The sequence below is a fragment of the Amycolatopsis sp. La24 genome (genome assembly GCF_029087445.1).
In the GTDB taxonomy this organism is placed as follows: domain Bacteria; phylum Actinomycetota; class Actinomycetes; order Mycobacteriales; family Pseudonocardiaceae; genus Amycolatopsis; species Amycolatopsis nivea.
This window is the reverse complement of record NZ_JARACH010000054.1, coordinates 1-55,826: the sequence shown is the minus strand read 5'-3', so window position 1 is coordinate 55,826 and position 55,826 is coordinate 1. Positions and strand designations below refer to the sequence as shown.

The following is a 55,826-nucleotide window of genomic DNA, read 5'->3' as shown; positions in this document are numbered from 1 at the left end:
TCGACGAGCGCGCGTTCCTTTTCGGTGAGACGGACGGCTTCTGCCTTGGCGTCAGCGATGATCCGCGCGGCGGTGTCCTCGGCGCGGGCGGTGATCTCCGCGGCTTCCTCGCGCGTCAGTTCGACCATCCGGCGCGAGCGTTCCTGCAATGCGTCCGGCTCGATGGGGGTGCGGCTGATCCGGTCGACCGTCGCGCGCAGTTCGCGATTGCGCTCGGCGAGTTCGGCCGCCTGGTGTGCCGCGGCGTCGCGTTCCGCGGCGAGGCGCCGGAATTCCGCCTCGACCCACGTGACGAATTCTTCGACCTGGCCGCGCTGATAGCCGCGCCAAGCCGAGTCGAAGGACGGCCGGACGGCCATCAGGTCCTCGCCACCGCCGGGGGCCATGCTCTCACCTCCCATTTGGATGGTTTCTCCTCGGCGCTCGTTTTTCTTGCCGCACCGGGGTTTCCGCACTGCCTCCAGTGTGCCTGAAGTCCGGCGATCCGTGGGAGCCTGGGGCGGGTCAATCTTCGAGCGGGTCTTCGGTGCCTGTCGCAGTGCTTCGCACGCCGGGCAATTCGGCCAGTTCCGCGGTGAGGTCGGCAAGATCGCCGCGCCCCTGCAACAGCAATGTGACGACCGCGATCCGTTGCCCCTCTTCGGAAACTGTCTCGCGATCGACCGCCACCCGGTGGACTGCCCAGCCTCGATCGGTGCAAGCGGCGAGCACAGCCCGCAGTACGCCGTGCCCGTCGTTATAGCTCAACCGGAGGATCGGCGGCTGCCGCCGATGGCGCGCGACGAACCGGGAAAGCGGCGGGAATCCGCGAGTGATCACGACGAGCCCGGCGGTGGTCGCGACGGCAAGCACCGGCAGTCCGGCACCGCACGCGACACCGACGGCCGCCGCGAGCCAGACGGTCGCCGCGGTCGTGAGGCCGCGCACCGCGTCGCGGCGCACGAAGATCAGCCCCCCGCCGACGAACCCGATGCCGGACACGATCTGCGCGGCGATCCGCGACGGGTCGAGCGCCACGTGCTCGATGCCGAGCAAATCGGCGAAACCGTACTTCGACACCAGCATGAAAACCGCCGACCCGACGCCGACCAGCGTGTGCGTGCGCAGGCCGGCCTGCTTGTTGCCGACCTCGCGCTCGATACCGATCACCGTGCTCAGCAGCAGGGCGAGCAGCACCGGCGGCAGCAGTTCCCACTGTTCGCCGGTGGACCAGAGAGCATGCACGGACGTACCTCCTCGCCCGTCACAATGCCCGGCCTCCGGAGAGCCCGCGCGCCCGGCCCGGCCGGCACGCCTAAGCTCGGGCAATGGCCCGCTACTTCGACGTGCACCCGCAGAACCCGCAGCGCCGCGCGCTCTCCCAGGTGGTCGACCTGCTGCGCGACGACGGGCTCATCGCCTACCCGACCGACTCGTGCTTCGCGCTCGGCTGCCGCATCGGCAACCAGCAGGGGATGGAACGGATCCGCACCATCCGCAAGCTCGACCACCGGCACCACTTCACGCTCGTGTGCCAGGACTTCGCCCAGCTCGGCCAGTTCGTCCACATCGACAACGCGGTGTTCCGGGCGATCAAGGCCAGCACCCCCGGCGCGTACACGTTCATCCTCCCGGCGACGAAGGAAGTCCCGCGTCGGCTGCTGCACGCCAAGAAGAAGACCGTCGGCGTGCGGATCCCCGACCACGTGGTGACCCAGGAACTGCTCGGCGAACTGGGCGAGCCGATCCTGTCGAGCACGCTGCTGCTGCCCGATTCCGGCGAGCCCCTCACCCAGGGCTGGGAGATCAAGGAAGAACTCGACCACGTACTGGACGCCGTCATCGACTCCGGCGACTGCGGCGTGGAACCCACCACGGTGATCGACTTCTCCTCCGGAGAGGCGGAGGTCGTGCGGCACGGGGCAGGTGACCCGTCCCGGTTCGAGTGAACGGGGTCGTCATCGGTCTTGTCTCCTCCTGACGGGGTTGGGTTCGATCCTGATGCGGGCGGCGGCTCCGGCCCGCTCGGCGCGACTGTTGTTGACGCGTTTTGCTCGACCCGACGGTTGCTCCTGACAGCTTCCTGACGCGACGGTTCTTGTCTGGGCGGCTCCTGAAACGGGCTGAATGAACCGACGCCTGTGGTGACGGCAGCTTGGAGCGACTGCCCTGCACATGCAGCGACCGTTCCGCCCGCGCCGCTCGGCTTGGGATGCTCGCGGCGAGGCTGCCAGCGCAGGTCGCGTGGCGGGCGATCGCCGCTCCGGCCTGCTGCGGACACGAGTGCGCACGCCAGCGCATGCCACTCGAAGTGCCGACCACGCCAGTCGGTCGGCGCACGCCACGCGACGTGCCGACTGCGCCAGGTCGGCGGACGACCGCGCAGGTCGCTAGCGGGCCTCCACCTCATGCAGGCTGAGGAAGGTTCTCGTCGCCCGAGGCACCGAGCACCCTCGGCGGCGACCTTCACAATCTGCTCGCACACCCAGCGTTCACGCACAGCCGGTAGCTGCTCCAGCGTCTCCGTTGACCCTGGTCCTGGCTCTCTGGACTTCTCTCGCATGCAGGAGCATGCCGTTGGCGCGGGCCGCAGCGATCCTCGCTGTCATCGGCGGCAGCTGCTGCGGTCTCCTTCAGGCACGAGTCGCGGTAGGTGCGGGCTGGCACGGTGGCGCGGTTCGACCTGGTCAGGAGAAGCAGCGGCGGATCGCATCCGGTGGGGTGCCGAAGCGGGCTGGCAAGGTACCGGCACCGAGGGTCCGCGCTCTCAGGTGTGTTCGATCAAGGCTCCTTTCATGCGTCGAAGGTGGGCAGATTCAGTGCGCGGGGTGGGCGAACCCGAGCCCCGTCGAAGAGATCACACAGTTGCCTCCGCAGGGGTGTTGAGCAGGCGAGACAGGGCGTCCGCGAGCGGGACCTCCGACGAGGAATGCCAGCCGACGATGGCGTCCGGCCGGAGCAGCAGCGCGCCGTCTGAAGGCAGTTCCGTCTCGGCCAGCCATGCCTCGTCCGCGACCGGGACGAGGCGGAGGCCTAGCCGGTTCGCTTCGGCCGTCCACCGAGCACTGTCCGGGCCGCAGAGCAAGGTGAGGCCAGGCATCGCCAAGTCCACTGTGGACGTCGTGGCGTCGAGCCAGGCGTGCGGCACCCGGGTGCCTGGGCGACCGGCCGGGGCATAGCGGTCTTCCGGTGCGGGACCGCGTCCGTCCGGGACGAAGGCACCCTGTTCGTATTGCACGCCGAACAGCGCGGCGAGCGGGTCGATGCGCGGCGCGTCGTCGCTGGTGATCGTGGCGAGCATCGTGCCGAGATGGCCGCTGGCCATGCTGGAGAACTCCGCCGTCGCGTACCCGATCGGGTACCGCTCGGTGTGGTAGGTGTCGAGCAGGGCAGGCGTCGCTGTGCCGGCCAGCACTGCGGCGAGCTTCCAGGCCAGGTTGGCTACGTCTGCGATCGCGGTATTCGCACCCGCGGCGGCCATCGGCGGCATGGCGTGCGCAGCGTCGCCGGCCAGGAAGACCCGCCCGGAGGAGAAGCGGTCGGCCACGTACATCCCTGATTCCCAATGCATCCGGCTGAGCACTTCCACCTCGAGGTCCGGCACGCCGACGACAGTGCGCAGCAACTCCCGCCAGCCGTCCTCGCCCAGGGAGTCCGACCCGGGGAAGTCGGAGGTGGAGAAGAGCCACCGGTCGGTGCCGTTGACCGACACGAACGCGCCGGAGGCGGCCGGGTTTTCGATCCGGCACAGGTTGAACGGTTTGTCCCGGACGAGTTCGGCGAGATCGGCGCGGAAACAGACGTCCAGGTTGTCGGCCAGATGCCCGTGCCCACTGCGCGTAATTCCGAGCGCGGTGCGGATCGGACTGCGCGCGCCGTCCGCCGCGATCAGATATTCGGCGCTGACCTGGTACGGCTCGCCGTCGACCGGGCGTAGGTGGGCGGTGATCCCAGCGTCGTCCTGTTCGAACGACACCAGTTCGGTGCCGAAGCGAACCGACATGCCTCGCTCGACCGCGGCCTGCCTCAGCACCGGTTCCAGCACGTCTTGCGGGCACAACACGCTTGGCGCGGGGCTGAGGTCGGGCATTTTCGCGTGCTGGACGAGCCGTTCGCGCAAGGTATCGGTGACCTCCGGCCAGGTCGCGTCGGCCAGCGTGGCGCCGGAGAGCATTCCGGTGAACGACGTGAGCGGTGCGCTCGCTTGCTCGACCTGGTCCATGAGGCCGAGCCAGCGGAACACCTCGGTGCTGCGCGGGTTGAACCGTCGTGCTTTCGGCTGCGGGGACGTGCCAGCGTGCTTCTCGACCAGCACCGGCGCTACGCCCTCGCGGTGCAGCAGCAGCGCCGCGGTGAGTCCGGCGATCCCTCCGCCGCAGATCAGAACAGGAATTCGTGCAGTCATCTCATAACCCCCAGGGTCGTGTACGTCGTACATCTTGTGTACGTTGTACATGAGGATGTACTGTGTACGCAAGCGGGCTGGAGACAGGGAGATGAATGGGAGATCGAGGGCCGACACCGCCGATTTGGCTGTTGCCTGGGCCGCCGGAACGCGGATGGGGCCTCGGACGAGTCGACATCGTCAACGCGGCCGTGCGCCTGGCCGACCACGGCGGCGCGGAGGCGCTCACGATGCGGGCAGTGGCGAAGGAGCTGGGCGCGTCGACGCCGATGTCGCTGTACCGCTACGTGCACAGCAAAGACGGTCTGGTGGACCTGATGCTGGACTTGGCGAACGGCGAGGTGCGCACCCCGGAAGTCCCGGGCGAGGACTGGCGGGGCGAGCTGACGGCCGTCGCGGTCGACACGTGGGCGATGACGAAGCGGCATCCGTGGTACGCGCGGCTCGTGCACCAGCGACCTCCGGCGGGGCCGAACGCGAGCCGGCGGACCGAGTTCGTGCTGGCGACCTTCGACCGGCTGGGCCAGGACCTCGCGTCGGCGCTCGGGTACGCGCGGCTGCTCGACGGATACGTCACCGGTCAGGCGCTGCAGTGGGCGGAAGAGCGGGCGATGTGGCAGCGCAACGCGTTCGTCGACGTGGTGGACGTGCAGCGGCAGGCGCGGGCTTGGTTCGGCGACGTCCCGTCGGAGGGCGGGCCGTATCCGTTGCTCGTGCGGGTGCTGGAGAGCTTCCTGGCCGAGCGGCACGACGCGGCGGGTGAGACCGGTGCGGTTGGCGCGGACGGTGCTGGATCGGACGCGGAACCGGACGCATCGAGCCGGGCGGTTGGTGTCGGTAGTCCGGGTGCCCGGCCGGGTGTGGACGAGGCCGGGGCTGGCCGGGGTGCCGAGGTGGACCGCGAGGTTGCCGGGGCCGGTCGGGCGGTTGAGCCGGGCCGCCGGGGCTCGGGCCAGCAGGGCGCGGGCCAGGACGACACGGGTCGGCAGGACACGGAGCGGCGGGACACGGAGCGGCAGGGCTCGGGTCGGCCGGGCTCGGGTCGGCCGGGCTCAGGTCGGCAAGGCTCAGGTCCGTCGGATTCAGGTCGGCCGGGCTCGGGTCTGCCGGGCTCGGGTCAGGCGGCGGAGGCGCATGCTGCCGCTGACGCGCGGAAGGTCGCTGCGGCGGCGGCCGAGGACGCGCAGTTCGAGCTTGGCCTCGAATGTCTGCTGGACGGCATCGCCGCGCGGCTCCGCTGATCGTCGAGAGCCCGGAGTTGGTGAGTCGGGTCGCTGTCGGGGCCGCTCACGCGCGGAGCGTGCGGCTCACGGCTGCGGATCCAGCCGGGGAGGGTCGGCTGGGCGAGCCTTGGCGAAACGAAACGAAACGGAGCAGGCGGGAGGACCGTCGAATCCGGAACGGAGCAAGTCCGTCAGGCGGCTGGGGTTGTGCGTTCCAGGAGGAAGACCCGGATGTCACGGTGGGCGGCGCGTTCGGCGTAGCGGTCGTAAGCCGGCCAGTAGGAGGCGACTGCGTCCCACATTTCCTGGCGTTCGGCGTCTTTTAGGAGACGGCCTCGGACGGGGACGGTGCGGCCGTGGACGGAGACTGTCGCGTCGGGGTGGCACAGGAGGTTTGCTGTCCAGGCGGGGTGGTGTTCGCCGCCCCAGTTGGAGCCGATCACTACGTATCCGCCGGGGCGTTCGACGTACAGCAGCGGGACCTGGCGTGGTTCGCCGGAGGTCCGGCCGATCGTGGTGAGCAGGAGGGTGCGCAATCCGACTGCCGCGCCTACGCCTACGCGGCCGCCGCTGATGCGGAGGAGCAGGCGGTCGGCGGGCATCATCGCTTGGCCGAACGCGGCGAATGCCTTGCTGCGGCCCAAACCGGCGAAGATCCTGCGCAATTCCATGGGGCGCAGCCTACGGGGCGGTGCGGGGGAGGCTGGTGGGGCGGCGGATCGAGCGGACGGTGCGGCGGGTTGCAGTGGTGCGGGGCTGGGGGTTTGGGTGGTGAGGCGGCGAGTGGTGCTGGGCGGGCTGGTGCGGGGGCTGCAGTTGGGTGGCGAAGCGGCAGTGGCGCCGGGCGGGCTGGTCCGGGGGCTGCGGTTGGGTGGCGAAGTAGGCAAGAGGCGCTGGGCGGGCCGGTGAGGGGGCGAGGTTCGGGTGGTGAAGTGGCCAGTGGAGCGGCGGAAGTGTGCCGACAGCCGGGTCGTGGGAGGCAGGCAGGGGGACCAGAGCTAGAACCCGCTCGTGGTGAGTTTCAGCAGGGCGTCGGTCAGTGCGGCGGCGTGTTCCACCAGGTAGAAATGGCCGCCTGGGTAGGTGGTCAGGGTGAAATCCCCGGTGGTGTGGGACGACCAAGCCTGTACGTCGTCTACGGGGGCGTGCGGGTCGGCGTCTCCGGTGTGGGCGTGGATGGGGGCGGCTAGCGGGCCCGGGCTTGGGCGGTACGTCTCGACAGCTGTGTAGTCCGCGCGCAGGGCTGGCAGGAAGAGCTCTCGCAGTTCGGGGTCTCGCAAGACCTTCGGGTCGGTGCCTGCCAGGCCTTCGATCTCGGACAGCAAACCGTCGTCGTCTTGGAGGTGGACTTGTTCGTTGACCAGGCGGGACGGGGCTCGGCGGCCGGAGATGACTACTGCTTCCGCTGGGGTGCCTCGCGATTCCAGGCGCAGCCCTACCTCGTACGCGAGCGTCGCGCCCATGCTGTGGCCGAACAGCACTACCGGGAGGTCCAGCCACGCCAACAGGGCTTGGGTGACGCCGTCCGCCAGTTCTTCGATGGTGCGCAAAGCCGGTTCGGCCATTCGGTCCTGGCGGCCGGGGTATTGCACCGCCAGGACGTCGACAGTGGGGGACAGCGCCTTCGACAACGGGTGGAAGAACGGGGCCGCGCCGCCTGCGTGCGGGAGGCACACCACGCGGGCGGGAGCGTCGTCGGCGGGGTGGAAGCGGCGTAGCCACGGGTCCGTCATGCGCGCGATTTTACCGGCGACCCCTGTCAGGAAAGGGGCAAGCGGCGGAATTCGATCTTTTCGTACGCGCTGGTGACGCCCGTTTCGAACAGCACTCCGACGGTGAAACTGTCTGGTTGGACCAGGTCGGAGTAGCCGGCGGGGGCGTCGGCGAGAACGGTGGACGGCTGCCAGGTTTTGCCGCGGTCTGAGCTGGTCCTGAGTTGCATTGTGCGGCGGGACGCTGGATCCGACGGGCCGGAATAGAGGAGTACGCGGCGGTTCGTTGTTTGCAGGACGCTGCCTTCTACCTTCGGGCCGGACAGGGTTGGCTGCACTTGGTAGGGGCGGGTCAGGGTGGCGCCGCCGTCGGTGCTGTAGGCGTCCAGGCGGTGTTCCGGGGCCGAGCCTTGGTTGCGGCTCGAGAAATACACCGTGCCGTCGGGGAGTTCGGTGGCGGTGGTTTCGTTGGGGGCGAGGACGCCGTCGGTCGGGTCGTCGGTGAAGCCGATGTGCCAGGTGCGGCCGTTGTCGTCGCTGTAGAGATCGTGGCCGCCGTAGTACTTGGCTTCGGTTCCCACGTCCGCGGAGCCTGCGGGCGGGGCGCTGGAGTGGTTGGCGGGGACCACGATTCGCCCGGCGTGGCGGCCGTGTTTGAGGACGGTGGCGTGGCCGGGGGCGGTGGCGTACCAGCGCCAGGACGGGAGTTTCGTCGTGGCGGTGATGTCGCGGGCTGGGGTCCAGGTGCGGCCGTTGTCGGGGCTGCGTTGGACGAAAACCCGGCGGGTGTCTTGTGCGGACACGGTGCCGGACATGATGGCCTTTTCGCTGACGGGTCCGTTGTGGACAGTCAGGAGCACCAGGTCGCCGTTGCGGGCTACCGCGGGGGTCGGGTTTCCGGCGGTCGCCTCGCCGTTGCTGTCGACTACCCGCAGGTCGCCCCAGGTGCAGCCGCCGTCGCGGGAGGTTTTGGCGACGGTTTGGATCGCGCCGGAGTCGCCGGGGGAGTCGCGGCGGCCTTCGGCGAAGGCGATCAGCGAGCCGTTCGCCGCGCGGACCACCGCGGGGATGCGGAAGGTGTGGTAGCCCTCGGCGCCTGAGACGAACGGGGTCGACGACGTGCAGCTGCCGCTCGCGTGGGCGGGCGGGGTCGGGGTGAGGCTCAAGAGGGTTGCGGCGAGCGCAAGCGTGACTGTTCTCGGGAGCACCGGGGGACCGCCTCTCGCTCCGGACATGGGATGTCCGACGTCCTATGTCCGGAGAACTTAGAGAGGTGGTCGCGCGGCGTCAAGACTCCGGATCGGTGGTGCGGGTGGGTTCCGGCTGAGGTGGTTGCGCGATGTCGAGGCTCTGGGGCGGTGGCGGTCGTGCGGGTGGGTTCCGGTCGAGGTGGTTGCGCGGTGTCAGGGCTCTGGGTCGGTGGTGGTGGTGCGGATGGTGTCGGTCGAGGTGGTTGCGCGGCGTCAGGGCTCTGGGTCGGTGGTGGTGGTGCGGGTGGGTTCCGGCTGAGGTGGTTGCGCGGTGTCAAGGCTCGGGGTCGGTGGCGGTGGCGCGGATGGTGCCGGTCGAGGCGGTTGCGGTGATCCGCAGCGGGGCGGTGCCGGTCGGGCGTACGCGCATGATTTCCGCGGCTACCGGGGCGGCCAGGTGGGTGCGCAGGGTCCGGCGCAGGCCGCGGGCGCCGTATATCGGGTCGAAGCCTTGATCGGCGAGGAGGTGGACGGCGGAGTCGTCTACTTGGAGATCGACGCCGCGGCGGCGGAGTCTCGTGCGCAGCAGGTCGGTTTCGAGGCGGGCTACTTGTTCGATGGTGGTGCGGTCCAGTTCATCGAAGATCACCGTTTCGTCGATGCGGTTCAGGAATTCCGGGTCGAAGAACGATTGAAGAGCTTTGTCGACCACGGTGCGGCGGGTGTGGCTGCGGTCCAGGAGCGTGCGCCAGCGGGAACCTCGGCGGCGGGCGAGTTCCTTTGAGCCCAGGTTCGAGGTGAGGAAGACGAAGCTGTTGCGGAAGGAGATTTTCTCCTGGCCGTTCGCGAGACGCAGGATTCCGTTGTCCAGTACGCCCAAGAGGGCGCGCAGAACAGTAGGGTGGGCTTTCTCCACCTCGTCGAAAAGGACGATTCCTGGGGTGTACGGGTCACCCTCCACAGTGGACCGGTCGAAGACGGTGAAGGCTTCCTTGCTTCCCGCGTACCCGGGCGGAGCACCGTTGAAGGAGGCTGCGTAGTGCTCTTGGGCGAGGGAGTTCATGTCCACTCGGCACAGATCGTCCGGGCCGGAGCGCAGGGCGGCGGCGACCTGGCGGACCAGTTCGGTTTTGCCTACGCCGGTGGGGCCGAGGAGAAGAACAGTCGCGGGGGGACGGTCGGGTTCCGTCGCGCCTGCACGGGCCAGGGTGATCGCGCGGACGACGGCGTCGATGGCCGGGTCTTGGCCCAGGACGCGGCTGCGCAGGCGTTGTGCGAGCGCATCAGGAGTGTCCGGAGTGGACGGAGCGGGGGCGGCGGCCGGAGCGGCTGGCTGCCGGTTCCGGTTCTGGTCGTGGTACCTGTCGGTGATGAACGGCATGGTGTCCTTTCCCTGAACCGAAAAACCGGCAGCCAGCGGGGGATCAGGCCTGCTTGGTCTTTTCCGCGGGCAGCTGGCCGACCGGGCATTCGGCCACGCCGATCGTGCTGCGCGTGATGGCCTCGACGTTTTCCTGCGCCTTCTGCGCGTCGGTGACCCACGTGCGGTAGAACTCGAACGGGCAGTCCGCGACGCCCTTGTCGCCGTCGCCGGCCGCGTGCACGCCCGAGTAACCGCGGTGCAGCAGCTTGAACAGGTGGTTCTGCGACTGGTCGTACTCGCGGGCGTCCCGGATCGCCGAAAGCGACAGCTGGGCGAACTGGATTCCGTATTCTTCCTCGCCGGTTTCCCCGAGCGTCCGGCCGTCGAAACCGATGATCGAGGAGTGGCCGAAATACGAGTACACGCCGTCGAATCCGGCCGCGTTGGCGACCGCTACGTAGCAGTTGTTGGCCCACGCCATGGCTTTCGCCATCAGCACCTGCTGGTCCTTCGCCGGGTACATGTAGCCCTGGCAGCGGACGATCAGCTCGGCGCCCTTCATCGCGCAATCCCGCCAGATTTCCGGGTAATTGCCGTCGTCGCAGATGATCAGCGAAATTTTGAGCCCCTTCGGGCCGTCCGTGACGTACGTCTGGTCGCCCGGGTACCAGCCCTCGATCGGGCACCACGGCAGGATTTTCCGGTACTTCTGCACGATCTCGCCGTGGTTGTCGATCAGCACCAAGGTGTTGTACGGCGGTTTGTTCGGGTGGTCCTCGTGCTGTTCGCCGGTGATCGAGAAAACGCCCCAGGTGTCGGCTTCGCGGCAGGCGGCGGAGAAGATCGCGGTCTCCTCGCCGGGGACAGTCGCCGCGGTGTCGTACATTTCCTGCTCGTCGTACATGATCCCCTGCGTCGAGTATTCGGGGAACACGACGAGGTCCATTCCGGGCAGGCCGCTCTTCATGCCGACCACCATGTCGGCGATCTTGCGCGCGTTGTCGAGCACCTCGGCCTTCGAATGCAGCCGCGGCATCTTGTAGTTCACGACCGCGATGCCGACCGTGTCCGGGCTCGAGGAAATGTCACCGTGTCGCATGGGATTTCTCCTTCTGGTGGAGGGTCAGGCCGCGGCCGCGGCGCGGTCGGGGACGGAGCGGGACTGGCCGCGGAACCCGAGCACCGCGGCGAGGGCGACGAGCAGGATCGCGATCGCCGCCGCGATGAGGGCGGCGGTCGCGGTGGAGCGGTAGCCGCCGGTGAGCGCGAGGAACGCGGGCAGTGTGCAGGTCGGCTGGCTCAGCAGGACGGTCGTCCAGCCGGTGAACCGGGTCAGCTCCTCGCGGCCGAGCCCGAGCACGAGGAAGAACAGGCCCCACAGCAGAGCCCAGGACAGCCAGATGACGCCGAACACCGGATCGTCCTGCCGCCAGAACGCCAGGCCGGCGTACACGATCGCGGCGCCCGCGACGAACAGCGAGAACCAGCCGATGCCCTCGGGTTCGAGCCCGGCGAGGTTCGCGATCCCGACGTACAGGTAGGTGAAGCCGAACAGGAACAGCCCGGACGCGCCGAGGATCGCTTCGGAATCCCCGTGCGCCTGGATGATCAGCACCGTCGGCGTCACGCACTGCAGCCCGCCCACGAACAGATTCAGCGCGGCGGCCGACCGCGCGGGCACGCGCCCGAGCAGCATCAGCCCGTTGACCAGCAGTACCGCCCCGACGTAGAGCAGGCCGACGTTGTTCATCGCACGCTCCTCAGTTGGTACCAGATGAAATACTGTCAAGTGAAAATAAATGGGCGGACGGCGGCCGTCAAGAGCGGAGCGGGACGGGTCAGAGCCGGGTGATCGGATCGAAGTCGCAGCCTTGCGCGGCGGCGAGGTGCACGTGCTGGGCGGCTTGCTGGCCGTGGAATTCGACGGTGCCGCGCGGTCCGTCGTAGGCGACGCCGTCGATCGCGGCGTTGAAGGCGCGCATGTCCGGAGTGCCTGCCCGGCGGGCGAGTTCGGCGAGCGTATGCAAGCCCTCGTAACAGGATTCGGCCGCGTTGTTGAGCGGCGGTGCGGCCGGGCCGTGCAGGCGGACGTAGCGGCCGAGCAGGTCCATCGCGTCCGCGGTGACGAGGGAGCGGAAGTACGCGGCGGACGCGAAGAGGTTTCGGGTCGCTTCGGCTCCGCTGGCCAGCAGCATGTTTTCTTCCATCAGCGGACTGAAGCGGAGCATCTGCTCGTGGAGGCCGCGCGCGGCGAACCGGCGGTTGAACCGGACCGCGTCCTGTCCGACGAACAGCATCAGAACGCCGTCGCACGCCGAGGTTTCGACGCGCCGGACGAGCCGGGCCATGTCGCCCGAGCCGAGTCCGACGAACGCTTCGCCGACGATCTGGAGATCGAGTTCCCTTGCGTAGCGCCGGATCGCGTCCGCGGAACCGCGCGGCCACACGTAATCGTCGCCCGCAACGAACCAGGTGCGCGCGCCGCAGTTGTCGCGCAGCCACCGCAGCGCGGGCTGGATCTGCACACGCGGGATTTCGCCGGAACAGTAGATGCCAGAACGACTTTCGCCGCCTTCGTAGAGCGACGTGTACACGTACGGAACGCGGTCGGCGAGGACCGGCGCGAGGGCGTTGCGGACCGAGGAAATGTGCCAACCCGTGACCGCGTCGACCTCGCCCGCGTCGACCAGCCGGCGCACGGCCGAGGCGACCTGGGCCGGGGGAGCGCCGCCGTCGACGACTTCCAGTGCGACCTCGCGACCGAGGATCCCGCCCGCGTCGTTGAGTTCCCGGACCGCGAGTTCGCTGATCGCCTCGCACGAGGGCCCGAAAAGGCCCGCCGGTCCCTGCAGCGGGACGACCAGCGCGACGCGCAACGCGCTCGCGCGGCTGGCGACTCCGAGTCCCATGCCGGCTCCGGGCTTCTTTGCCGGTTGACTTGCTTCCATTTGAAAGTCTTACAATGCGGAGGCATTTGCGCAAGGGCGGAACGAGGGCGGGCGAGATGAGGCAGGCACAGGCGGCCGAGGCGTCGCTGATCCGCGCGCTCACCCGCACCGCACGTGCGGTCACCCTGCGGATCGAGCCGCTGCTCAAGCAGGAGGGGCTGTCGCTCGACGGCTGGCTGGTGCTGGACGCGCTCGCCGCGGGCGACGGGCTCACGATGACCGAACTCGCCGGGCACACGCTGGTCACCGGGCCGACGCTGACGCGGGTGGTCGACCGGCTGGTCACCACCGCGGCCGCGTACCGCGAGGTCGACGCGGAGGACCGGCGGCGGGTCCGGGTGTACCTCGCGCCGCGCGGACGCAGTGCGCATCAGCGGGCGACGGCCCGGCTGGCCGAGGTCGAACGCGACCTGGATCCGGACGGCGGCGTGCTGACGGCGATCGTGAGCGTTGAAACCGGTTAGAACCGGCTTTGCCACTCACGACGGTGCTGGGTAAGGACTTTGATCAGCTCGTCCTTGCGCTCGGCCACTTCGGCGTGGCTGCCCATGATCCCGACCGCGGCGACGGTCCGGCCGTCCTCCACCACGGCGACGGACACGCCGTCCGCCTCGGTCGAAGCGCTCGGCGCGGCGACCAGGCCTTCGGTGCGAATCCGGGTCAGGTCCTGCACGAAGCGTTCGACCAGTTCGGCATCCGCGGGCGGCAGTGCACCGATCTGCGGCCACAGGTCCCGGTTTTCCATGGCCGCCAGCAAGATCCAGCCGGTGGACGTGCGGATCGGCGAGCGGCGCACGAAACCTTCGGCGAGATAGGCGTAGCGCGGGTCGTGCGAGGCGTAGTCGACGTAATAGAGGTCGCTGCCCACCATGATCGCCAGCACCGCGGTCATCCCGGTTTCCTCGTGCAGCGCTTCGAGGTCCTCGTGCGACACCGTGGTGACGGTGGGGCGGCCGACGAGGCGGACGAGCAGGAACGGCGCCGGGCCGAGGGAGTAGCGGCGGTCGTGCTCGTCGAGGTAGCCGGTGGCGACGAGGCCGTTGACCAGGCCCTGGATCGAGCTCATCGGCGCGTCGAGCTCGCGCGCGAACTCGGTGAGCGTGACCCCGTTCCGGGAGCGCGCGGCCCGCTCCAGGATGGTCGACACCCGGTCGATCATCCGGTGGTGCGGCCTCGGGCGGCCGTCCGGCGTGGGGTGCGTCGGCATCGGTGCTTTCTCTCCTCGGGTGATCGGGAACTCTACCCGGACCTGCGGGTTGCGTAAATACGTATTTCGATGCCAGTATGCGTAGCGAGGAGGTGCGCTCGTGAGCATGCCACTGGACGGTGTCGTCGTCGCGGATTTCAGCCGGGTGCTGGCCGGTCCGCTGGCGTGCGTGAACCTGGCCGACCTCGGGGCGACGGTGATCAAGGTCGAACGGCCCGGCTCCGGGGACGACACGCGCGGCTGGGGACCGCCGTGGACCGCGCACTCCAGCTCGTACTTCGAATGCGCCAACCGGTCCAAGCAGTCGGTCGTGCTCGACCTCGGCGATCCGGACGACCTGGTGCTGGCGCGCGAACTCGCCCAGCGCGCCGACGTGCTCGTGGAGAACTTCCGGTCCGGCGCGCTGCAACGGCGCGGGCTCGACTACGAATCCGTCCGCGTGGGTAATCCCGGCATCGTGTACTGCTCGGTTTCCGGCTTCGGCGGCGACGCGGACCTGCCCGGCTACGACTTCCTCGTGCAGGCCATGGGCGGTCTGATGAGCGTCACCGGCACCGACGAACCGGCGAAGGTCGGCGTCGCGCTGGTCGACGTGCTCGCCGCGAAGGACGCCACCATCGGCATTCTCGCCGCGCTGCGGGCCCGCGAGCAGACCGGGCGGGGGCAGCGGGTCGAGGTGAACCTGCTGTCCAGTCTGCTCGGTTCGATGGCCAACCAGGCCTCGTCGTATCTCACGACCGGACGCGCGCCGCAGCGGATGGGCAACGCGCATCCGTCGATCGCGCCGTACGAAACGTTGCGCTGCAAGGACGACGTGCTCGCGTTGGCTTGTGGCAACGACGGGCAGTTCCGCAAGCTCGCCGAGGTGCTGGGCGCTCCGGAGCTGGCCGACGACGAGCGGTTCGCGACGAATGCCGAACGCGTGCGCAACCGTCCGGAGCTGCGCGCCGCGCTCGAACAGCATCTCGGCACTGACACGGTGGCGGCGTGGGCCGCGCGGCTGACCGAGGTCGGCGTGCCCGCCGGTGCGGTCGGCGATCTCGCGGACGGGTTCAAGCTCGCGGAATCGCTCGGCCTCGCGCCCACCGTGCCGGTCGGCGACTCGCCGCCCCAGGTCCGTCACCCGATCGGCTATTCGGAGACGCCGGTCGCCCGCTACACCGCCCCGCCCCGGCTGGGGCAGCACAGCGACGAGATTCGCCGCTGGCTCGCAGAGGAGAAGAAATGAGCGCCACGAAGTCCCTGCCGCCGCTGGATCCGCGCGACCCCGCCGGGCTCGGCGACCTGTTCACCGAAGACGAGAAGGCGATCGCGGACGCGGTCCGCCGGGTCTGCGCCGACCGGATCGACCCGTACGTCGGCGACTGGTTCGAGCGCGGCGAACTGCCCGACGTCCGCGGCCTCGCCAAGGACCTCGGCTCGCTCGGGGTGCTCGGCATGCACCTGGAGGGCTACGGCTGCGCCGGGATGTCGGCGACCGAGTACGGCCTGGCCTGCCTGGAGCTGGAGGCGTCCGACTCGGGCATCCGCTCGCTGGTGTCGGTGCAGGGGTCGCTCGCGATGTTCGCGATCTGGAAGTGGGGTTCGGAGGAGCAGAAGCAGCAGTGGCTGCCGTCGATGGCGGCGGGCGAGGCGATCGGCTGCTTCGGGCTGACCGAACCGGACGCCGGCTCGGACCCGGCGAGCATGCGCACCCGCGCGCGGCGCGACGGCGACGACTGGATCCTCGACGGCCGGAAGATGTGGATTACCAACGGAAGCGTCGCCGACGTCGCCGTGGTGTGGGCGCAGACCGACAAGGGCGTGCGCGGCTTCGTGGTGCCCACGGACACTCCGGGCTTCTCGGCGCCGGAGATCAAGCACAAGCTGTCGCTGCGCGCTTCGATCACCAGCGAGCTTGTCCTCGACGGCGTGCGGCTGCCCGCGGACGCGGTGCTGCCGGAGGTCACCGGGCTGAAGGGGCCGTTGAGCTGCCTCAACGAAGCCCGCTTCGGCATCGTCTGGGGCTCGGTGGGCGCGGCGCGTTCCTGCTTGCAGGCGGCGATGTCCTACGCCGAGGAGCGCACGCAGTTCGGGAAGCCGATCTCCGCGTTCCAGCTGACGCAGCAGAAACTTGTCGACATGACGCTCGAGTACACGAAGGCGTTGCTGCTGGCGATCCACTTGGGACGGCGCAAGGACGCCGGGGTGCTGCGGCCGGAACAGGTCAGCCTCGGCAAGCTGAACAACGTCCGCGAGGCGATCGAGATCTGCCGCACCGCGCGCACGATCCTCGGCGCGAACGGGATTTCGCTGGAGTACCCGGTGATCCGGCACATGAACAACCTCGAATCGGTGCTCACCTACGAGGGCACCGTCGAGATGCACACGCTGGTGGTGGGTCAGGCGATCACCGGGCAGTCGGCTTTCCGCTGAGGGTTGCGCCGCGGGACGGCCATGGCCGCCAGCGCGGCGGCCGCCGCGAGCATCCCGAGCCCGGCGAGCGTCCAGCCGAGGAAGCCGAACGTCAGCACGAGCGGGACCAGCACGATCGGGCCGGTGATGCGCGCGAGCGCGGTGCTGGTGGCGAACAGCGCTTGGTATTGGCCCTGATGTCCTTCAGGGGCAAGGCTGAACGCGAGATGCCAGGCGCCGGCGGAGGCGGTCGTTTCGGCGAGGGTGAGCAGGAGCGCGCCGACGAGCGCCAGGACTACCGGGTGTGCTGAAGCGCCGAGCGAGCCGAAGACGGAGCAGGCGGCGATCAGGAAGATCCCTGCCACGGCAAGGGATCGGCGTGCGGTGCGGGCGTCGCGGACCTGGCGGCTGATCGGCAGTTGGAGCAGGACGACGAGGACGGTGTTTGCCAGCAGCACCACCGCGGACGTCCATTGTGGAGCGGAACTGCGCGTGACTATCCACAGTGGAAGCGTCACGCTGAGGATCGGCATGGTCAGCTGCGTGATCGCGGCCAGCAGCGTCAGAGTGACGTAACGGCGGTCGCGCAAGGCTGGCCAGCCGGTCTGGCGTTCGGTGGGCGCGTCCGGTCCGGCGTGCAGATACAGCGCGGTGGCGAAGACGAACAATCCGGCGTCGACGAGGAAAACGGTGACCGCGTTGGTTCCGGCGGCCAGGACGAGTGCGCCGACGCCGGAGCCCGCGCCGATGCCGATGTTGACGGCGGTGTGCAGCAGGGCGCGGGCTCGGACGCGGCCTTCGGGAGCCACCACCGTCGCGACGACGGCTTGGCGGCCCGCCGCGAGCGCGCTCTGCCCGCAGGCGAAGAGCGCGCACGCGGCGATGTACAGCGGAACAGTGTGCGCGACGGCGAACAGCAGCAGGCCCGCGACCGCGGCGACGGTCGCCGCGGCGAGCGCGCGGCGGGCGCCGATCCGGTCCAGCAGCGTTCCGAACGGAACGGTGGTGGTCAGGCTCGTCGCGGCGCCGAGTGACAGCCCGAGCGCCACGATTCCCGCCGGCAGGCCGACCCTGGTGGTGAAGTGGACGGCGGACACGGCCAGTACCGCGCCGTCGCCCGCCGAGGTCAGGGCTTGGGCGGTGGCGAGCCGCCGGATCGCCGTGCGCGCGCTGGTCATGCCGGGCTGACCGACCAGCACCGGGTCGAGACGCCGACCGTGTTCCACATGTTGATGGCGGTGATGAGCGCGATCAGCGCGGCCGCGCCTTCCTCGCCGAATGCCGCGACGGCTTCGGAAACGGTCGGCTCGGGCACGTGCGTTTCGGAGAGGCGCGTGACGTCCTCGGTGAGCGCGAACGCGGCCCGCTCGGCAGCGGTGAACAGGCCGGATTCCGCCCAGACCGCAAGAGCGTCGACCCGCTGAGCGGTGACGCCTTCCTTGCGCGCGGCCTGCGAGTGCATGTCGACGCAGTAGGCGCAGCCGTTGATCTGGGACGCGCGGAGGCGGACCAACTCGCGCAGGCCCGGGTCGATCTCGGCGTGGTCGAGCTGCTGGGTCGCGGCGTCGTCCAAAGTGCTCATCGCACGGGAGAAAATCGGGGCCAGCGCGTCGAAATCGAGGCGCTGGGGGATCGGGATCGTCGTTGTCATGGACCTAGATTAGGTCTCGAATGGACCGGGTTCCCGGCCAATCTGACGCTAAGAACTCAGACCATTTGCCAGCGCGTCGGCGGCCAAGGCGAGGGCGCGCGTGGCGCGGGCGGACGACACCGCGCCGTAGCCGATGACGACGCCCGCGCGGTCCGGGTTGCCGCCGGGGGCGCGGTAGTCGGCGAGTCCTTCGAGAGCGACGCCGAACTGGCGGGCGGCGGCGAGCGCGCGTTCTTCGGCCGCGGCGTCCGGGAGTTCGACCAGGCATTGCAGACCCGCGGCGAGACCGCCGGGCCGCAGGTCCGGAGTGCGATCGGCGAGGAGCTGGGCGAACAGTTCGCGGCGCGTCCGGAACGTGGCGCGGCGGCGGCGGACGGCGCGGTCGTACTCGTGGGAATCGAGGAAACGGGCGAGGACCTGCTGGTGCAGGCCGCTGGGCGTGACGCCGCTGAGGCTGCGCTGCCGGAGCAACTCGGGGAGGAGGTCGGGCGGGGTCACGGCCCACGCGACGCCGACGGCCGGGGCGAGGGCTTTGCTCGACGTGCCCAGGTACACGACGCGATCCGGCGCGAGGGCTTGGAGCGCGCCGATGCTGCGGCGGTCGTAGCGGAATTCGCCGTCGTAGTCGTCTTCCAGGATCAGCGCGTCGCGCGCATTGGCCCATTCGACGGCGGCTCGGCGGCGTTCCGGGGAGAGCGGGACGCCGGTCGGGAACTGGTGGGCCGGGGTGAGGAAGACCGCGTCGGCCTTCGTGCCGTCGAGGTCCGCGCCTTCCGCGTCCACCGGGATCGGGACGATGTCCAAACCGGACTCGGCGATGATGCGCCGGTGCCGTTCGTGCCCGTACTCCTCGACGGCGATCCGCTTGCCGCCGCGCGCGCGAATGCCGCGGCAGGTCAACGAAAGCAGGTCGCCGAAGCCGCTGCCGATCACGATGTCCCCCGCGGTGACACCGCGCGTGCGGGCCAGGTATCCGGCGAGGGTGTCGCGGAGTTCGGGCACTCCTTCGGGCGGTGCGTAGGCGAACGCGGAGACCGGCATTTCCGACAGCGCCCGCCGGGTTTGCGCGCTCCATTGGCTGCGCGGGAAGTCTCCGGCGTCGGCGAGGCCGCCGCGAAGTTCGTACTCCGGCGGCGATTGTTGTTGCGCGGCAGCTGGTTGCGCCTGCCGGGGGAACCCGGCGATCCACGTTCCGGCGCCGACGCGGCTTTCCAGCCAGCCTTCGGCGGCGAGTCGCGAGTAGACCTCGGAGACGGTGCTGCGGGCGATGCCGAGATCGGTGGCGAGTGCGCGCGACGCGGGCAGCCGGGTGCCCACCGGGAGACGGCCGTCGACGACCGCAGCGCGCAACGCCGTTTCGAGCGCGTGCGCTGGACGGGTGGTGGACACGGGCAGGTAGAGGTCGAGCCCGTCGGCCGCCGATGCGCGCTTCATGGCCGGACTTTAGCCGCTTCGTCAGCGGAGAGCCTGCGCGATCCGCCCGCACCGGGCGTGGCCCGGCTCAAGCGACGAAGCGATCGGCACGCGGAAACGCCCGGCCAGGACTGCGCGGCCGGGCGTTTCCATTACGCGCGAACGTGTGCAGCGGTGATCAGCGCCGCGGACCCGGGTCGCTGAAGCTCGGTCGGCCGGTCTCGTTGTGTCCGGCGAACCTGCGCAGGTAGCCCGGCGCGGCGGGGTCGGTCAGCGAGATGTCGAACCAGCCGAACGCGGAGGCCGTTTCGCACGGCAGCCGGCGGGTTTCGCCCGGGCCGAGCACGATCGTGCGGGCGGCGCCGCGGCTGTAATCGTTGCGCAGCTTCAGTTTCCGGCGCTGCCGGCCCGGGTTGGTGACGGTCAGGGTCAGCAGCGGGGCACCGTAGTTGTTCGTGGACACCGACACCTCGGGTTCGGTGGTGTCCGCGGTGGTGCCGGTGAACTGCGCGAGGTAACCGTTCGCGCCGGTCACGCGCAGGTCGTAATTGCCGTGCTCGTCGGTGCCCGGTGCGCCGTCCCAGGTGTCGGTGAGGGTGTCATGCGCGGCGACCGTGTAGCGGCGGGGCGAGTCGCCGTGCGCGTAGACGTAGAAGTGCGCGCCCACGGTGCCGTCGTTGGTGAACCGCACCGAAACCGAGTGCCCGTCGCGCTTTCCGGCGAGCGCAGTGGTGAACCGGTACGGCAGCGCCCGTGCGGGACGGACGCCCGGCTCCTGCTTCGGCATCGCCTGCGGCAGCTTCACCGAGAACGGCTGGTTCTTGCTCGGCAGCGGGGCGGGCGTGGGTGTGACGACCGGTTTGGTCTGCGGGCGGGAGAAGTCGAACGCCGAGGTGAGGTCGCCGCAGACGGACCGGCGCCACGCGCTGATGTTCGGCTCCGCCACGCCGAACCGGGCTTCGAGGAAACGCAGCACCGACGTGTGGTCGAAGGTTTCGGAGCAGACCCAGCCGCCGCGGGACCACGGCGACACGACGAACATCGGCACCCGGGAACCGAGTCCGGCCGGGTGCTTGCCGGCCAGCCGGTGGCCGCTCGGGCCGGTTCCGGTGCTCGGGCGCAGCTTGTCGAAGTCGAGGAACTCGTCGGCGAGGCTGGCCGAGAGCGCCCGCGACACCAGGCCGTCCGTGCCCGGCTGGTTCAGCAGCGGCGGCATCGGCGGGACGACGTGGTCGAAAAGGCCGTCGTTCTCGTCGTAGTTGACGAAGAAGACGGTCTTGCTCCACACCTCGGGGTTCGAGACCAGCGCGTCGAGGACGAGGTTCAGGTAGTACGCGCCGTCGCTGGCGGACGCGGCGGCGTGCTCGCTGTACTTGTACGGCGGGACGATCCAGGTGACCTGCGGCAGCTTCCCGGCCTGCACGTCGGCGCGGAACTCCTTGAGCGTGTGCGTCGAAACGCCCTGCTCGACCAGCGGGCCGGACGCGCCCTCCTGCGGGTGGTACTGCGCGAAGAACTCGAGGGAGTTGTCCGTGTAGTTGTCCGTCGGCTCGCCCGGGATGCCGCTGCCGCCCTGGTAAAGCTTCCAGGTGACGCCGGCCTTCTGCAGCCGCTCGGGGTAGGTGGTCCAGGTGTAGCCGTTGGTGTTCGCGCGCTCGTCCAGACCGGGGCCGTTCGCCTTGGTGCCGAGCCGGTTCTGCGTGTCGATGGTGCCCGACCAGAGCATGATCCGGTTCGGCGCGGTGTCGGCGGGAACCGAGCAGTGGTAGGCGTCGCAGATGGTGAACGCCTCGGCCAGCGCGTAGTGGTAGGGCAGCTCGGAACGCTGCTGGTAGCACATGGTGAACACGTCCTGCTTCTCGTTCACCCAGCCGTCATAGCGTCCGCCGTTCCAGAGCGGCTCGCCGCTGCCCCAGCTGTGGTCGGTGCCGGCGATGTGCTCGCTGGTGCGCAGGGCGTCGAGCGGGAACGGCAGCACGTACTCGGCGTCGTCGGGAAGGCCGCGGCCGTTGTAGCGGGAGGTGCGCGTCTTCGCCGGCGGCTGGTAGAACACCGGCCGCCCGTTGGGCAGCAGGTGCGGCCGCGGGTCGCCGTAGCCGCGCACGCCGCGCATGGTGCCGAAGTAGTGGTCGAAGGACCGGTTCTCCTGCATGAGGACGACGACGTGCTCAACGTCCTCGATGGTCCCCGACCGGCGGGCCGGTTCGACCGCGAGCGCCTTCCCGATGGACCCGGGCAGCAGCCCTCCGGCCGCCGCCCCGGCGAGCGAAGCGCCCGCCATGCCGAGAAAGTTCCGGCGACTCGTACCCGCCATGTCGTGTTCCTCCATGTGCTCGCGGCGAGACAGCGGTCGCCCGGATTTACCGGCCGCCGCTCGCCCGGGGGAGATCATGAACGAGCCGAGTGTCCCGGATCTGGCGCGCGGGTGAATACTTCCGGTTCGCCGCGACCGCGCCGGATCCCGGCAATCCGGACGCCACCCGCCCGTCATGCCGAGGGGCCGGTTGCCGGGCATTCCGGGCAAACGGCGAGTTAACCGCTCATAACGGCTCGGCTATTCGAGCTAACTTGCCCTACGCGAACCATGTGCCTCGAACGCCGGTGGTTTCCTCTGGTGGGTCCGAAAACCGGGGGAACGGGGGATGCGGGGATGAGCGATCCGCTGTCCGGTGACGCCGGCGACGCGGCGGCGCGCGTGGACCGGATGGTGGCCGAGGCGAAGCAGAAAGCCCAGCGGTACCAAGCGATGCAGGCCGCGGTCGGGCAGGTCTCGGTGACCGAGACGGGCAAGGACGGTCTGGTCACGGTCACGGTCGACTCCGCGGGGAACGTGACCGATCTGCGAATCACCGATCAGGTGCGGGAATGCTCCGGGGCGAAGGTCGCCGCGGCGGTGCTGACGACTTTGCGGCGCGCGCAGGCACGGTTGCCGGACCGGCTCGGCGAGGTCATGGCGGAGACGATCGGCGACGACCGGCAGACGATGGACACGATCGTCGGCAACTACCGGGCCAAGTTTCCCGAGCCGGAGCCGGAGGAACCGGACCCCGGCGAGGACCGCAACGTCCGGAATCTCGGCGGCCTCGAAGAGGAATCCGCGCCGAAACCGCCTCCGGTGCGCAGGCCGCCCGGCGACTCCGACGACGGCGACGACGGCTTCGGCCAGTCCTTCATGACACGGGGATGATCCGATGGCAGGTGACGGTTCCGGCGGCTACGAGGTCCATCCGGACGATCTCGCCAAGCACGCGCAAGCGGTGGAGCAGGTCGGCAAAACGCTGGGGCAGGCGTTGGCCGCGGCGGAGCAGGTGACGGTGGGGGTGCAGGCGTACGGCCTGATCACCGGGCCGTTGTTCGTGCCGATCGTGCTCGCGGTGAGCGCGCCAGGGCTGGCGACGCTGGCGTTGGCGCAGCAGGCGATGGGCCAGGTGGCGCAAACGGTGAACCAGGCCGTGACGACGTATCAGACCGCTGAGCAGAACCACACGCAGACCATCAACGGCCTCGGGAAGAAGCTCTCGTGAGCAACCCGTTGGTGGCGCAGCGGCAGGACTCGACCACCTGGCACAGCGGGATCAACGTCCTCGACGACGCCGCGGGCGTGTACGACGGGGTGCAGTCCGGTTCGTGGATCGAAGGCGGGATCGCCGCCCTCGGCACCGGCCTGGACATGCTGACCATGGCGATGAACCCGGTCGGCACGCTGATCTCCTACGGGCTGAACTGGCTGATCGAGCACGTCAAACCGTTGCAGGACGCGCTGAACCAGCTGGCCGGCGACGGCGACCAGATCTCGGCGTACTCGCAGACCTGGAAGAACGTCGGCCAGGCCACGCAGCAGGCGGCGAAGGATCTCGCGGCGACCGTGCAGAAGGACACCGCGAACTGGAAGGGCGCGGCGGCCGACGCGTACCGGGCCAATATCGGCAAGAAGATCGACCACATCAACGCTGCCGCGACGTGCGCGAACACGATCAGCACGGTGGTCGAGGTCGTCGGCGTGATCACCGCCGCGGTGCGCTGCCTGGTCCGCGACATGATCACCCAGGCGGTCGGCGACTTCATCCAGGACGCGCTGGAGGAGGTGTGCTCGCTCGGGCTCGGCACGCCGGTCGTGGTGGCGCAGGTCGTCGAGCAGGTGTCGGCGTGGCTGGAGAAGATCGGCGCGCTGATCAAGAAGCTGATCAACTCGGTCGAGAAGCTTCGGCCGCTGATGTCGAAGCTCGAAGAGATCTTCGCGTCGATCAAGAAGGTGCTGGCCGAACTCCACGGCGGACGGGGCGAAGCCGGCGACGCGACTCATGTGTCGTCGGCCGAGGATCCGCACACCTCCCCGCACGGCAAGGAACCCGGCGGCGACGGAACGCAGGCCGCGCACGCCGACGATCCCGCTGCCGCGCCGGACGGGCACACCTCGCCGAGCGAGGCGCGCACCGGGAATCCGGACGGCGAAGGCTCCGTGCACGAGAACGGCGAGCCGCGCAAGGACGGCCGCTCCAACGACGGGAAATGCGAGGGCGGCGACCCGATCGACCTGGCCACCGGCGACATGCTGATGGTGCAGACCGACGTCGAACTGCCCGGCGCGCTGCCGCTCGTGGTGACCAGGGCGCACCTGTCCTCCTACCGCGCCGGCCGGTTTTTCGGCCCGTCCTGGGCCTCGACGCTGGACGAGCGGCTCGAGTCGGACGGCACGCGGATCTGGTACGCCGCCCCGGACGGCGTGCTGCTGGCGTACCCGGTCCCGCCCGAGGACGGTTCGCCGGTGCTGCCGGAGGAAGGCGCGCGGTGGCCGCTGGCGCGCACGCCGGACGGCGGCTACGCGATCGACTGCCGGGAACTCCGCCGTACGCTGAGTTTCTCGCCCTCGCACCAAGCCGGCGCGATCACCGTGCTGCCGCTCGCGTCGATCGCCGACCGCAACGGCGACCGGATCGACGTCGACCGCGACGAAAACGGCGTCCCGACTCTGCTCCGGCATTCGGGCGGGTACCGGATCGCGGTGGACAGCGGCAACGGGCTGGTGACCGGGCTTCGCCTGCTCGGCCCGGACGCCGGGGCCGGGATCGACCTGGTGCGCTACCGCTACGACGACGCGGGCCGGCTGGCCGAGATCCTCAACTCCTCGGGTCTGCCGGTCCGGTTCGAGTACGACAGCCACGGGCGCGTGGTCAAGTGGACCGACCGCAACGACCGGTGGTACGCCTACGTTTTCGACGAACTCGGCCGCTGCGTCCGCACCGACGGCACCGGCGGCGCGCTGGCCTGTTCCATTGGCTACGACTCGGCGGCCCGGACGACGACCTACACCGATTCGCTGGGGCAGGTCACCACCTACCACTTCAACGACGCGTGGCAGCTCGTCCGCGCGGTCGATCCCTTGGGACACACGGTCGTCACCGAACGGGACCGGTACGACCGGCTGCTGTCGCGCACCGATCCGCTCGGGCAGACGACGCGGTTCCGCTATGACGAGGACGGCAGGCTGATCGCCGTCACCGACCCGGACGGCCGGACCACGACCGCCGAGTACGACAGCGACGGCCAGCCGGTCGTGCTGACCGGGCCGGACGGGACGGTGTGGCGCAACGAGTACGACGAACGCGGCAATCTCGCCGCCGTCACCGATCCCGCGGGAGCGGTCACCCGGTACCACCTCGACAGCCGCGGGCATCCGGCCGGGCTGACCGACGCGCTCGGCCAGACTCGCCGCGTCGAATCCGACGCGGCTGGCCTTCCGGTCGCCGTCACAGATTTTCTCGGCGCGACCACCCGCTACACCCGGGACGTCTTCGGCCGGATCAGCACGGTCACCGACCCGCTCGGCGGGATCACCCGGTTCTCCTGGACGGTCGAAGGCAAGCTGCTGTCGTGCACGCAGCCGGACGGGACCACCGAACACTGGCGGTACGACGGCGAGGGCAACGAGATCGCTTACGTCGACGCGCTCGGCCAGACCATCCGCACCGAATACACCTTTTTCGATTCGCCGTCCGCGAAGATCGACGTCGACGGATCCCGGCTGGAATTCGCGTACGACACCGAACTGCGCCTCCTGTCGGTTACCGGCGCCCGCGGCCGGGTGTGGCGGTACGACTACGACGCGGCGGGCAACCTGGTTTCGGAAACCGACTTCGGCGGGCGGACGTCGTCCTATGCCTACGACCCGGCCCGCCAGCTGATCGCGCGGACGAACGGAGCGGGCGAAGTCATGACGTTCCGCCACGACGCGCGGGGGAACGTCATCGAGAAGAGCGTCGGCGGCGGGGTCACGACGTACGAGTTCGACGCCGCCGATCACCTGGTCCGGGCGGCCGGGCCGGACGCCGAGCTGGTCCTCGAGCGGGACGCGCTCGGCCGGGTGCTCAGGGAAAGCTGCAACGGCCGGGCCGTCGAATCGGTGTACGACCTGCTCGGCAGGCGGATCCTGCGTGTGACCCCGGCCGGGGTGCGGACCGGCTGCGAGTACAACGGGAACGACCAGCCGGTGGTGGTACGCACCGACGGCCACACGGTCCGGCTCAGCTACGACGCGGCCGGTCGCGAGGTCCGCCGTCAGCTCGGTGGCGGCGCGATGGTGAACCAGAGCTGGGACGCGAACCATCGGCTCGTCGGGCAGCAGGTCACCGACGCCTCCGCCCGGTCGCGTCAGCGGCGCGCCTACCACTACCGCGCGGACAGCGTCGTCACCAGTATTCAGGACCAGCTCGCCGGTGCCCGGCAGTACGACCTGGACCGCTGGGGACGCGTCACCGCGGTGCGCGGGGCCGGATGGACGGAACGCTACGCCTACAACGAATTCGGCGATGTCAGCAGCGCCGAATGGCCGGATCAGGACCCTGCCCCGCAGGGCGGTCGCGAATACGCGGGCGTCGTCCTTCGCCGCAGCGGCGCCGTGCATTACCGGCACGACGCGCAGGGCCGGATCGTCGAACGTTCCAGCCGCACGCTGTCCGGGCAGCGGCGGGTCTGGAGCTACACCTGGGATTCCGACGACCGGCTGACCGGCGTGACGACCCCGGACGGGACCAGGTGGCGCTACCGGCACGATCCGCTCGGGCGGCGGATCGCCAAGGAACGGCTCGGCCCGGACGGCGTGAGCGTGGCCGAAGAAACCGTTTTCGCCTGGGACGGCGTGCATCTCGTCGAACAGAGCACTCGTGCCGTCGACCGTCCGGACGTGACGACCACGACCTGGGACCGCGACGGGGTGCGTCCGGTGAGCCAGGTCGAACGCCGGACGGCGGCGGACGCTCCGCAACATGTGGTGGACGAACGGTTTTTCGCGATCGTCACCGACGTGCTCGGCACTCCCACCGAACTGGTGGACGAGAGCGGCGCCGTCGCGTGGCACGCGCGGCGCACCGTGTGGGGCGTCACCAGCCGGGCCCCGGACTCGACCGCCGACACGCCGCTGCGGTTCCCCGGGCAGTACTTCGATCCCGAAACCGGCTGGCACTACAACTACTTCCGGCATTACGACCCGGCCACCGCGGAGTACGCCAGCGCCGACCCGCTCGGCCTCGCCGGCGGTCCGAACCAGCGTTCGTACGCGATCAACCCGATGGCGTGGCTGGACTATCTCGGATTGCTGACGTGCAAGCAGAACGCCGCGATCCTGCGCAACAACATGGCGGCCGAGGGGCGCGCTCCCGCGCCGGGGGAGGCGGCGGCGCACATCGTCCCGTCGGGCGGGACCAAGAACCAGTGGGCGTGGGGCGCGAAGAGCCGGGATCTGCTGGACGCGCACAAGGTCGACATCAACGACCCGGCGAACGGCATTCCGCTGGGGCATCCGACGCCGCACAACTACACCCACCGCGGCGGGTTCCACGAGAAGGTCTACAACCGGCTGCAGGGCGTCGTCGCACAGGGCCAGGCGCGCGGTCTCAGCCAGACCGCGATCGGCGGGCTGCTGCGGAACGAGTTGCGCGGCATCGGGAAATCGGTGCTGGGCGAGCTTTCCAGCGGCGCGCCGGGGCCTGGGGCATACTGGACCGCGTGATGGCCGACATCCCACGTGGCCGGGCGGTGTGCCGCCTGCTGCCGAGCGTGAGCGAAGCCCGCGGGGAGTATCGCGCGCTGACCATTGGGGGCGAGCTGACGAAGGTCGTCCGCTGGATGCTGTCGGACTCCCCGGACGACTATCCGCGCGGGATCGTCGCGGAGTGGGTCGGCGACCCGGGCTGGCGGCCGGTCGAGTTCTCGCCGGGCGCGGACGAGGCTCCGATCGTCGGCCGCCGCGTCGCCGACGAGTTCCGCGCCGATTTCGAGGCTTCCGGAAGCTTGCTGCCGCTCATTGTCGACGGCAAGGAAAGCGACGAGTGGTTTCTCTTTCTCGTCGAGCAGGTCGTCGACTGCCTGGATCTCAGCGAGTCGTCCGAGCCGGAATGGGACGGGGTGATCCGGAAATCGGTGTTCCGCCCCGACGCGGTGCCCTCCGGCCTCCCGGTTTTCCGGGTTCCGCAGTCGACCAAGCTCTACTGGAACGAATGGGCGGCCGACCGCCTGCGGACCCTGGCGGCTCCCGACGTGGAAAGCCGCCTCATCTGGTCGGCGGACCCCACCAGAACCCCGCACCCCGACCCCTGGAGCTTCTGACCGGGCAGAAACACCCGGCTCAACCGAAGCCGGAACGGAAACGTCCGCCCACCCCATGCTGGCAATGCCAGGGGCTTACGCCACGCCGATTCCGCCCGGCGACCGTCCGCACGAGACGTCAGCGGTGCCGAAATGCCCGTTTGATGGCCAGCTAACTGATGCTTGAGGTCCGTGAGGGCCACCCTGAGGGAATCAGATTCCCTCAGGGTGGCCCTCACGGTCGTCAAGATACGGCTAGGCGGGGATGAATCGGGCGTTTCGGTGGCGTCTCTTGTGGACGGTCGGCGTGACTGAGGCCACGCGGCTTATTATAAGTCCCGGGCATTGGCAGCAGTGGTCCGTGAAGGAGCCCTTCACGGACCACTGGCCCCGCATCTCGCCTCTGCTGCATCGCCGACCTGGGCAGGCAGACGTCGAAACGCACCTGCCCGCCTCTTGAGGTCCTGGCATTGCCTCATACTGGGGTTCAGGGTCGCCGCTCGCACTGCGCAACCTGAGTTTCGGTTTTGCCGCGGCGGGCCGGGAAACCGTCCGGACGGCCCCGTCCGGATCGCTGACCAGGTCGCCGAACAGAGTGCCCGGCCAAAGGATGTACGAAGTGACGACGCTGCGAGCCGACCTGACCGCCTTGTTCGCGGCCGCCGAGCTGACCGACGTCGATGTCGACGCCGCGATCGCGGACGAGCACGTCCGTTCCGCCGCCTACCGCCGCGTCATCGCGGCGGACAGCATCGACCCTCGAGAGCTGGCAGCAGTGCTGGCACGGGACCCGGAACCGCTGACAGCCAAGACCGCAGTGGTGAACCTTCTCGACCACATCGCAGAAAAAACCGCCGACCCGACCAAATTCCAGCAGCAGTCCGCGGACATCATCACTGAAGCAGACCGCCTGGCACCGCCAAACGACCGCGAGTTCGTCCGCCAACGAGTACGAGACTGGCAACTATGGCTGGACATCGAAAACGGCCAGCCCCCGGACGCCGCCGCCCTGTCCGCCGCGAGCGACTGGATGCAGCGACGCCTAGCCGATTTCTCCGCGTCCCCTCAGACCCTCGCCCTGCTAGCCGAACACGCCCGCACGAAGAAAACCCGCCACACCGCCGCAACCAAAACAAACCCCCGCGACCCCTGACCCACACCGGCACCGGCACCGACGAGACCGACGGAACCACGCGCTTTGGGGGTCCGGGGGGCGAAGCCCCTCCGGGCGGGGCCTGGGGGTTGCACCCCCAGAAAACACCTCGAGGCGAGGAAGGCCCGCGCGTTGTGCGGGCATACCTCGCCTCGAGATCCGAGCGTGGGCGATACTGGGATCGAACCAGTGACCTCTTCGGTGTGAACGAAGCGCTCTCCCCCTGAGCTAATCGCCCGTTGTGCAACGCACCAGCCTGGGGTGGACTGGAGTGCGCGATACTGGGATTGAACCAGTGACCTCTTCCGTGTCAGGGAAGCGCTCTCCCGCTGAGCTAATCGCGCTTGCTGCTGTGCAACGTGTCGTAAACATTAGCGGATGCCTCGGCGACGTCGCACGGGGGGCCTGGTTTCGAGGACTTCGCTGGTCACTGTCCTGCGTGGACAGTCATGCGCACGCCTTCGGCCAGGCGGTAGGGGCGGGTGTCGACGATGGCGCCGAGCAGGCGGCGCAGGCGCGACACCTCGGCGCGGACGGTGACCAGGTGTTCGGCGTCTCCGTAGAGGGCGTGGCTGAGCGCGACCGCCGACAGGCCGTCGCGGCCGGCCTTTTCCAGGCGCACCAGGATTTCCGCGTGGCGTTTGGTGATCGGGCGGCGCCAGCCGGTGTCGCCTGCTTGGAGGCTCAGCAGGGGTGCGGGCGTGAGGTCGAGGTCGAGCCGGACGGTGCGGGCGGTGTCGGCGGGGCGGACGAGCCAGCCGTCGGCGACGGGTTCGGGGAGGCAGGCTCCCAGGCCGGGGACGGCGACGACCTGGCCCGCTTGGGGCGCGGCGATGCGTTCGCCCGCGGAGACGCCGACGCTGTGCGCGACCCAGCCGTCCTCGTCGACGACCAGGGCGGGGCCGGAGGAGAGGACAGGTTCAGCCATTTGGCGCAGTCGTTCGAGGCGCTGGCGGTGGGTGCGCCACAGTTGCGATTCGGCCAGCCGCTTGCCGGTTTCGACGAGGGCGCCGATCGCGGGGTGGAGGGTGAGCGCGGGGCCGCTGACGTCGATGACGCCGAGCAGTTCGCCGGTGCGCGGGTCGTGGATGGGCGAGGCGGTGCAGTACCACGGGTGCTGGTTCTGCTCGAAGTGTTCGCCGGCGAGCAGTTCGATCGGGGCGGCTTCGGCCAGGGCGGTGCCGATCGCGTTCGTGCCGACGCGGGATTCGGTCCATTCGGAGCCTTCGGTGAAGCCCAGCGTGTCCGCCTTGCGCCGGATGGCGGACGAGCCTTCGCGCCACAGGATGATGCCGTCGGCGTCGGTGACCACCAGCAGCATGTGCGCGGAATCGGAGGTCGCGCCGACGACCTGGCGGAGGTCTTCGATGACGTGCCGCAGCGGGGAGCCGTGCCTGCGGCGTTCGACCTCGTCGCCGGGCACCGAATCGCGGGCGTTCATCCCGTCGGCGGTGAGGCCGAGGCTCAGCACGCGGGACCAGGAACGCGAGACCAGCGGACGCGGCGGAACCGCGGGACGGCTGCCGCCGATGACCGCCTCGTGCATGCGGACCAGGTCGCGGGCGTGGGTGGGCAGGTTGCGGCCCGGAGGCACCGCACTGTGCACCACCACAGTCACCTCCCGCACCGTCGCGCTAGCCGCCCAGCATAGGTGACCTGCGCCGATGTTTCCACGTACCGGGCGCGTGCAACACGCTGCAACCCTTGCCGCACCCTTCGCCGGAGGAGTGTGATCGGCGCTACACCCACGACAGCGACGTCCGAGGAGTAGCGATGACACAGACAGTCGACCGGATCGCGGAGGCGAGCACGCCGCAGGCCCGGGTCGAGGACTGGCTGGCCCGGTTCGAGGCCGCGCTGGCCGCTCGCGACATCGAGGCTGCCTCGGCGTTGTTCGCCGTCGATTCCTATTGGCGCGACTTGGTTTCGTTCACCTGGAACCTCAAGACCGTCGAGGGCCGCGACGGGATCGCCGGCCTCCTCGGCGGCTGTCTGGAGACGACCGATCCGAGCGGCTTCCGCACGAGCGAACCGGCCACCGAGGCCGGCGGGGTCACCGAGGCGTGGATCGAGTTCGAGACCGCCGCCGGACGCGCGAAAGGGCATCTGCGGCTGAAGGAAGAAGGCGCGTGGACGCTGCTCACCAGCCTGCGCGAGCTGAAGGGCTTCGAGGAGTCGCAGCGGGAGCGGCGGCCCAAGGGCGTCGAGCACGGCGTGGTCCGCGGCCGCCGGTCGTGGGCGGAGAAGCGGGCCGAGGAGCAGGAGACGCTCGGCTACGGCCAGCAGCCCTACGTCGTGGTGATCGGCGGCGGGCAGGGCGGGATCGCGCTCGGCGCCCGGCTGCGCCAGCTCGGCGTGCCGTCGCTCGTGGTGGAGCGCAACGACCGGCCCGGCGATTCGTGGCGCAAGCGGTACAAGAACCTCTGCCTGCACGACCCGGTCTGGTACGACCACCTGCCCTACCTGCCGTTCCCGGAGAACTGGCCGGTGTTCGCGCCGAAGGACAAGATCGCCGACTGGCTCGAGATGTACACGAAGCTGATGGAGGTGCCGTACTGGACGCGTTCGGCGGTCACCTCCGCGGTGTGGGACGACGACGCGAAGCAGTGGCACGTCACGGTGGACCGCGACGGCGAGCAGGTGGTCCTCACGCCGCGGCACGTCGTGTTCGCGACCGGGATGTCCGGCAAGCCGAACCTGCCGTCGTTCCCCGGCATGGACGAGTTCGAGGGCGACCAGCACCACTCGTCGCAGCACCCCGGACCGGACGCGTACGCGGGCAAGAAGGCGGTCGTCGTCGGCTCGAACAACTCGGCGCACGACATCTGCGCGGCGCTGTGGGAGCACGGCGCGGACGTGACGATGGTGCAGCGTTCGTCCACGCACATCGTGAAGTCGGATTCGCTGATGGACCTCGGCCTCGGCGACCTGTACTCGGAGCGCGCGCTCGCCGCGGGCGTCACCACCGAGAAGGCCGACCTGATCTTCGCGTCGATCCCGTACCGGATCATGCCGGAGTTCCAGATCCCGGTGTACCAGGCGATCCACGAACGCGACAAGGACTTCTACGCCCGGCTCGAGGCGGCGGGCTTCAAGCACGACTGGGGCGACGACGGCTCCGGCCTGTTCATGAAGTACCTGCGCCGCGGTTCCGGCTACTACATCGACGTGGGCGCGTCGGAACTCGTCGCCAACGGCAGCATCAAACTCGCGCACGGCCAGGTCGACCACCTGACCGCGAACTCGGTGGTGCTTTCGGACGGCACGGAGCTGGAAGCCGACGTGGTCGTCTACGCGACCGGCTACGGCTCGATGAACGGCTGGGTCGCCGACCTGGTCGGCCAGGAGACCGCGGACAAGGTCGGCAAATGCTGGGGCCTGGGCTCGGAAACGACGAAGGACCCGGGCCCGTGGGAGGGCGAGCAGCGCAACATGTGGAAGCCCACCCAGCAGGAGGGATTGTGGTTCCACGGCGGGAATCTGCACCAGTCGCGGCATTACTCGCTGTATCTGGCGCTGCAGTTGAAGGCGCGCTTCGAAGGGCTTGAGACGCCGGTGTACGGGCTGCAGGACGTGCATCACCTGTCTTGAGCCCGGGAGAAAACCCGGTGGCTGCCTCGGCGGTCACCGGGTTTTTTCGTGCAGGCCAGCCAAAAGCACGCGCATTCCGTCGGTGAACTCGGTTTCCGGATCGCTTCGCGCGGCGGCTTCGGCGATCTCCCGGAGCCCGGCGAACTCGTCGTGATCCAGTTCCGCGATCCGGTCGGCGGTCTCGGCGGAGTCCGCGTCGCGTGACAGGGGACCGGCCAGTTCGGCCTGGGCGAAGCCGGCCACGAAGGCGGACACCGTGCGGAACGCGACCAGCAGCTCGGCTCCGGATCGTCCGCTGCGGGCCAGCGCCCGGACCAGGGCCTCGGCGGGCCGCAGGGTCGGCAGGTCGAAGCTGCGGCGGGTCAGGATCAGCGGGATGGCGTGCGGATGCGCCCGCACCGCCCGCCACATTCCCTCGGCGACGGCGTGGACGTCGGCGCGCCAGTCGCCGGAGGGATCCGGCCAGGTCGCCGACGCCATCACCGCTTCCGTGACGAGGTGTTCCAGCCCGTCCCGGCCGTCGACGTAGTTGTAGATCGTCATCGGCCCGGTGCCGAGTTCGGTTGCGAGGCTGCGCATGGTCAGGCCGTCCAGCCCGGCGGCGTCGACCAGTGCGAGCGCGGCGGCCTGCAGCCGTTCGCGCGTGAACTTCCGCGGTGCGGGCATGCTTCTCCTTGATTAAGTACAAGGTACGTGTTTAAGCTAGGTTCACGTACAACGTACTTGATGGAGGGATCGTGCGCACTGCTTTCCGTTCCGGCCGCGACCAGTGCGCGGCCTGGCTGACCCTCCCGGACCGGGCGGGGCCGCATCCGGCGGTCGTGCTCGTGCACGGCGGCGGCGCGACGCACGAGATGATGCTCGGCCAGTACGAAACCTGGTTCTCCGCGGCGGGTTTCGCCGTGCTGGCGTTCGATTTCCGGCACCTCGGCGAGTCCGGCGGCGAGCCCCGGCAGCTGGTCAGCCAGCGCCGGTACGCCGAGGACGTCGACGCGGCGCTGGCGTTCGCCCGCTCCCGGCCGGAGATCGACGCGAGCCGGATCGCGTTGTGGGGCACGTCGTTCGGGTCCAGTCACGTGCTCGCCGCGGCGGCGCGGCATCCGTCGCTGGCCGCGGCGGTCGTGCAGTGTCCGGTGTTCAGCGGCCGGGCTGTCGTCGCGCGAGCGGGGCTGCGGCACCTCGCGCGGTTCACCGGGCCGATCGTGTCGGACCTCGTGCGGTCCGCGTTGCGGCTGCCGCGCCGGTACGTTCCGCTGGTCGGCCGCCCGGGTGAGCTGGCGTTCGTGAATCAGCCCGGCGCGTTGGCGGGCTGGGAATCGGTGACGCCCGAAGGCTATGAGTTCGACAACCGGATCACCGCCGCGTCCGGGCTGGACATGGTGTTCTACAACGCCGCCGCGCAGGCCTCGCGGGTGCGGTGCCCGCTGCTGATCTGTGCTTGCGACCGCGAGAACCTCATCGATCCGTCGATCGCCGCCGCGGTGGCCGAGGACGCGCCGCGCGCCGTGCTGAAGCACTACGATGCGGATCACTTCACCGTCTACCATCCGCCTGTGGTCGAAAAGGTCGTCGCGGATCAGCTCGACTTCCTCGCCGTCCACCTGACCCAGTGAGGACGAGCGATGACGCGTATCCACGACCTGCTCCGCACCGCCCCGGCGGACGCTGTCGGCTGGACGGCGGGGTCCCGGGACCTCCGGTTCGGCGAGATGGACGCCTGGTCGGACCGGATCGCGGCCGATTTCCTGCGGCGGGGCGTGCGGCGCGGCGACCGGATCGCGGTCAACGGGCGCACCACGCCGGAATGGCTGGCGGTCTACTTCGCCGCCGCGAAGATCGGCGCCGTGGTCGTCGGATTGAGCCCCCGGTACCGGGAAACCGAATTCGCGCACATCCTGAACGATTCCGGCGCGCGTCTCGTGGTGACCGAACCTTCGGCGGGCGACGTCGATTTCCTTGCCCTGCTGGGGAAACTCGCGCTGCCGGGCGTTTCCGCGGCGACTTTCGCCGAAGTGGGCACGGCGGAGCCGGACGCCGAGGCGCTGGCTGCTGCTTCGGCGGCAGTCGAGAAGGACGATCCGGTGATGATCATCTACACCTCCGGCACCACCGGTCGTCCCAAAGGCGCGACGCTGACGCATCGCGGCCAGCTGGCGTCCGCCGCCGCGGAAGCCGATCACCTGCAGTTGAGCGCCGACGACGTGTTGCCGGTAGCGGTTCCGCTGAACCACGTCAGCGGTATCACTTGCTGCATCCTGTCCGCGTTGGTCGCGCGCAGTCGGACGGTGCTGTTGCCGTCCTTCGACGCCGGTGCCGCCGCTGATCTGTTCCGGACGGCTGGCCTCACGATGTGGGTCGGCGTGCCGACGATGCACACGCTGCTGCTGAACCACGAGCGTTTCGCCGGTGTCGACACTTCGGCGATCCGCGTGGTCGTCACCGGTGGTGCGAACGCGGAACCTGCTTTGCTGCAACGCCTTACGGCTGCGTTCCCGAAGGCGACCGTGATGAATCTGTACGGGCTGAGCGAGGTGTCCGGTGCGGTGGTGATGACGCCGTGGAATGCCAGCACGGAAGCGACTGAACGCTCGATCGGCGTCCCTTTCCCCGGCGTGGAAGCGAAAATCGCGTCCCCGTCCGGAGAAGCGCTGCCGATCGGCGAAACCGGCGAATTGCTGTTCCGGACCCCGTCGATGATGGCTGGCTACCACAATCTGCCGGAGGAAACCGCCGCGGCGATCGACGCGGACGGCTGGCTGCACACCGGCGACATGGCCCGCGCGGACGAGGACGGTTACCTGACGCTGCACGGCCGTGCCAAGGACATGTTCGTCCAAGGCGGATTCAACATTTACCCGGTCGAGGTGGAGAACGTCCTCGCCGCGCATCCGGGGGTGCTGCTGGCGGCCGGGGTCGGCGTGCCCGATCCGGTGCTGGGGGAGATCGGCCGGTATTACGTTGTCCCGGCAAAGGATTCGGCTGTCACCGAGGCGGAGCTGAAGGAGTACTGCGCGGCGCAGGTGGCGGATTACAAGGTCCCGCGCCAGATCGTGCTCCGCGACAGCCTGCCGCTGACACCGTCCGGGAAGGTGCAGAAAGCGGCGCTGCGCGCGGAAAACGGCTAGTGGTCAGGCATTAGCTTCGACCGCTTCTTGGATCACCCGCGCGGCGTCGGCGAACGCGTCCGGATTCGGCCCGGCGTAGTTGAGCCGGATGAACCGTCCGGTCGGCTCGGCGGGGAACCATTCGTCGCCAGGGCCGATCACCACGCCGGCGGACTCGCAATCGCGGACCACACGCGGCAGGTCGACCGTGCCGGGCAGCCGCGCCCAGAGGTTCAACCCGCCCTGCGGCACGGATTCCACTTGCACCGCGGGCGCGTGCTCGCGGAGACCGGCGAGCAGGAGGTCGCGGCGGGTCTTGAGCTGGTGCCGGACCCGGCGCAGGTGGGTGCGCCAGGCGGGCTGGGTCACGACGTCGAGCGCGACGGTCTGCAGCACCGTGCTGACGTACATCGATTCCGCCAGCGTGTCGACGAGAATCCGGTCGCGCGCCGGGCCGCGGGCGATCAGCGCGGCGACGCGGATCGCGGGGGAGACGCTCTTGGTGAGCGAGCGAAGGTAGACCACGTGGCCGTCGTCGTCGCGGCCCGCGAGCGGCTGCGGTTCCGCGGTGATGCCGAAATCGTGCGCCGAATCGTCCTCGATCAGGAAAGCACCGTGCCGGCGGACGGTGTTGAGGACGCGGTCGGCGAGATCGGGCTGCCACAGCGCGCCGGTCGGGCTGGCGAAGCTGGGCTGCGCGTAGAAGGCCCGCGCGCCGGTTTGCTCGAACGTCCGGTCCAGCGCGTCGGAATCCGGTCCGTTCGGGCCGCTCGGCACCGGAACCACCGCGACGCCCGCTTTCGTCGCCGCGAGGATCGCGCCCCAGTACGTCGGGGATTCCAGCAGCAGCGGCTGCCCCGGCCCGACCAGTGCGCGGAAGGCCGTGACCAGTCCGCTCTGGCTGCCCGGGGTGATCACGACGTCTCGCGGGTTCACCGGCGCGATCCCGGCCGGGGTCGCCGTGCGCAGTTCCGCGGCGAACCAGGCCTGCAGTTCGGGAACGCCCGCGGTCGGCGGCCGTCCGACCAGCGCCGCCGTCCGAGCGGCCCGGGAGAACGCGCTCCGGACGAGCCGCTCCGGCAGCAGCTCCGGGTCGGGGTAGCCGGAATGAAGCGCTACTGTGCCCGTGGAGACCGATTGCAGCGATGCGGGCTGTTTGAGCGGCCCGTGCCCCGGGGCGCCGAGCGCCGCGGTCTGCCAGCCGTAGTCGCCGGACCCGGTGGCGGGCGCGGCGCGGACGAACGTGCCAACTCCCGGCAAACTCTCCACCAGTCCTTGGGAAGACAGGCTGCGCAGTGCTTTCTGGACCGTCACCGGACTGGCCGAATACCGCGCGACCAGCTCCCGCGACGACGGCAGCTTCGCGCCCGCCGGGGCGGTGGCGATCCACTCGCGCAGTGTCGAAGCGATCCGGGAGCTGCTATCGTCGGACATGAAACTGAAGGATAGCGCTACTCTCCCGGCGGCACCGGCGCTACCCCGGGCCGGTCTCTGGTGGGGTCTGCTCGGCGTCGTGGCGTTCTCGTTCACCGTGCCGTTCACCCGGGTCGCGGTGGAAAACGGCGGCCTGTCGGCGATGTTCATCGGCTCGGGGCGGGCAGTGGTCGCCGCGGTGCTCGCGAGCGTCGCGCTGATCGCCACCAAACAACGCCTCCCGCGCGGCACGCAATGGTTCCGCCTCGCCGTCGTCGCGGGCGGAGTGGTGATCGGCTTCCCGATGCTGACCTCGTACGCCCTCACCACAGCCTCCGCCAGCCACGGCGCCGTCGTCATCGCGCTGCTCCCCGCCGCGACGGCGGTAGCAGCGGTGCTCCGCACGCGCGAACGCCCGCCCGCCACTTTCTGGGCCCTGGCCGCCGTCGGCGCCGTCGCGGCGATCGGCTTCGCCGTCCTGCAAGGCGGTGGCCTCAGCGGACTCCAATGGTCGGACGCGCTTTTCTTCGGCGCGGTACTGGCCGCCGCGGTGGGTTACGCAGAAGGCGGATTGCTCGCGCGGGAATTGGGCGCCTGGCAAACGGTTTCGTGGGCACTGGTGGTCGCCTCGCCGTTGATGGTCGCGTTGACCGTCGTGTCGGTGGCGAACCACCCTCCACATGCGACAGTGGGCGAGTGGGCCGCTTTCGCCTATCTGGCGGTGGTGAGCATGTATCTGGGCTTCTTCGCGTGGTACCGGGGGCTGGGCCTCGGGCCGATGACCCGGGTCAGCCAGGTGCAGCTGGTGCAGCCGGTGCTGAATCTGGCGTGGGCAGCGGTCTTCCTGGGCGAGGAACTGACCTGGCAGACCATGCTGGGCGGACTGGCGGTGATCGTCTGCGCGGGGAGCGCGGTGCGGGTGCGGACTGCTCGGGGTTAGGCCCAGTAGTCACGGTCAGGAGGCCGAATCCAGCCGTCGGGCGGGCCCGGTGCGGCGGTCAGCTCTCGGCTTTCGTCGGCGGTCGCCATGTTCTTCATTTAACAACAACGGTTGCAAAACGCTAACCGTTGTTGTTAAGTTGGCGGCATGAAAGCAGTGCGCTTCGCCGCCTATGGCGGCCCCGAAGTCCTTGAACTGGACGAAGTCCCCGAACCGCACGCCGGACCCGGCCAGATCCGCGTCGCCGTGCGGGCGGCCGGCGTGAACCCGCACGATTGGCGCACTCGCGAGGGCCAGTTCCAGCGGATCCGCCCGATCGAACTGCCCTCCGGCGTCGGCCAGGACGCCTCCGGCGTGGTCGACGAGATCGGCGAAGGCGTCACCGGCATCGCGGTCGGGGACCCGGTGCTGGGCCGAGGCTCGAATACCTACGCCGAGTTCGCCGTGCTGCATTCCTGGGCACCGTTGCCGTCCGGGCTGACCTTCGCCGAAGCGGCCGGATACCCGTCAGTGGTCGAGACGGCGCTCCGCGTCCTCCGGCTGGTGGGTGTCCAAACTGGACAGACGCTGCTGGTGAGCGGTGCCGCGGGCGGAGTCGGATCGGCGGTGCTGCAGGTTGCCCGGGACCGGGGAATCAAGGTGATCGGCACGGCCAGCGCCGCGAATCAGGATTACGTGCGCAGCCTGGACGCCATCGCGACCACCTACGGCGAGGGCTGGGTCGACCGGGTGCGCCAGCTCGGCCAGGTCGACGCCGCCCTCGACCTCAACGGCACCGGGGTGATCCGCGGCCTGCTCGACCTGACTGGGGACCCGGACAAGGTGATCACGATCGCCGACCTGGAAGCGCCGATGCTGGGTATCCGGTTCGCCGGGACAGGGGGGAACATGAAGGAAGCCCTCGCGGAGACCGTCGACCTGATCGAGCGCGGCAAACTCCACATCCCGGTCGACAAGTCCTACCCGCTGGCCGAAGCTTCGGCGGCGCATGCGGACAGCCAGGCGGGACACACCCGCGGGCGGCGGGTTTTGCTGGTCTGACTATCGCTCAACCGGCGATTCGCTGCACTTCACCCGCGATCACCCGGGCGAACCGTTCGTGCGAGGGCACGCTGAAGTGCGTCCCGTCGGCTCCCGTCTCCGCCACGGTCGCCGCGTCGACAAACGTCGCACTGCGCGCCGCCGCGAGTTCCGCGAGCGGTCCGGTCAGCTGTACAGCTTTCGCGGCCGATGTCGCGTCGTAGAAGGCTCCGTTGACGTCCGCGAAGTCCGGCGCGGTCACGTCGATGTGCGGCGGCGACACCAGCACGACCTCCGGCGCGCGTCCGGCATCCGTCCTCCCGTGCGCGGCCACGTCGTCCAGCAGCCCGGCGATCGCGGCGACCACTTCCGCCGCCGTTCGCCCGAACTGGATCTTCAAGTCGTTGGTGCCGAGCATCAGCACGACGACGTCGATCGGGTTGTGGCTCAGCAACGCGGGCAGGAGGTAGGTGCGCCCGTTGCGGCCCGGCCGGTTCATCGATTCCGGGTAGTCGAGGTCGGTGGTCCGGCCGCCGAGGCCCTCCTCGAGCACGTGGTATCCGCCGCCGAGGAGGGCCGCCAGCTGGCCGGTCCACCGGATGTCCGCGGGCCACCGTCCCTTGTCCGTTTCCTCGGAACGCTGGCCGTAGGTGTTGGAATCGCCGTAGCAGAGCACGCTGATCATGCAGCTGCGCAACGCTATCGCCGGGCTGTTATTCCCGGGCGTGGCGCACCGAGCACCTGCTCCAGATCAGCCGCGACGCGAAGCAGGAGATCGTCGCGGTGGTGCGGAGCGACGAGTTGGACCGCGCACGGCAGGCCGTCCGGGCTGAGACCGGTGGGGACGCTGATCGCGGGATTGCCAGTGTCGTTGAACGGCGCGGTGAAGGCGATCGGGATCGTCCGCCGCTGGACGTCAGGGCCTTCCGCGGGCCAGGCGGTGGTCGGGGTGGTCGGGGTGAGGAGCAGGTCGCAGCGGTCGAAAAGTCCGGCGGCCCAGCGGTCGAGCTGCCCGCGGTATTCCCAGTAGCGCGAGAGTTCTGCTGTGGTGACGGAACTTCCGTGGTCAAGGAGGTCCGCGAACCAGGGCTCGAACCGGTCGCGGTGCGCGGCGAACTCCTCGGCGACCGCGGCGAACCGCTGGTAGGCAAGGACTTTCTGGCGCAGCTGGACGGCGGCCGGGAAGTCTTCAGCGTGTGGATGGACGATTTCGTCCTCCACGACGTCGTGGCCGAGTTCTCGCAGAACCTCGATCGTGCGGTCGACCGCGTGCAGCACCGCCGGTTCGGGCTCGGCGACGCCGAGGGTTCGGTGGACGACGATCCGCAACGCAGGCGGCCGCTGCGCAAGTCCGTCCACATAGGACTTCGCCGGACGCGGAAGGGAGTACGGATCTGCCGGGTCGAACCCCGCGGCGAGATCCAGGTGCAGCGCGGCGTCGCGCACCGTGCGGGTCATCGGCGTGAGACAGCTGTGCTGCGTCCAGGACGGAATCTCGGCCGGGCCGTGGGGAATGCGGCCGCGGGTCGGCTTGAATCCGACGATGCCGCAGAGCGCGGCGGGGATCCGGGTGGAACCGCCGCCGTCGCCTGCCGTGGCGAGGGAAACCAGCCCGGCGGCGACGGCCGCGGCGGCCCCGCCGCTCGAACCGCCTGGCGACTTGTCGAGATTCCACGGGTTTCGGGTGATGCCAAAGGCTTCGTTGTGGGTCGCGATCGCGGCTCCCATCGGGGGAGCGTTAGTCTTGCCGATCACGATGGCCCCCGCCGCGCGCAGCCGGGCGACGTGGACGCTGTCGGAGGCGGCGGGCGGAGCGTCGCGGAAAGCTTTGGTCCCTCGGGTGGTGGGGAAACCCTCGGCGTCTTCGAGGTCTTTGACCGCGATCGGAAGTCCGGCGAGCGGCCCGGGCTCGGCTCCGTGCGCGAGCCGGTCGGTCAGCGCCGTCGCCTCGTCGAGCGCGCGTTGGGGGTCGAGCGACACGACCGCGTTGAGGTCACCGTTGATCGACGCCACGCGGTCCAATGTGTGGCGCATGAGTTCGAGCGGCGAGAGTTCGCGAGCGCGGATCATTGCGGCGAGTTCGGTCGCGGTGGCGAAGGACAGGTCGGTCACGCGTGCTCCTGAGCCGGGCTGGTCGCTGGGCGGATGTTGGACGCTGGGGAAAGGCCGATGCGCGCGGCGTCGCGTTGCGGTCGGATGGCGAAAGCGGCGTAAGCGCCAGTCAGCACCATGATGGCGGCTCCGACGGCGAAAGCGGCCGGATAGCCGTAGTGGTCGATGAGGCTGCCGGTGACCGCGGGCGCGATGATCCCGGGAAGCGTGCTGATCGCGACAGCCAGCCCGAAAACCGTGCCCCGCTGCCGGACGGGCACGAGTTCGCCTGCCGTCAGGTACCCAAGAGGATAGGCGAGGCTGCCCGCCGCGAACGCGATCATGATCAGCACGACGCGCAGGCCGTCCGACGTCGTGAGGGGGAACAACGCCATACAGACGCCGGCGAGCGCGACCGCGATCCCTTGCGTGGCACCGCGGGCCCACCGGCTCGAGACCCCGCGCCGGACGAGCCGGCCGGTCGCCGGGACGACGGTGAGGATGAGCACGATGCTCAGCGCGGCGTGCAGGCTGATCACCGTCGCCGAGGTCTTCGGGCCGAATCCGGCTTCGGTTTGCAGGTACGCGGGCAGCCAGGACGAGCCGAGCGCCAGCGACCAGTAAGCGCCGAAAGCACTGGCGAACCCGCCGAAAACCGTGCCGTTGAGCAGTAATTTGCGGTACGGGACACGTGCTGGTTCGGTGTTCGTGGCAGCCGCCGTCGGTGCGGCGTACGGCCCGTCGTGCCCGATCGGCAGCCACACGAGCGCCCAAAGTCCGGCGACCACCGCGAGAACGACGAACGCGGCCCGCCATCCGTAATCGGTGATGATCCAGGTGAGCAGCGGCGCGGCGACGAAGATGCCGGCCGAGCCGCCGGTGAGCTGCAGCGCGGTGGGCAAACTGCGGCGCTCGTCGGGAAACCATTTGTACAGCGCGTGCATGCTCATTCCGGACGCCGGGCCTTCGGCGGCGCCGAGCAGGACGCGGCTGGCGAACAGCGTCGGCACCGCGGCGAACGCGAGCACCGGCACCTGCGCGACGGCCCAGCACACCGCCAGCGCGAACAGGATCCAGCGGCTGGCGACCTTCGCGGAAAGCAGTCCGGCGGCGAGACTGGTGATGCTGAACAGCAGGTAGAAACTGCTCGCCAGCAGGCCGTAGGTGCTGTTGGACAGGTGCAGTTCGCGCATGATCGGCACCGCGGCGAGCCCGAGCACTGCCTTGTCCGCGAAGTTGATGACCATGAAGACCGCGATGAGCGCGGTGACCGCCCAGGCCCGGCGGCGGATCGACCAGGGCGCGTCCGGGGACGGCGGCGCTGCGAAAGGCATGATCGGCTCCTTTGCCGGAATCAGATGACGCCGTCGCGGCGGAGGGTCGCGAGGTCGTCGTCGCGCAGGTCGAGCAGCTGGCGGAGAACGTCGTCGGTGTGCGCGCCGAGACTGGGCCCGAGCGAGCTGATGCGTCCCGGGGTGGCGCTGAGCCGGGGGATCGGCGCGGCCATGGAAACGGTGCCGTGCTCCGGGTCCTCGACGTCGACGATGGTGCCGCGCTCGCGGTAGTGGACGTCCTCGGCGATGTCGGCGATCGTCATGATCGGCGAGGACGGGATGCCCGCGTCGTTGAACACCCGCGTCGCCTCGTCCGCCGGCTGCTCGGCGACCCAGCCGGCGATGATCGCGTACAGCTCGTCGGCGTGCTCGGTGCGAGCGGCGCGGGTGGCGAACCGCGGATCGGCGGCCAGTTCCGGCCGGCCGATCACCGCGGCGAGCCGGCGGAACAACGGGTCGGTGCCGGCGTGGACGGAAATCCGCCGTCCGTCGGCGGTGTCGAAATCGCTGGCGGGCACCACGTGCGGATTGCGGTTGCCCATGCGGCGGCGCACCCGGCCGTTCGCCGAGAAGTCGAGCAGCGCGTCCTCGACCGCGCGGAACCCGGCCTCGTACAGGCCCAGATCCACGACCTGGCCGTTGCCTCCGTTGACGTCCCGCTCGTACAAGGCGACCATCGTCGCGAAAGCGGAAAGGTACGCGCCCATGTAGTCGATCACCGCGTAGCCGGACCGGACCGGAGCCCGTCCGGGTTCGCCGCTGACGTCGGTCAACCCGGCGAAGGCGCTGGCGATCCGGTCGAACGCACCCCGGTCGCGGTAGGGGCCGGACAAGCCGTAGCCGGTCAGGTACACCAGCACCGCGCGGGGATTGAGCGCCTGCAGCGTTTCCGGGTCGAGGCCCCACTTCTCCAGCGTCGGCGGGCGGTAATTGGTGATCACGACGTCGAAGTGCGGCACCATCCGGCGCACGAGGTCCTGTCCGGCGGGCTGGCGCAGATCCACCGTGACCGACTTCTTGTTGCGGCCCTCCTGCAGCCACTGCAACGACCGGCCGCCCCGCTCGGCGGCCCGGCCGCGAGTGAAATCGCCGCGGCCCGGTTCCTCCACCTTCACCACCTCGGCGCCGAAATCGCCGAGGAACGTGGCCGTCACCGGCGCGGCCAGCACCGTCGCCACGTCCAGCACCCGCACGCCCCGCAACGGCAGCTCTGCTTCCACCACAACTCCCAACGAAGTGTTAATAACGAAACGTTGGTAACGAACCGTATAGAGTGGCCCGAAGCACAACAAGGCGTACTGACGAGTAACTTATGAGGGGACGGCGTGACCGAGCAGCCGAGCACCGCACCAACCCGACGCCGGCGGCGCAGCCGCGAGGAGACCAAGGCCGATCTGCTCGCCGCCGCCCTGCGACTCCTTCGCCGCGACGGCGTGCTCGCGGGAATCAACCTCCGCGAGGTCGCCAAGGAGGCGGGCGTCAACCACGGGCAGATCTACGTGTACTTCGGCAGCCGCCAGGCACTGTTGCGCGCGGCGATCGCCCAGATGCTCGAACAAGACCGCCTTGACCCGAGCACACACTGGGAACAGCCCTTCGCTGAACGACGGCGAGCGATGTGGCACTGGGCGCTCCGGCAGCCGGACCTGGTCAAACTCGAAGCGCTGCTCGCCCTCGACGAGGACCCCGAACTCACCCCGTTCCCGGCGCTGGACCTCACCCGCCGCGCCCTGGAACGAGACAAGAGCGACGGCAGCCTCCCCGCCGACGCCGACGGAGAAGTCATGCACGCCATGACTGCCGCCGCCTACTTCGGCTACTGCATCTTCCGCACGGCGTTCGCCCGGGACCTCGATGTGCCGCCGGAGGAACTCGACGCCCGGGCAGCCCGGGTCTACGACCAGATGGTGGCGGCGCTGGCCGCTCAGAAACCGGAGGGGTGAGCGGAAAGCCAGCCGGCGTGCCGGCGTTTCAGCTCGTCGCGTTCGCCGGTCGTGGGCAGCAGGATGTCGGCACCTCCGTCGTACGGATGGTGCACGCGGTCAAACGACAGGCTGGCGATCATCACGTGGGCGGCGACCTCGTCGGCAACGGCGCGGAGCAGGAGGTCCACCAGCCCCGTACGCCAACGTCGGCGGCCCGCGTAGAGATGGGTGTAGACGATGAATTCCGGGTCGGTTTCGCTCTCGTTCGCGCGCACAGTCGCCCAATGCTGGGCACCCGGATTCCAGAGCGCGTGTCGCTCGGACAATGCCGGGGGCTCAGGCGACCCTGACCAGTCGGCGGTGACGATCCAGACCTCCTGCCCGCCGAACAATTCGTCCAGAACCGTGTTGTAGCGGTCGAGCACGATTGCGTACTCGGCGTCGGTGCCGGGATAGCGCTGGGATTCAGGCAGGCTGTGAAAACGCACCCATCGGTCGGGGTAGGCGTGCTTCAGGCCGTCGGCCAGCGGACGGCACTGGGGCCACTGCTCCCGCCACAACGCGGACAGCTTCACGCGGGCTCGTCGACTTGAGGCTCGCTGGCCCCGATCAGGCCGAGAATCGGCGCGGGCACGGGATAAACCCGCTCGACCGGCAGTTCCTCCCGAGCGGCGTCGAGACGGCCATCGCTGACCTGGCGGTGGACCCGCTCCGCGAACGGGGTGATGTCCGTGATCTTGGTGATCCACTGGTCGAGATAGCGGTCGACAGCCTCGCCGGACAGTCCGATCTGGATGGCGCGCCGGTTGAGCGGAGCGAGTGTCACCGATCGGTCCGGATCCCACTGAATCCGCACCGGACTGGCATTTTTGCGCTCAGCCCACTGCTGCTGGCTCGCGTAGGTCCCGGATTCGTAGCTGCTGAGGGCAGCGTGCGCGAGCGCCCATTCGAAGCCGTCCCGGGTGAGCTGGATTTCCAGGATCCGTTCCTGCCCCGGTTTGGCCGCCCACCCGGCCCGGTACATCATCCACAGGAACGAAGGCTTGATCCAGGTCATCCGCTCGCGCTTGAACGGCGCCACGAACGTCTGCGCTTCAACTGCCGCGTCGGCGATTTGCGGTGAGTACGCCTGATAGACGGTGATGGTGTGGTCAGTGAAACTGGCCCGCACGTCACGGCGAGGCATGCTTGGCGCGTCATGTTTCGTGGGTGAGCGGTCGGGAATGAGCTGGCCGGACACGTGCTTGCCTCCGTGGTCGTCAAGTGAGGCTGATTGTGCCTGCTCGCAACGATTGTGTCGCTTGCATTTCGACTCTCGTGCGAACTCCTCCGTGTAACGGATTCGCCACAGCGACGACCTGTTGTTGTCGGAAGAGGAGGTTCGATGACGGACGCGGTGACTGACGAAGTCGCGGCGAGTGATGCTGCGGCGTTCCAAGTTCCCGGAACTGCGGTGCTCGCGATTGGCGGGGGAGACAACGGCGTGGAGTCGCTCGCCGTGTGGCACGTCAGCGCGGTGGGTGCGCTGACGGGAGCCTGGGTCTCGCCGGTCTCGGAGGTGTTCGGTGCTCGCTCGGCGGCACGGCGCGTTCTGTCGTTCCTCGAACGCCGCGCTGTCGCCGACGTGTATCCGGAGACAGTGCCGGGCTGGTTGGAGCAGTTGACCGCGACGGCGGATCTTCCGGAGCGGAACGGCTGGTGGAAACGCCAGGAATTCTCGCCGGTCGAAGCGTTCGGGGAGATCGTCGAGCGTCGGCGGAGGTACGCGGACACCGTCGAAGAGGAACGCGCGCGGAACAAGGCGATTACCGATCTGGAGTGGGTGCATGAACTGTCGGACGGCGTTGAGGTCGGCAGCTTCGAGGAGCTGCGGCGGATTGCCGGGGTGCGCACCGCGGAGGGGAACCCTGTCGTGTCGGAGGCGCTGACGATCGCGCGGACGTTGAGGTGGGTGGTGTCGGTGTGGGCTGAGACTGAGAAGGCGAAGAACCGCCGTCGCTATGTGCGGGAGGCGCACGGCGAGGTGGAACCCTTGCCGCCGAGCTGGCTGAGCGCGGTGCAGGTCGCGAGTGCGACGAGGCTGCCGCTGTGAAGGCCGTACACGGTTACGCCGTCATCGACACCGAGACCACCGGAATCCTCACCGGCGGATGGCAGCACCGGATCGCGGAGATCGCAGTCGTCCACGTCAGCCCGGACGGCACGATCACCGGCGAATGGTCGACCTTGGTCAATCCGGAGCGTGATCTGGGCCCGCAGAACGTGCATGGCATCCGCGCCGTCGACGCGCGGCGCGCCCCGTTGTTCGGCGAGGTGGCCGGCGATCTCGTAGCGCGGTTGCGCGGACGAGTCGCGGTCGCGCACAACTGGTCGTTCGACGCCAGGCACCTTCGGTCCGAGTTCGAACGCCTCGGCATCGAGACGCCGTTCGAATCCTCGTCGGGCCTGTGCACAATGCGCGCGGCCGGCCGGATCCGCCTGGGTTCTCGGCGCTCTCTGGCCGACTGCTGCGCGGCGGCAGGCGTGCCCGAACGTTCCTGGCACAGCGCGCGTGACGACGCACTGGCAGCGGCCGAACTGCTCGGGTACTTCATCCGCTGTGCGCCGGACGCGGTGACGCTCACCGAAGCGCAGGTGGGCGCCGCGTTCTGGGACTGGCCGCGGATTCCGGTTGGCACCGCGGCTGCGGTGAGGCGCAGCGAACCAGGACACGTGGAACCGCATTTTCTCGCACGGCTGGTAGAGCGGATGCCGCGCGACGAGGAACCTGTCGCCGACGCGTATCTGGCCATGCTCGACGCGGCGCTGCTCGACCGGGACATCTCCTCGACAGAGGGGGACATGCTCGTCGACCTCGCGCACGATCTCGGCCTGGGCCGCAACGAATTGGTCGCACTGCATTTGAGCTATATGCGCGATCTTGCCCGGGAAGCATGGGCCGACGAGGTGGTCACCGACGAGGAGCGACACGACCTGCTCACCGTCGCGACGCTTCTCGCGCTCGATCACGTGGTGGTGGACCAAATCCTGGACGAGGAACGCGCTGCGGCCTCTTCCGCCGCGCCCTCCGGCGGCAGACTCGGCGGGCTGGCGCTGAGACCAGGAGACAAGGTGGTGTTGACCGGGAGCATGGCGCGGGGTCGCGAAGAGATCATCGCGCAGGCGGCAGCCGCAGGCGTGAGAGTAATCGGGAGCGTCAGCCGGCAGACTCGCGTGGTGGTGGCGGCGGACCCGGACTCGCTGTCGGGCAAGGCACGCAAGGCGCGTGAACTCGGCGTTCCGGTGGTGTCGGAAGAGGCGTTCCTGACAGTCCTCGACCGGTTGGCGGAGCCGGTTTCAGCACCGGTCGTGACGATTGACGATCTGCTCGACCGCTGAGGCGAAGGTCTTGCGCCCGGGCGACCCAGGCGCAAGCTGCGTTCCGCCGAAGGATCATCGTCGTGGACAGCGAAGTTGTGTTGCCGCACTGCCCCGTCATCGGTCCAGCGCGATTTCGACGCCGAGCCCTTTGCTCACGACTCGCCGCAGCACCAACGCCGCTGTAGCGATGTCCTGGACCGCCACCCCTACCGAGTTGAACAGGGTGATCTCACTTTCCCTAGTGCGCCCGGGACAGACTCCTGCCAGCACTTCGCCCAGTTCAGTCGCCAGGTGCTCCTTGCTGATGACGCCCTCGTGCAGCGCGGTGAGCGTGGCACCCGACTCGGTCAACGCGGTATGCCTGCTGTCCACGACGACGCGGGCGCGCCGCAGGCATTCCGCGTCGATTTCGCGGTGGCGGGGGCGGGGCGGCGCGCCGACCACGTTCAGATGCTGGCCCGCGCGCAGCCAGGTTCCGTGCACGATCGGGTCCACTGACGGGGTGAGCGTGCACACCACGTCGGCGGCCTGAACTGCTTCGGCAGGGGTGTCCGCCACGCGGATTTCGCACCCGGAACCGGCTGTCTCGTCCCGGAACGCCTGCGCGGTCGCGGGATTGCGGCTCCAGACCACCACTGTCCTGATCGGACGGACGCAGGAGATGGCCGCCAAGTGCGCTCGTGCCAGCGCGCCCGCCCCGATCAAGCCGAGCACTGAGCTGTCCGGATTGGACAGTGCTCTGGTCGATACTGCTGAAGCCGCCGCGGTGCGGTAGCGGGTGATGACCGCACCGTCCAGCAGGGCTTCGGCGCGGCCGGTCGCGCTGTCGAGCAGGGTGATCGTCGACTGCTGGCGCGGCCTGCCTGCCGCCGGATTTCCTGGCAGGTCGGCCAGCAGTTTGACGCCCCCGGCGCCGTCCACTGTGGCCGTCATCGGGACGAGAAGCCCGTCGTTGCCGGGGATCGGCGCGCACGAGCGGCCGGGCTGGGTGGCTCCGCCGAGCACGAGCTGGCGGTGCGCGTCCTCGACGGCGTCGATCACCTCGCGCAGGTCGAGGACTGCCTCGACATCCGAACGCGTCACGATGCGAACCATGTCTGCCTCACCGTTCGCCGTTCGCCGGAACCGGCTGGACTGTTTTCCTCGCCGGCGAAAGGATTTCGCGTGCCCGGCGGACGATCGGGGTCTCGTGGTCGACCGGTTTGCCCGCATACAGGGCGGACAAACCAGCCGCGACCGCCGCGTTCACCGCGGCCGCGATCAGTCCGCTGTTGACGACTCCGCCGACCGGAGCCTTGCTGAAGTACAAGAACGCCACGGTGACGCAGCCCGCGATCAGCCCGACAGCCAGCGGGACCGCGCGCAGCTTGCGGAAGAACAGCACGCCGAGCCAGGCCGGCACCAGTTGCGCGGTCAGCGACAGCGCCAGGTTGAGGAACGTCAGCATGATCGAGGACGCGAACGTCGTCAGCGCCGCCGTGCCGACCAGGAATGCCGCCATGATCGGCTTGAGCCTGCCCTGCGCGGCCGCTTGCGAGCGCTTCGGCAGGATGTTGCGGGTGAGCACGCCGCTGAACATCAGCGCGTTGCCCGCCAGCACCAGCACCCCGGCCAGCCCGGCTCCCGCCGCGACGAGGCCCACGATCCAGTCCGGCGCGAGTTCGCGGGTCACCTCGAGAAAGACCGAATCGGCGTTGTGCAGGCCGGGCCTGGTCTGCAGGCCGTAATAGGCGGCGAAGACCAGCAACGGGTACATCAGCATGTACAACGGCATCCAGATCACGGACTTCTTCACCCCGGCCTCGGACCGCGCGGAGAACAGGAACTGCGCGGGCAGCGTCAGGTAGAACTGCAAGGACTGCATGAGAATCGTGGTCATCGCGAAGACCAGCCCGGCGCCGCCGACGGTGGCCAGCCGCGGCGCCGTTTCGACCACGGCGAAAACTCCGGGCACGCCCTTCGCCGCGATCACCGCCGCGATGCCGGCGAGCATGATGCCCAGCAGCATGAACACGTCTTTGACGATCGCGACGAACGCGGTCGAGCGCATGCCCGACGCGGCGACGTAGACGAACGCGATGACCCCCGCTCCGACGATCGCCTCCAGGCGGGTGACCGGGATGCCCAGTCCGGTGAGTACCGTCTGCAGCCCGATGAACTGGAAAATCGCCCACGGCACCAGTGCCAGCACGAACGAGACCGCGGTGAGCCGTTCCAGCAGCCGGTTGCGGTAATGGCCGTACATGACGTCGGCGACGGTGACCGCGTCGTACGCCTTGCCCGCGCGCCACACGAGCGGCGCGAGGAAGTAGCCGAGGACGTAGCCCGCCAGGATGTAGCCGATGAACCAGATCCCGTAGGAGGCACCTTTGGCATAGATGCCGCCCGGGAAGCCGAGCATGGTGCCGATGCTGTAGATCTCGCCCACAGCGAGGAAAAAGATCAACCGGCTCGGCAACGCCCTCCCGGCGACCAGCGTGGCGACTGCGCCCTTGCCGGTCCCGCCGCGGCGAGCGGCCAGCGCCACCCCGATCGACAACGCCATGACGACGGCGAATACCGCTGCGATCATTCTTCTCCGCCTTCCACTCGCCGGTACTGCGCACGATCGAAGAACCGCCACGACGCCCACAGGCAGAGCGTCGTCAGCGGCAGCCAAGCGAACAGCCACGCGAACACCAGTGGTATGCCGAACACGGTGGCGGTGCTCTGACTGCAGAGCGGCACGCCGACGAAGATCGCCAGCCCGGGCAGGCCTAGAGCGATCACGAGAGACCAGCGACTTCCGAGCATGAGACCTCCTGAAGCCTGGGACGGCACCCGCCGGGACGACAGCGGCCGGGTCGGTTGCCCGGCTCCGGATGCGGTGTCCCGGAGGCAATTTGGTATACCAGAACTACGGTAAGAGGGCGGCGAGGTCCAGCGACAGGTCCAGTTGTGAGCCAGATCTCAGTGCCAGATGGTAGGCCTGGCTGAGCGTCGCGGGTCTTCTGACTCCGGCGGTCGTCCGAATATTGCGATTCCCCGAAATGCTGCCGCGAGCGTATGGTCCCTCGTCGTCCCAGCCCTCCGGAAGGCTCCTGATGCTCGAAGAAGATTTCGTGCGCGATCTGCGAAAGCTGGCGCACGAGACCGGGCTGGAGGGGGACTCGTTCGAAAGCGGCCATGCTCGCTGGCGCGTATATTCCGCCGCCCTGCGGATTCCTGGCAGAGCCGACCAACTGATCTCAGCGCTAGGCCATGAGCCAGACGAGGCAATCGCTGTTTCGGTTGCCTTGAAGTGCATCGAGGAGCTTCCCGAGCCGCTTCGCGAGATGGTGGCAAGCACGCTTCCTGTTGGTAATTCACAAGAGTTCGTAAGAGCGCGCATGGCGGACCTGTCGGTGCTCGATGCACTCGTTTCACGGCCTGGTGATCAGGTGGAGCCAGCTTCGATGGAACGCTGGTCGCCGTGGCTGCAACTGCGGGCCGCGACCTCTTCCTCTCGGCAGCAAGTGCTCGAGTACCTGGCTTCCTCGGGGCGCACGAAACGAATCAGACGGACGGCACTGGCTCGATCGAAGGAATTGAGCAGTTGAGACCAGTGCCGATCGCGCTGATGCGTCAGTCTCCCGCAGCCTGGCGGTAGCCGACGAGACGCAGTGCGTGGTCGTCGTACGCGTACGCCAGCGCGTCCTCCGCGAGGTCGCCGTCCTCCCGGTACCAGACGGAAATGCCCATGCCCATGTCGAGAACCGCGTAAGACGCCAGCTTCGGCGAGCGAGTGTGGAACACCCCAGCCGCGGCGCCTTCTTCGATCAGTTCGCGGAATCCGTTCTCGTAGCGGGTTCGCTGTGCCACCACCTGGTCATGCGGTTCCGGTTCCAGGTTACGGATTTCTCGCGTTCCCACAAAGGCTTCGAGCCGTCGCCGGGCGTGGAAGCGCACGTGGGCGTCGACCGCGCGGCGGAAGCGGTCTACTACGTCGTCGGTGCTTGCGGTTGCCTGGTCGAAGCCGGTCTGCAGGTCGCGCATCGTGGCGGTCATGATTTCGGCCAGCAGATGCTGTTTCGAGGGCACGTGCTTGTAGATGCTGGGGCCGCGGATCCCGACGGCGGATCCGATGTCGGCCATTGTCGTCGCGAGGTAACCGCGCTCGGCGAACAGGGCGAGTGCCGCGTCCCGGATCTGGTCGATCCGCTCTTCGGAGCTCATGCTGCCGGGAAGGCGCGCAGGCCCGCCGCGACCAGTTCGGGGACGGCTTGTCCGACGGTGTCGAACCCGTCGCCGACGGTCTGGCCGGCCAGGTGCCGGGCGTGGATTCCTTCGGCGATCACCGCGATCTTGAAGTATCCGAGCGCCAGGTGGAAGTCCAGATCGGACAGATCACGGCCGGATTCGCGTGCGTAGAACTGCGCCTGGGTTTCCCAGGACGGCAGGCGGTCGTCGGTGGACGCGGCACCGCCCGGCAGGACCGGGGCGAACGCCGGATCGCGGTAGACGAGGCTCAGCGCCAGGTCGGCTAGCGGGTCGCCGAGCGTGGCCATTTCCCAGTCGACGACTGCCCGTACCTCGGCCGGGCGGCCGGTGCCGAGGATGGCGTTGTCGATGCGGAAGTCGCCGTGGACGATGGCGGCGCCGGACTCGGCGGGCACCGCGGCGGAGAGGCGGGCGTGCAGTGTCTGAAGGTCGTCGAGTTCTCGGGTCGCGACCCGTCGCCACTGGTCGGCCCAGCGGTCGACCTGGCGGCGGAGATACCCGGCTGGCCTGCCCAGCCCGCTCAGGCCGACCTCGGCGTAGGACACGGCGTGCAGCCGGGCCATGGTCGTCATCAGCGTCTCCGCGATATCGGCGAGTTCGGCGTCGCTGAGCGGGTTCAGGTCGGCCGCGGCGCGCAGTACCGGACCGTCCACATGCGACACGATGGAGAACGGCGTACCAAGCACCGCTGGATCTTCGCACAGGGCAACCGTCCGGGCGACGGGGACGGCGGTGTTCTGCAGGGCGTCGACGACCCGGTACTCGCGACCCATGTCGTGCGCGGACGGCGTCAAGCCGCCCAACGGGGGCCGTCGCAGTACCCACCGCACGCCGTCCGTGCGCAGCAGATACGTGAGGTTGGAACGGCCGCCGGACAGCAGTTCCGCTTCCACCGGGCTAGTGAAGCCGGGGACTGTGCGTCGCAGGTATGCCTCGAGCGCGGGTACGTCGAGGCCGACGGGCGAATCAGGCATCCGCGGCCGTCCTCGCCTGCTTGGCCGCGCGCTTGGCGATCGCCCAGCGGTGCGTCTCGGACGGGCCGTCGTAGATCCGGAACGGCCGGACCTCCCGCAAGAACCGGGACAGCGGCACATCGCCGGAAACGCCCAGCGAACCGCAGAGCTGCAGCGCGCGGTCGACCGTCCGGTACACCGCCTCGGCGGTGAACGTCTTGGCGATCGAGACCGATTGCGCCGACGGCTGGTCCAGGTCGATTTCCCAGCACGCGCGCAGGATCAGCGCGCGGGCCGCGGCGATGTCGATCTCGTTGTCGGCGATCATCTGCTGCGCCATGCCCAGTTCCGCCAGCCGGGAACCGAACAGCCGCCGTTCGTTGGCGCGCTCCAGTGCGATGTCCTGTGCCCGGCGGGCGATCCCGAGCCACCGCATGCAGTGCGTGAGCCGGGCCGGGCCGAGGCGCACCTGCGCGTACTCGAAGCCCCGGTCGACCTCGCCGAGCACGGCGTCGTCCGGTACGAAGCAGTCGTCGAAGACGAGTTCGCAATGCCCGCCGTACAGCGATTCGTCGAGAGTCTCGATGTGGCGCACCATTCGCATGCCGGGGTTGTCCGCGTCGACGAAGAACATCGTCGCGCCGCCGCGATCGCCGGGCGCGCCGGACGTCCGGGCCATGCAGATCGCGTACGCGGCACCGTCTGCGCCGGTGATGAACCACTTGCGGCCGTTGAGGACCCAGCCGCCCGCCGCCTGCGCCGCGTGGGTGGTCAGCGCGGCAGGATCCGCGCCCGCTCCCGGCACCGGTTCGGTCATCGCGAAACACGACCGGACCGCGCCGGTCGCCAGCGGGCGGAGGTACCGCTCCCGCTGCTCCGGAGAGGCGATCCGCTCCAGCATGTGCATGTTGCCCTCGTCCGGCGCGGCGATGTTGAGCGCCAGCGGCCCGAGCAGGGAGTAACCGGCTTCCTCGAACACCGGGGCCCGACCGCGCATGTCCAGCCCGTGGCCGCCGTACTCGGCGCTCACGTGCGGCGCGAAGACGCCGGCGTCCTTGGCGGCCTGTTGCAGCTTGCCGCGCACGGCTTCGCCCTCGTCGCCGGTCAGGACGCCGCTGGACGCTTTCTCCGCGTCCAGGACGGTGTCCTTGACCAGTTGCCTGGTCCGGTCCGCCAGAGCGAGCACCTCGGGGTCCTGCGCGAAATCGACGGCCATGCGGTCCTCCTGGCTAATTGAGGTTAGCTGAGCGAGATCAAGGGCGTTGGTTGTCCGTCAGTGTAAGGCTAACGTACATTAGCCGCTCGCGGCGCCCGTCGCGAGGAAGGCGAAGGAGAGTGGCGTGATGTCGGTACTGGACCTGTTCCGGCTGGACGGCAAAGTCGCGGTGGTGACCGGGGCGAGTTCCGGGCTGGGCGCCGGATTCGCGCTCGCGCTGGCCGACGCGGGGGCGGACCTGGTACTCGCCGCGCGCCGGACCGAACTCCTCGACCGGACGCGCTCCGCGGTGGCCGAACGGGGCAGGCGAGCGCTGGCCGTGGCGACCGACGTGCGCGACCCGCGTCAGTGCGACCGGCTCGTGGAGGCCGCACTGGCCGAGTTCGGGCAAGTCGATGTGCTGGTCAACAACGCGGGCATCGGCACCGCGGTACCCGCGCTGCGCGAAGAACCGGACGAGTTCCGCAAGGTCATCGACGTCAACCTGAACGGCGCCTACTGGATGGCCCAGGCGTGCGGCCGCGCGATGGGACCGGGGTCGAGCATCGTGAACGTCGCCAGCGTGCTGGGGCTGATCAAATCCTATGTCCCGCAAGCCGCGTACGCCGCGAGCAAGGCCGGGCTCATCGGCCTGACCCGCGACCTGGCCCAGCAGTGGTCCGGCCGCAAGGGAATTCGCGTCAACGCGCTCGCGCCGGGCTACTTCCAGAGCGAGATGACCGCGGAAGTGCCGAGCGAGGGGCTGACGGAGTTCATTCGCTCCACGAGCCCGCTCGCCCGGATGGGAGAACAACACGAACTGGACGCGGCGATGCTTTTCCTCGCGTCACCGGCGTCCGGCTACGTCACCGGCACGACACTCGCGGTCGACGGCGGAATGTCCATGCACTGACCGCGTCGCAGGACGTCCAGGCGGCGTGCGTACTGGACGCAGCGCTCGACTGCGGGTGTTCCAGGGCGGCTGACCGCGGGGTACGTCCGTCTACTGTGGACGGACCTCGCCGGTGGCCGAAGTGCCTGCGGAGATGGCGCGCCAAGCCCGATGCGGCGGTCCGGGCCCTCCGCCCGCGGGCTAGTCAGCCGTGAATTGGCTCTTCGAGGTTCGGCGCATGCGGACAGAGCGCCTTCACCGCCGCCGGCCTCATCAGCCTCGGGCGGGTCTCGACGATATCGGCGTGGCAGGACGTGCCTTGTGTGAAGGGCGGGCACAATCTCGATGGTGATCACGGAGGCTTCCTCATCGTCGAGAAGCCCGGATCGCGACCGCGCAGCACTGAAGCTGGGTGGGGCAAGATAACCGCGACACGTTGAACCAGCAGGCAAAGGGAGTCTGAGCACCAGATGCCGCACCGCACCGTCCGACTCGCCACCGCTGCCGTCGCCACGATCGGCTTGCTCGCCGCCTCCGCCTGCGGCGGTGAG

50 protein-coding genes and 2 tRNA genes (1 of these 52 running past the window's edge) are annotated in these 55,826 nt (G+C 69.3%); 20 read left to right on the top strand and 32 right to left on the bottom strand.

Going from position 1 to position 55,826, the window contains the following annotated elements:
- Nucleotides 1-386, bottom strand: the start of a protein-coding gene (locus PUT80_RS35335) for a DivIVA domain-containing protein (RefSeq protein WP_134734570.1). 436 nt of this gene lie to the left of the window's left edge; only the first 386 of its 822 coding nucleotides appear in the window; the start codon lies at nucleotides 384-386; the stop codon falls past the left edge of the window.
- Between the two features lie 118 nt (nucleotides 387-504).
- On the bottom strand, nucleotides 505-1,224 hold the full coding sequence (locus PUT80_RS35330) for an MgtC/SapB family protein (protein ID WP_134663171.1): 720 nt from the start codon (nucleotides 1,222-1,224) through the stop codon (nucleotides 505-507).
- A gap of 83 nt (nucleotides 1,225-1,307) precedes the next feature.
- Between PUT80_RS35330 and PUT80_RS35325 the strand changes: the two genes are divergently transcribed.
- Nucleotides 1,308-1,928, top strand: coding sequence for an L-threonylcarbamoyladenylate synthase (locus PUT80_RS35325; RefSeq protein WP_037814148.1), 621 nt, complete (start codon nucleotides 1,308-1,310; stop codon nucleotides 1,926-1,928).
- Nucleotides 1,929-2,836: 908 nt separating this feature from the next.
- Here the strand turns inward: PUT80_RS35325 and PUT80_RS35320 are convergent.
- Nucleotides 2,837-4,384 carry an FAD-dependent monooxygenase gene (locus tag PUT80_RS35320; RefSeq protein WP_275294748.1) on the bottom strand — a complete coding sequence of 516 codons (1,548 nt, stop codon included), beginning with the start codon at nucleotides 4,382-4,384 and terminating at the stop codon, nucleotides 2,837-2,839.
- 95 nt (nucleotides 4,385-4,479) lie between these two features.
- Between PUT80_RS35320 and PUT80_RS35315 the strand changes: the two genes are divergently transcribed.
- Complete coding sequence (locus PUT80_RS35315) at nucleotides 4,480-5,625, top strand: TetR/AcrR family transcriptional regulator C-terminal domain-containing protein (protein WP_275294747.1); 1,146 nt, start codon at nucleotides 4,480-4,482, stop codon at nucleotides 5,623-5,625.
- Between the two features lie 173 nt (nucleotides 5,626-5,798).
- Here PUT80_RS35315 and PUT80_RS35310 read toward each other — a convergent pair whose 3' ends face one another.
- From PUT80_RS35310 to PUT80_RS35280, 7 genes are all read right to left on the bottom strand, one after another.
- Nucleotides 5,799-6,278 carry a nitroreductase family deazaflavin-dependent oxidoreductase gene (locus tag PUT80_RS35310; protein WP_275294746.1) on the bottom strand — a complete coding sequence of 160 codons (480 nt, stop codon included), beginning with the start codon at nucleotides 6,276-6,278 and terminating at the stop codon, nucleotides 5,799-5,801.
- 327 nt (nucleotides 6,279-6,605) lie between these two features.
- Complete coding sequence (locus PUT80_RS35305) at nucleotides 6,606-7,340, bottom strand: alpha/beta fold hydrolase (RefSeq protein ID WP_275294745.1); 735 nt, start codon at nucleotides 7,338-7,340, stop codon at nucleotides 6,606-6,608.
- Between the two features lie 26 nt (nucleotides 7,341-7,366).
- Nucleotides 7,367-8,527, bottom strand: coding sequence for a sialidase family protein (locus tag PUT80_RS35300; protein ID WP_275294744.1), 1,161 nt, complete (start codon nucleotides 8,525-8,527; stop codon nucleotides 7,367-7,369).
- A 316-nt stretch (nucleotides 8,528-8,843) separates the two neighbouring features.
- On the bottom strand, nucleotides 8,844-9,890 hold the full coding sequence (locus PUT80_RS35295; RefSeq protein ID WP_275294743.1) for an AAA family ATPase: 1,047 nt from the start codon (nucleotides 9,888-9,890) through the stop codon (nucleotides 8,844-8,846).
- Between the two features lie 43 nt (nucleotides 9,891-9,933).
- Entirely contained in the window at nucleotides 9,934-10,971 is a 1,038-nt protein-coding gene (locus PUT80_RS35290) for an aliphatic amidase (protein ID WP_037814141.1), read from the bottom strand.
- A gap of 24 nt (nucleotides 10,972-10,995) precedes the next feature.
- Nucleotides 10,996-11,622: an AmiS/UreI family transporter gene (locus PUT80_RS35285; protein ID WP_134663164.1), complete on the bottom strand. Its 627-nt coding sequence runs from the start codon at nucleotides 11,620-11,622 to the stop codon at nucleotides 10,996-10,998.
- An 88-nt stretch (nucleotides 11,623-11,710) separates the two neighbouring features.
- Nucleotides 11,711-12,781, bottom strand: coding sequence for a substrate-binding domain-containing protein (locus tag PUT80_RS35280; protein ID WP_134663163.1), 1,071 nt, complete (start codon nucleotides 12,779-12,781; stop codon nucleotides 11,711-11,713).
- A 95-nt stretch (nucleotides 12,782-12,876) separates the two neighbouring features.
- Here PUT80_RS35280 and PUT80_RS35275 point away from each other — a divergent pair, with 95 nt between their 5' ends.
- On the top strand, nucleotides 12,877-13,284 hold the full coding sequence (locus PUT80_RS35275; protein WP_167754156.1) for a MarR family transcriptional regulator: 408 nt from the start codon (nucleotides 12,877-12,879) through the stop codon (nucleotides 13,282-13,284).
- On the opposite strand, the gene PUT80_RS35270 is transcribed toward PUT80_RS35275, so the two are convergent.
- The gene (locus PUT80_RS35270; RefSeq protein WP_037814136.1) at nucleotides 13,281-14,027 is read right to left on the bottom strand and encodes a helix-turn-helix domain-containing protein; all 747 of its coding nucleotides are present in this window, start codon (nucleotides 14,025-14,027) and stop codon (nucleotides 13,281-13,283) included. The two genes, PUT80_RS35275 and PUT80_RS35270, sit on opposite strands and share 4 nt — an antisense overlap.
- Nucleotides 14,028-14,133: 106 nt before the next feature.
- Here PUT80_RS35270 and PUT80_RS35265 point away from each other — a divergent pair, with 106 nt between their 5' ends.
- Entirely contained in the window at nucleotides 14,134-15,255 is a 1,122-nt protein-coding gene (locus PUT80_RS35265; protein WP_275294751.1) for a CoA transferase, read from the top strand.
- Complete coding sequence (locus tag PUT80_RS35260; protein WP_037814134.1) at nucleotides 15,252-16,442, top strand: acyl-CoA dehydrogenase family protein; 1,191 nt, start codon at nucleotides 15,252-15,254, stop codon at nucleotides 16,440-16,442. Before PUT80_RS35265 ends, PUT80_RS35260 begins: the two co-directional genes overlap by 4 nt.
- Here the strand turns inward: PUT80_RS35260 and PUT80_RS35255 are convergent.
- The 4 genes from PUT80_RS35255 to PUT80_RS35240 form a co-directional block, all read right to left on the bottom strand.
- A complete protein-coding gene (locus tag PUT80_RS35255) occupies nucleotides 16,409-17,647 on the bottom strand; it encodes an MFS transporter (protein ID WP_275294742.1) in 1,239 nt (412 codons plus the stop codon). The genes PUT80_RS35260 and PUT80_RS35255 overlap by 34 nt on opposite strands.
- Nucleotides 17,596-18,072 (bottom strand): carboxymuconolactone decarboxylase family protein, encoded by a 477-nt coding sequence (locus PUT80_RS35250; protein WP_275294741.1) that lies wholly within the window; start codon nucleotides 18,070-18,072, stop codon nucleotides 17,596-17,598. Before PUT80_RS35250 ends, PUT80_RS35255 begins: the two co-directional genes overlap by 52 nt.
- Before the next feature lie 48 nt (nucleotides 18,073-18,120).
- Nucleotides 18,121-19,506, bottom strand: a complete 1,386-nt coding sequence (locus PUT80_RS35245) for a PLP-dependent aminotransferase family protein (protein ID WP_275294740.1) — start codon at nucleotides 19,504-19,506, stop codon at nucleotides 18,121-18,123.
- A 157-nt stretch (nucleotides 19,507-19,663) separates the two neighbouring features.
- The gene (locus PUT80_RS35240) at nucleotides 19,664-21,799 is read right to left on the bottom strand and encodes a phospholipase C, phosphocholine-specific (RefSeq protein ID WP_275294739.1); all 2,136 of its coding nucleotides are present in this window, start codon (nucleotides 21,797-21,799) and stop codon (nucleotides 19,664-19,666) included.
- A gap of 336 nt (nucleotides 21,800-22,135) precedes the next feature.
- Between PUT80_RS35240 and PUT80_RS35235 the strand changes: the two genes are divergently transcribed.
- From PUT80_RS35235 to PUT80_RS35215, 5 genes are all read left to right on the top strand, one after another.
- Nucleotides 22,136-22,672: a YbaB/EbfC family nucleoid-associated protein gene (locus tag PUT80_RS35235; protein ID WP_275294738.1), complete on the top strand. Its 537-nt coding sequence runs from the start codon at nucleotides 22,136-22,138 to the stop codon at nucleotides 22,670-22,672.
- Nucleotides 22,673-22,676: 4 nt separating this feature from the next.
- Entirely contained in the window at nucleotides 22,677-23,009 is a 333-nt protein-coding gene (locus PUT80_RS35230; RefSeq protein ID WP_134729508.1) for a hypothetical protein, read from the top strand.
- Nucleotides 23,006-27,490, top strand: coding sequence for a DUF6531 domain-containing protein (locus PUT80_RS35225; protein WP_275294737.1), 4,485 nt, complete (start codon nucleotides 23,006-23,008; stop codon nucleotides 27,488-27,490). Before PUT80_RS35230 ends, PUT80_RS35225 begins: the two co-directional genes overlap by 4 nt.
- Entirely contained in the window at nucleotides 27,487-28,086 is a 600-nt protein-coding gene (locus tag PUT80_RS35220) for a hypothetical protein (RefSeq protein WP_275294736.1), read from the top strand. The genes PUT80_RS35225 and PUT80_RS35220 overlap by 4 nt, the downstream gene beginning before the upstream one ends.
- A 589-nt stretch (nucleotides 28,087-28,675) precedes the next feature.
- Entirely contained in the window at nucleotides 28,676-29,218 is a 543-nt protein-coding gene (locus PUT80_RS35215) for a hypothetical protein (protein ID WP_275294735.1), read from the top strand.
- A 166-nt stretch (nucleotides 29,219-29,384) separates the two neighbouring features.
- On the opposite strand, the gene PUT80_RS35210 is transcribed toward PUT80_RS35215, so the two are convergent.
- The 3 genes from PUT80_RS35210 to PUT80_RS35200 all read right to left on the bottom strand — a co-directional run bounded on the left by PUT80_RS35210 (nucleotide 29,385) and on the right by PUT80_RS35200 (nucleotide 30,830).
- Nucleotides 29,385-29,456: transfer RNA gene (locus PUT80_RS35210), tRNA-Val, on the bottom strand.
- A 34-nt stretch (nucleotides 29,457-29,490) separates the two neighbouring features.
- Nucleotides 29,491-29,562, bottom strand: a tRNA-Val gene (locus PUT80_RS35205).
- An 83-nt stretch (nucleotides 29,563-29,645) separates the two neighbouring features.
- Nucleotides 29,646-30,830, bottom strand: a complete 1,185-nt coding sequence (locus PUT80_RS35200) for a GAF domain-containing protein (RefSeq protein WP_037814121.1) — start codon at nucleotides 30,828-30,830, stop codon at nucleotides 29,646-29,648.
- A 161-nt stretch (nucleotides 30,831-30,991) separates the two neighbouring features.
- Between PUT80_RS35200 and PUT80_RS35195 the strand changes: the two genes are divergently transcribed.
- Nucleotides 30,992-32,809: an NAD(P)/FAD-dependent oxidoreductase gene (locus tag PUT80_RS35195; protein WP_238604992.1), complete on the top strand. Its 1,818-nt coding sequence runs from the start codon at nucleotides 30,992-30,994 to the stop codon at nucleotides 32,807-32,809.
- A gap of 33 nt (nucleotides 32,810-32,842) precedes the next feature.
- Here the strand turns inward: PUT80_RS35195 and PUT80_RS35190 are convergent, their stop codons facing one another.
- Entirely contained in the window at nucleotides 32,843-33,475 is a 633-nt protein-coding gene (locus PUT80_RS35190; RefSeq protein WP_275294734.1) for a TetR/AcrR family transcriptional regulator C-terminal domain-containing protein, read from the bottom strand.
- Nucleotides 33,476-33,546: 71 nt separating this feature from the next.
- Here PUT80_RS35190 and PUT80_RS35185 point away from each other — a divergent pair, with 71 nt between their 5' ends.
- Both PUT80_RS35185 and PUT80_RS35180 read left to right on the top strand, forming a co-directional pair.
- Nucleotides 33,547-34,422: an alpha/beta fold hydrolase gene (locus PUT80_RS35185; RefSeq protein WP_275294733.1), complete on the top strand. Its 876-nt coding sequence runs from the start codon at nucleotides 33,547-33,549 to the stop codon at nucleotides 34,420-34,422.
- A gap of 9 nt (nucleotides 34,423-34,431) precedes the next feature.
- Nucleotides 34,432-35,934, top strand: a complete 1,503-nt coding sequence (locus PUT80_RS35180) for an AMP-binding protein (protein ID WP_275294732.1) — start codon at nucleotides 34,432-34,434, stop codon at nucleotides 35,932-35,934.
- A 3-nt stretch (nucleotides 35,935-35,937) separates the two neighbouring features.
- On the opposite strand, the gene PUT80_RS35175 is transcribed toward PUT80_RS35180, so the two are convergent.
- Nucleotides 35,938-37,347, bottom strand: a complete 1,410-nt coding sequence (locus PUT80_RS35175; RefSeq protein ID WP_275294731.1) for a PLP-dependent aminotransferase family protein — start codon at nucleotides 37,345-37,347, stop codon at nucleotides 35,938-35,940.
- Between PUT80_RS35175 and PUT80_RS35170 the strand changes: the two genes are divergently transcribed.
- Both PUT80_RS35170 and PUT80_RS35165 read left to right on the top strand, forming a co-directional pair.
- Nucleotides 37,346-38,266, top strand: coding sequence for a DMT family transporter (locus PUT80_RS35170; RefSeq protein ID WP_275294730.1), 921 nt, complete (start codon nucleotides 37,346-37,348; stop codon nucleotides 38,264-38,266). The two genes, PUT80_RS35175 and PUT80_RS35170, sit on opposite strands and share 2 nt — an antisense overlap.
- 147 nt (nucleotides 38,267-38,413) lie before the next feature.
- Complete coding sequence (locus tag PUT80_RS35165) at nucleotides 38,414-39,307, top strand: NADP-dependent oxidoreductase (RefSeq protein WP_275294729.1); 894 nt, start codon at nucleotides 38,414-38,416, stop codon at nucleotides 39,305-39,307.
- A gap of 7 nt (nucleotides 39,308-39,314) precedes the next feature.
- On the opposite strand, the gene PUT80_RS35160 is transcribed toward PUT80_RS35165, so the two are convergent.
- Genes PUT80_RS35160 through PUT80_RS35145 form a run of 4 tightly spaced genes read right to left on the bottom strand, consistent with a single transcriptional unit; the run spans nucleotide 39,315 to nucleotide 43,931 of the window.
- Nucleotides 39,315-39,971: a GDSL-type esterase/lipase family protein gene (locus PUT80_RS35160; protein ID WP_275294728.1), complete on the bottom strand. Its 657-nt coding sequence runs from the start codon at nucleotides 39,969-39,971 to the stop codon at nucleotides 39,315-39,317.
- A gap of 14 nt (nucleotides 39,972-39,985) precedes the next feature.
- Nucleotides 39,986-41,398: an amidase gene (locus PUT80_RS35155; RefSeq protein WP_275294727.1), complete on the bottom strand. Its 1,413-nt coding sequence runs from the start codon at nucleotides 41,396-41,398 to the stop codon at nucleotides 39,986-39,988.
- Nucleotides 41,395-42,711: an MFS transporter gene (locus tag PUT80_RS35150; RefSeq protein ID WP_275294726.1), complete on the bottom strand. Its 1,317-nt coding sequence runs from the start codon at nucleotides 42,709-42,711 to the stop codon at nucleotides 41,395-41,397. Before PUT80_RS35150 ends, PUT80_RS35155 begins: the two co-directional genes overlap by 4 nt.
- A gap of 20 nt (nucleotides 42,712-42,731) precedes the next feature.
- On the bottom strand, nucleotides 42,732-43,931 hold the full coding sequence (locus PUT80_RS35145) for a CoA transferase (RefSeq protein WP_275294725.1): 1,200 nt from the start codon (nucleotides 43,929-43,931) through the stop codon (nucleotides 42,732-42,734).
- 105 nt (nucleotides 43,932-44,036) lie between these two features.
- Between PUT80_RS35145 and PUT80_RS35140 the strand changes: the two genes are divergently transcribed.
- Nucleotides 44,037-44,654: a TetR/AcrR family transcriptional regulator gene (locus PUT80_RS35140; protein WP_275294724.1), complete on the top strand. Its 618-nt coding sequence runs from the start codon at nucleotides 44,037-44,039 to the stop codon at nucleotides 44,652-44,654.
- On the opposite strand, the gene PUT80_RS35135 is transcribed toward PUT80_RS35140, so the two are convergent.
- Entirely contained in the window at nucleotides 44,636-45,211 is a 576-nt protein-coding gene (locus PUT80_RS35135) for a hypothetical protein (RefSeq protein WP_275294723.1), read from the bottom strand. The two genes, PUT80_RS35140 and PUT80_RS35135, sit on opposite strands and share 19 nt — an antisense overlap.
- Nucleotides 45,208-45,822 carry a DUF4291 domain-containing protein gene (locus PUT80_RS35130; RefSeq protein WP_037814096.1) on the bottom strand — a complete coding sequence of 205 codons (615 nt, stop codon included), beginning with the start codon at nucleotides 45,820-45,822 and terminating at the stop codon, nucleotides 45,208-45,210. The genes PUT80_RS35135 and PUT80_RS35130 overlap by 4 nt, the downstream gene beginning before the upstream one ends.
- 198 nt (nucleotides 45,823-46,020) lie before the next feature.
- On the opposite strand from PUT80_RS35130, the gene PUT80_RS35125 reads away from it, so the two are divergent.
- Nucleotides 46,021-46,728 carry a DUF6218 family protein gene (locus PUT80_RS35125; RefSeq protein ID WP_037814094.1) on the top strand — a complete coding sequence of 236 codons (708 nt, stop codon included), beginning with the start codon at nucleotides 46,021-46,023 and terminating at the stop codon, nucleotides 46,726-46,728.
- A complete protein-coding gene (locus tag PUT80_RS35120; protein WP_275294722.1) occupies nucleotides 46,725-48,014 on the top strand; it encodes an exonuclease domain-containing protein in 1,290 nt (429 codons plus the stop codon). Before PUT80_RS35125 ends, PUT80_RS35120 begins: the two co-directional genes overlap by 4 nt.
- Before the next feature lie 96 nt (nucleotides 48,015-48,110).
- Here the strand turns inward: PUT80_RS35120 and PUT80_RS35115 are convergent, their stop codons facing one another.
- Genes PUT80_RS35115 through PUT80_RS35105 form a run of 3 tightly spaced genes read right to left on the bottom strand, consistent with a single transcriptional unit; the run spans nucleotide 48,111 to nucleotide 50,789 of the window.
- Entirely contained in the window at nucleotides 48,111-49,079 is a 969-nt protein-coding gene (locus PUT80_RS35115; protein WP_275294721.1) for an ornithine cyclodeaminase family protein, read from the bottom strand.
- Nucleotides 49,080-49,098: 19 nt separating this feature from the next.
- Nucleotides 49,099-50,568 carry a sodium:solute symporter family protein gene (locus PUT80_RS35110; protein WP_275294720.1) on the bottom strand — a complete coding sequence of 490 codons (1,470 nt, stop codon included), beginning with the start codon at nucleotides 50,566-50,568 and terminating at the stop codon, nucleotides 49,099-49,101.
- Nucleotides 50,565-50,789 carry a DUF3311 domain-containing protein gene (locus PUT80_RS35105; RefSeq protein WP_037814089.1) on the bottom strand — a complete coding sequence of 75 codons (225 nt, stop codon included), beginning with the start codon at nucleotides 50,787-50,789 and terminating at the stop codon, nucleotides 50,565-50,567. The genes PUT80_RS35110 and PUT80_RS35105 overlap by 4 nt, the downstream gene beginning before the upstream one ends.
- A 290-nt stretch (nucleotides 50,790-51,079) precedes the next feature.
- Between PUT80_RS35105 and PUT80_RS35100 the strand changes: the two genes are divergently transcribed.
- Nucleotides 51,080-51,574: a hypothetical protein gene (locus tag PUT80_RS35100; protein WP_275294719.1), complete on the top strand. Its 495-nt coding sequence runs from the start codon at nucleotides 51,080-51,082 to the stop codon at nucleotides 51,572-51,574.
- Between the two features lie 25 nt (nucleotides 51,575-51,599).
- Here PUT80_RS35100 and PUT80_RS35095 read toward each other — a convergent pair whose 3' ends face one another.
- The 3 genes from PUT80_RS35095 to PUT80_RS35085 are packed head-to-tail and all read right to left on the bottom strand — an operon-like array spanning nucleotide 51,600 to nucleotide 54,404.
- Nucleotides 51,600-52,190 (bottom strand): TetR/AcrR family transcriptional regulator, encoded by a 591-nt coding sequence (locus tag PUT80_RS35095; protein WP_037814086.1) that lies wholly within the window; start codon nucleotides 52,188-52,190, stop codon nucleotides 51,600-51,602.
- Entirely contained in the window at nucleotides 52,187-53,209 is a 1,023-nt protein-coding gene (locus PUT80_RS35090; RefSeq protein WP_275294718.1) for a phosphotransferase family protein, read from the bottom strand. The genes PUT80_RS35095 and PUT80_RS35090 overlap by 4 nt, the downstream gene beginning before the upstream one ends.
- The gene (locus PUT80_RS35085; RefSeq protein ID WP_275294717.1) at nucleotides 53,202-54,404 is read right to left on the bottom strand and encodes an acyl-CoA dehydrogenase family protein; all 1,203 of its coding nucleotides are present in this window, start codon (nucleotides 54,402-54,404) and stop codon (nucleotides 53,202-53,204) included. Before PUT80_RS35085 ends, PUT80_RS35090 begins: the two co-directional genes overlap by 8 nt.
- A gap of 127 nt (nucleotides 54,405-54,531) precedes the next feature.
- On the opposite strand from PUT80_RS35085, the gene PUT80_RS35080 reads away from it, so the two are divergent.
- Nucleotides 54,532-55,296: a glucose 1-dehydrogenase gene (locus tag PUT80_RS35080; RefSeq protein WP_275294716.1), complete on the top strand. Its 765-nt coding sequence runs from the start codon at nucleotides 54,532-54,534 to the stop codon at nucleotides 55,294-55,296.
- Nucleotides 55,297-55,826: the final 530 nt, after the last annotated feature.

What these genes read in the sequence shown, in the direction of transcription:
- PUT80_RS35325 (WP_037814148.1), top strand. Translation starts at nt 1,308, where the DNA reads ATGGCCCGCTACTTCGACGTGCACCCGCAGAACCCGCAGCGCCGCGCG.
- PUT80_RS35320 (WP_275294748.1), bottom strand. Translation starts at nt 4,384, where the DNA reads ATGACTGCACGAATTCCTGTTCTGATCTGCGGCGGAGGGATCGCCGGA.
- PUT80_RS35315 (WP_275294747.1), top strand. Translation starts at nt 4,480, where the DNA reads ATGGGAGATCGAGGGCCGACACCGCCGATTTGGCTGTTGCCTGGGCCG.
- PUT80_RS35310 (WP_275294746.1), bottom strand. Translation starts at nt 6,278, where the DNA reads ATGGAATTGCGCAGGATCTTCGCCGGTTTGGGCCGCAGCAAGGCATTC.
- PUT80_RS35305 (WP_275294745.1), bottom strand. Translation starts at nt 7,340, where the DNA reads ATGACGGACCCGTGGCTACGCCGCTTCCACCCCGCCGACGACGCTCCC.
- PUT80_RS35295 (WP_275294743.1), bottom strand. Translation starts at nt 9,890, where the DNA reads ATGCCGTTCATCACCGACAGGTACCACGACCAGAACCGGAACCGGCAG.
- PUT80_RS35290 (WP_037814141.1), bottom strand. Translation starts at nt 10,971, where the DNA reads ATGCGACACGGTGACATTTCCTCGAGCCCGGACACGGTCGGCATCGCG.
- PUT80_RS35285 (WP_134663164.1), bottom strand. Translation starts at nt 11,622, where the DNA reads ATGAACAACGTCGGCCTGCTCTACGTCGGGGCGGTACTGCTGGTCAAC.
- PUT80_RS35280 (WP_134663163.1), bottom strand. Translation starts at nt 12,781, where the DNA reads ATGGGACTCGGAGTCGCCAGCCGCGCGAGCGCGTTGCGCGTCGCGCTG.
- PUT80_RS35275 (WP_167754156.1), top strand. Translation starts at nt 12,877, where the DNA reads ATGAGGCAGGCACAGGCGGCCGAGGCGTCGCTGATCCGCGCGCTCACC.
- PUT80_RS35270 (WP_037814136.1), bottom strand. Translation starts at nt 14,027, where the DNA reads ATGCCGACGCACCCCACGCCGGACGGCCGCCCGAGGCCGCACCACCGG.
- PUT80_RS35265 (WP_275294751.1), top strand. Translation starts at nt 14,134, where the DNA reads ATGCCACTGGACGGTGTCGTCGTCGCGGATTTCAGCCGGGTGCTGGCC.
- PUT80_RS35260 (WP_037814134.1), top strand. Translation starts at nt 15,252, where the DNA reads ATGAGCGCCACGAAGTCCCTGCCGCCGCTGGATCCGCGCGACCCCGCC.
- PUT80_RS35250 (WP_275294741.1), bottom strand. Translation starts at nt 18,072, where the DNA reads ATGACAACGACGATCCCGATCCCCCAGCGCCTCGATTTCGACGCGCTG.
- PUT80_RS35245 (WP_275294740.1), bottom strand. Translation starts at nt 19,506, where the DNA reads ATGAAGCGCGCATCGGCGGCCGACGGGCTCGACCTCTACCTGCCCGTG.
- PUT80_RS35240 (WP_275294739.1), bottom strand. Translation starts at nt 21,799, where the DNA reads ATGGCGGGTACGAGTCGCCGGAACTTTCTCGGCATGGCGGGCGCTTCG.
- PUT80_RS35235 (WP_275294738.1), top strand. Translation starts at nt 22,136, where the DNA reads ATGAGCGATCCGCTGTCCGGTGACGCCGGCGACGCGGCGGCGCGCGTG.
- PUT80_RS35230 (WP_134729508.1), top strand. Translation starts at nt 22,677, where the DNA reads ATGGCAGGTGACGGTTCCGGCGGCTACGAGGTCCATCCGGACGATCTC.
- PUT80_RS35215 (WP_275294735.1), top strand. Translation starts at nt 28,676, where the DNA reads ATGTACGAAGTGACGACGCTGCGAGCCGACCTGACCGCCTTGTTCGCG.
- PUT80_RS35195 (WP_238604992.1), top strand. Translation starts at nt 30,992, where the DNA reads ATGACACAGACAGTCGACCGGATCGCGGAGGCGAGCACGCCGCAGGCC.
- PUT80_RS35190 (WP_275294734.1), bottom strand. Translation starts at nt 33,475, where the DNA reads ATGCCCGCACCGCGGAAGTTCACGCGCGAACGGCTGCAGGCCGCCGCG.
- PUT80_RS35180 (WP_275294732.1), top strand. Translation starts at nt 34,432, where the DNA reads ATGACGCGTATCCACGACCTGCTCCGCACCGCCCCGGCGGACGCTGTC.
- PUT80_RS35170 (WP_275294730.1), top strand. Translation starts at nt 37,346, where the DNA reads ATGAAACTGAAGGATAGCGCTACTCTCCCGGCGGCACCGGCGCTACCC.
- PUT80_RS35175 (WP_275294731.1), bottom strand. Translation starts at nt 37,347, where the DNA reads ATGTCCGACGATAGCAGCTCCCGGATCGCTTCGACACTGCGCGAGTGG.
- PUT80_RS35165 (WP_275294729.1), top strand. Translation starts at nt 38,414, where the DNA reads ATGAAAGCAGTGCGCTTCGCCGCCTATGGCGGCCCCGAAGTCCTTGAA.
- PUT80_RS35160 (WP_275294728.1), bottom strand. Translation starts at nt 39,971, where the DNA reads ATGATCAGCGTGCTCTGCTACGGCGATTCCAACACCTACGGCCAGCGT.
- PUT80_RS35150 (WP_275294726.1), bottom strand. Translation starts at nt 42,711, where the DNA reads ATGCCTTTCGCAGCGCCGCCGTCCCCGGACGCGCCCTGGTCGATCCGC.
- PUT80_RS35130 (WP_037814096.1), bottom strand. Translation starts at nt 45,822, where the DNA reads ATGCCTCGCCGTGACGTGCGGGCCAGTTTCACTGACCACACCATCACC.
- PUT80_RS35125 (WP_037814094.1), top strand. Translation starts at nt 46,021, where the DNA reads ATGACGGACGCGGTGACTGACGAAGTCGCGGCGAGTGATGCTGCGGCG.
- PUT80_RS35110 (WP_275294720.1), bottom strand. Translation starts at nt 50,568, where the DNA reads ATGATCGCAGCGGTATTCGCCGTCGTCATGGCGTTGTCGATCGGGGTG.
- PUT80_RS35105 (WP_037814089.1), bottom strand. Translation starts at nt 50,789, where the DNA reads ATGCTCGGAAGTCGCTGGTCTCTCGTGATCGCTCTAGGCCTGCCCGGG.
- PUT80_RS35100 (WP_275294719.1), top strand. Translation starts at nt 51,080, where the DNA reads ATGCTCGAAGAAGATTTCGTGCGCGATCTGCGAAAGCTGGCGCACGAG.
- PUT80_RS35095 (WP_037814086.1), bottom strand. Translation starts at nt 52,190, where the DNA reads ATGAGCTCCGAAGAGCGGATCGACCAGATCCGGGACGCGGCACTCGCC.
- PUT80_RS35090 (WP_275294718.1), bottom strand. Translation starts at nt 53,209, where the DNA reads ATGCCTGATTCGCCCGTCGGCCTCGACGTACCCGCGCTCGAGGCATAC.
- PUT80_RS35085 (WP_275294717.1), bottom strand. Translation starts at nt 54,404, where the DNA reads ATGGCCGTCGATTTCGCGCAGGACCCCGAGGTGCTCGCTCTGGCGGAC.
- PUT80_RS35080 (WP_275294716.1), top strand. Translation starts at nt 54,532, where the DNA reads ATGTCGGTACTGGACCTGTTCCGGCTGGACGGCAAAGTCGCGGTGGTG.